General features: G+C 47.5%; 39 protein-coding genes and 1 pseudogene. 26 read left to right on the top strand and 14 right to left on the bottom strand.

Going from position 1 to position 44,688, the window contains the following annotated elements; genetic code table 11:
• Positions 1 to 159: 159 nt before the first annotated feature.
• A complete protein-coding gene (locus FVR03_RS13555) occupies positions 160 to 762 on the bottom strand; it encodes a pseudouridine synthase (protein ID WP_147922297.1) in 603 nt (200 codons plus the stop codon).
• A gap of 325 nt (positions 763 to 1,087) precedes the next feature.
• Here FVR03_RS13555 and FVR03_RS13560 point away from each other — a divergent pair, with 325 nt between their 5' ends.
• Positions 1,088 to 1,480: a response regulator gene (locus FVR03_RS13560; protein WP_187270161.1), complete on the top strand. Its 393-nt coding sequence runs from the start codon at positions 1,088 to 1,090 to the stop codon at positions 1,478 to 1,480.
• A 330-nt stretch (positions 1,481 to 1,810) separates the two neighbouring features.
• Here the strand turns inward: FVR03_RS13560 and FVR03_RS13565 are convergent, their stop codons facing one another.
• Entirely contained in the window at positions 1,811 to 3,895 is a 2,085-nt protein-coding gene (locus FVR03_RS13565) for a vWA domain-containing protein (RefSeq protein ID WP_147922299.1), read from the bottom strand.
• Positions 3,896 to 4,133: 238 nt separating this feature from the next.
• A complete protein-coding gene (gene fabG, locus FVR03_RS13570; RefSeq protein ID WP_147922300.1) occupies positions 4,134 to 4,880 on the bottom strand; it encodes a 3-oxoacyl-[acyl-carrier-protein] reductase in 747 nt (248 codons plus the stop codon).
• 471 nt (positions 4,881 to 5,351) lie between these two features.
• Between fabG and FVR03_RS13575 the strand changes: the two genes are divergently transcribed.
• Positions 5,352 to 6,674, top strand: a complete 1,323-nt coding sequence (locus FVR03_RS13575; RefSeq protein WP_147922301.1) for a peptidoglycan DD-metalloendopeptidase family protein — start codon at positions 5,352 to 5,354, stop codon at positions 6,672 to 6,674.
• 237 nt (positions 6,675 to 6,911) lie between these two features.
• Here FVR03_RS13575 and paaD read toward each other — a convergent pair whose 3' ends face one another.
• The 4 genes from paaD to paaA form a co-directional block, all read right to left on the bottom strand.
• Complete coding sequence (paaD, locus tag FVR03_RS13580) at positions 6,912 to 7,397, bottom strand: 1,2-phenylacetyl-CoA epoxidase subunit PaaD (protein ID WP_147922302.1); 486 nt, start codon at positions 7,395 to 7,397, stop codon at positions 6,912 to 6,914.
• A gap of 1 nt (position 7,398) precedes the next feature.
• The gene (paaC, locus tag FVR03_RS13585; RefSeq protein WP_147922303.1) at positions 7,399 to 8,154 is read right to left on the bottom strand and encodes a 1,2-phenylacetyl-CoA epoxidase subunit PaaC; all 756 of its coding nucleotides are present in this window, start codon (positions 8,152 to 8,154) and stop codon (positions 7,399 to 7,401) included.
• Positions 8,151 to 8,792, bottom strand: coding sequence for a phenylacetic acid degradation b (locus FVR03_RS13590; protein ID WP_147922304.1), 642 nt, complete (start codon positions 8,790 to 8,792; stop codon positions 8,151 to 8,153). The genes paaC and FVR03_RS13590 overlap by 4 nt, the downstream gene beginning before the upstream one ends.
• A 220-nt stretch (positions 8,793 to 9,012) precedes the next feature.
• Complete coding sequence (paaA, locus tag FVR03_RS13595; protein WP_147922305.1) at positions 9,013 to 9,999, bottom strand: 1,2-phenylacetyl-CoA epoxidase subunit PaaA; 987 nt, start codon at positions 9,997 to 9,999, stop codon at positions 9,013 to 9,015.
• Positions 10,000 to 10,804: 805 nt separating this feature from the next.
• Between paaA and FVR03_RS13600 the strand changes: the two genes are divergently transcribed.
• The 10 genes from FVR03_RS13600 (at position 10,805) to FVR03_RS13645 (ending at position 19,378) form a co-directional block, all read left to right on the top strand.
• Positions 10,805 to 11,614: an enoyl-CoA hydratase/isomerase family protein gene (locus FVR03_RS13600; RefSeq protein WP_439651047.1), complete on the top strand. Its 810-nt coding sequence runs from the start codon at positions 10,805 to 10,807 to the stop codon at positions 11,612 to 11,614.
• A gap of 82 nt (positions 11,615 to 11,696) precedes the next feature.
• Positions 11,697 to 12,167: a sterol desaturase family protein gene (locus tag FVR03_RS13605; RefSeq protein ID WP_255474218.1), complete on the top strand. Its 471-nt coding sequence runs from the start codon at positions 11,697 to 11,699 to the stop codon at positions 12,165 to 12,167.
• A complete protein-coding gene (locus tag FVR03_RS13610) occupies positions 12,148 to 13,053 on the top strand; it encodes a MerR family transcriptional regulator (protein ID WP_147922306.1) in 906 nt (301 codons plus the stop codon). The genes FVR03_RS13605 and FVR03_RS13610 overlap by 20 nt, the downstream gene beginning before the upstream one ends.
• Positions 13,054 to 13,664: 611 nt before the next feature.
• A complete protein-coding gene (locus FVR03_RS13615) occupies positions 13,665 to 14,180 on the top strand; it encodes an RNA polymerase sigma factor (RefSeq protein ID WP_147922307.1) in 516 nt (171 codons plus the stop codon).
• Between the two features lie 28 nt (positions 14,181 to 14,208).
• Positions 14,209 to 15,699, top strand: a complete 1,491-nt coding sequence (gene crtID / locus FVR03_RS13620; protein ID WP_147922308.1) for a bifunctional phytoene desaturase/3,4-desaturase — start codon at positions 14,209 to 14,211, stop codon at positions 15,697 to 15,699.
• 73 nt (positions 15,700 to 15,772) lie between these two features.
• A complete protein-coding gene (locus FVR03_RS13625) occupies positions 15,773 to 16,606 on the top strand; it encodes a phytoene/squalene synthase family protein (protein ID WP_147922309.1) in 834 nt (277 codons plus the stop codon).
• A 1-nt stretch (position 16,607) separates the two neighbouring features.
• Positions 16,608 to 17,138 carry a hypothetical protein gene (locus FVR03_RS13630; protein ID WP_147922310.1) on the top strand — a complete coding sequence of 177 codons (531 nt, stop codon included), beginning with the start codon at positions 16,608 to 16,610 and terminating at the stop codon, positions 17,136 to 17,138.
• Positions 17,139 to 17,837, top strand: a complete 699-nt coding sequence (locus FVR03_RS13635) for a lycopene cyclase domain-containing protein (protein WP_147922311.1) — start codon at positions 17,139 to 17,141, stop codon at positions 17,835 to 17,837.
• Between the two features lie 5 nt (positions 17,838 to 17,842).
• A complete protein-coding gene (locus tag FVR03_RS13640) occupies positions 17,843 to 18,688 on the top strand; it encodes a 4-hydroxy-3-methylbut-2-enyl diphosphate reductase (RefSeq protein WP_147922312.1) in 846 nt (281 codons plus the stop codon).
• Entirely contained in the window at positions 18,689 to 19,378 is a 690-nt protein-coding gene (locus FVR03_RS13645) for a fatty acid desaturase (RefSeq protein ID WP_147922313.1), read from the top strand.
• 259 nt (positions 19,379 to 19,637) lie between these two features.
• Here FVR03_RS13645 and FVR03_RS13650 read toward each other — a convergent pair whose 3' ends face one another.
• From FVR03_RS13650 to FVR03_RS13660, 3 genes are all read right to left on the bottom strand, one after another.
• Positions 19,638 to 19,994, bottom strand: a complete 357-nt coding sequence (locus FVR03_RS13650; RefSeq protein ID WP_147922314.1) for a heavy-metal-associated domain-containing protein — start codon at positions 19,992 to 19,994, stop codon at positions 19,638 to 19,640.
• A 38-nt stretch (positions 19,995 to 20,032) separates the two neighbouring features.
• Positions 20,033 to 22,243, bottom strand: coding sequence for a TonB-dependent receptor plug domain-containing protein (locus tag FVR03_RS13655; protein WP_147922315.1), 2,211 nt, complete (start codon positions 22,241 to 22,243; stop codon positions 20,033 to 20,035).
• Positions 22,244 to 22,331: 88 nt separating this feature from the next.
• Complete coding sequence (locus FVR03_RS13660) at positions 22,332 to 22,733, bottom strand: HYC_CC_PP family protein (RefSeq protein WP_147922316.1); 402 nt, start codon at positions 22,731 to 22,733, stop codon at positions 22,332 to 22,334.
• A 351-nt stretch (positions 22,734 to 23,084) separates the two neighbouring features.
• Here FVR03_RS13660 and mraZ point away from each other — a divergent pair, with 351 nt between their 5' ends.
• The 13 genes from mraZ to ftsZ all read left to right on the top strand — a co-directional run bounded on the left by mraZ (position 23,085) and on the right by ftsZ (position 38,740).
• Entirely contained in the window at positions 23,085 to 23,552 is a 468-nt protein-coding gene (gene mraZ, locus FVR03_RS13665; RefSeq protein WP_147922317.1) for a division/cell wall cluster transcriptional repressor MraZ, read from the top strand.
• Entirely contained in the window at positions 23,552 to 24,466 is a 915-nt protein-coding gene (gene rsmH / locus FVR03_RS13670; protein ID WP_147922318.1) for a 16S rRNA (cytosine(1402)-N(4))-methyltransferase RsmH, read from the top strand. The genes mraZ and rsmH overlap by 1 nt, the downstream gene beginning before the upstream one ends.
• Before the next feature lie 54 nt (positions 24,467 to 24,520).
• Positions 24,521 to 24,958, top strand: coding sequence for an FtsL-like putative cell division protein (locus FVR03_RS13675; protein WP_147922319.1), 438 nt, complete (start codon positions 24,521 to 24,523; stop codon positions 24,956 to 24,958).
• Positions 24,948 to 27,062 (top strand): PASTA domain-containing penicillin-binding protein, encoded by a 2,115-nt coding sequence (locus FVR03_RS13680; RefSeq protein WP_187270162.1) that lies wholly within the window; start codon positions 24,948 to 24,950, stop codon positions 27,060 to 27,062. The genes FVR03_RS13675 and FVR03_RS13680 overlap by 11 nt, the downstream gene beginning before the upstream one ends.
• Positions 27,062 to 28,525 carry a UDP-N-acetylmuramoyl-L-alanyl-D-glutamate--2,6-diaminopimelate ligase gene (locus tag FVR03_RS13685; protein ID WP_147922320.1) on the top strand — a complete coding sequence of 488 codons (1,464 nt, stop codon included), beginning with the start codon at positions 27,062 to 27,064 and terminating at the stop codon, positions 28,523 to 28,525. Before FVR03_RS13680 ends, FVR03_RS13685 begins: the two co-directional genes overlap by 1 nt.
• A 39-nt stretch (positions 28,526 to 28,564) precedes the next feature.
• Positions 28,565 to 29,785 (top strand): phospho-N-acetylmuramoyl-pentapeptide-transferase, encoded by a 1,221-nt coding sequence (mraY, locus tag FVR03_RS13690; protein WP_147922321.1) that lies wholly within the window; start codon positions 28,565 to 28,567, stop codon positions 29,783 to 29,785.
• A gap of 262 nt (positions 29,786 to 30,047) precedes the next feature.
• A complete protein-coding gene (gene murD, locus FVR03_RS13695; RefSeq protein WP_147922322.1) occupies positions 30,048 to 31,391 on the top strand; it encodes a UDP-N-acetylmuramoyl-L-alanine--D-glutamate ligase in 1,344 nt (447 codons plus the stop codon).
• Between the two features lie 28 nt (positions 31,392 to 31,419).
• Positions 31,420 to 32,574 carry an FtsW/RodA/SpoVE family cell cycle protein gene (locus FVR03_RS13700; RefSeq protein ID WP_147922323.1) on the top strand — a complete coding sequence of 385 codons (1,155 nt, stop codon included), beginning with the start codon at positions 31,420 to 31,422 and terminating at the stop codon, positions 32,572 to 32,574.
• Positions 32,567 to 33,679 (top strand): undecaprenyldiphospho-muramoylpentapeptide beta-N-acetylglucosaminyltransferase, encoded by a 1,113-nt coding sequence (gene murG / locus FVR03_RS13705; RefSeq protein WP_147922324.1) that lies wholly within the window; start codon positions 32,567 to 32,569, stop codon positions 33,677 to 33,679. The genes FVR03_RS13700 and murG overlap by 8 nt, the downstream gene beginning before the upstream one ends.
• Positions 33,676 to 35,085: a UDP-N-acetylmuramate--L-alanine ligase gene (gene murC, locus FVR03_RS13710; RefSeq protein WP_147922325.1), complete on the top strand. Its 1,410-nt coding sequence runs from the start codon at positions 33,676 to 33,678 to the stop codon at positions 35,083 to 35,085. The genes murG and murC overlap by 4 nt, the downstream gene beginning before the upstream one ends.
• Before the next feature lie 100 nt (positions 35,086 to 35,185).
• Positions 35,186 to 35,833: a cell division protein FtsQ/DivIB gene (locus FVR03_RS13715; protein ID WP_255474219.1), complete on the top strand. Its 648-nt coding sequence runs from the start codon at positions 35,186 to 35,188 to the stop codon at positions 35,831 to 35,833.
• 13 nt (positions 35,834 to 35,846) lie between these two features.
• The gene (ftsA, locus tag FVR03_RS13720) at positions 35,847 to 37,184 is read left to right on the top strand and encodes a cell division protein FtsA (protein WP_147922334.1); all 1,338 of its coding nucleotides are present in this window, start codon (positions 35,847 to 35,849) and stop codon (positions 37,182 to 37,184) included.
• 26 nt (positions 37,185 to 37,210) lie between these two features.
• Entirely contained in the window at positions 37,211 to 38,740 is a 1,530-nt protein-coding gene (gene ftsZ / locus FVR03_RS13725) for a cell division protein FtsZ (RefSeq protein WP_147922327.1), read from the top strand.
• 673 nt (positions 38,741 to 39,413) lie between these two features.
• On the opposite strand, the gene FVR03_RS13730 is transcribed toward ftsZ, so the two are convergent.
• The 4 genes from FVR03_RS13730 to FVR03_RS13745 form a co-directional block, all read right to left on the bottom strand.
• Positions 39,414 to 39,938 (bottom strand): NADPH-dependent FMN reductase, encoded by a 525-nt coding sequence (locus FVR03_RS13730; RefSeq protein WP_147922335.1) that lies wholly within the window; start codon positions 39,936 to 39,938, stop codon positions 39,414 to 39,416.
• A gap of 157 nt (positions 39,939 to 40,095) precedes the next feature.
• Entirely contained in the window at positions 40,096 to 40,851 is a 756-nt protein-coding gene (locus FVR03_RS13735; RefSeq protein WP_147922328.1) for a succinate dehydrogenase/fumarate reductase iron-sulfur subunit, read from the bottom strand.
• Positions 40,852 to 41,005: 154 nt separating this feature from the next.
• Positions 41,006 to 42,940: a fumarate reductase/succinate dehydrogenase flavoprotein subunit gene (locus FVR03_RS13740; RefSeq protein ID WP_147922329.1), complete on the bottom strand. Its 1,935-nt coding sequence runs from the start codon at positions 42,938 to 42,940 to the stop codon at positions 41,006 to 41,008.
• A gap of 15 nt (positions 42,941 to 42,955) precedes the next feature.
• Positions 42,956 to 43,642 (bottom strand): succinate dehydrogenase cytochrome b subunit, encoded by a 687-nt coding sequence (locus FVR03_RS13745; RefSeq protein ID WP_147922330.1) that lies wholly within the window; start codon positions 43,640 to 43,642, stop codon positions 42,956 to 42,958.
• 226 nt (positions 43,643 to 43,868) lie between these two features.
• Here FVR03_RS13745 and FVR03_RS13750 point away from each other — a divergent pair.
• Positions 43,869 to 44,688: pseudogene (locus FVR03_RS13750) on the top strand (hypothetical protein); the annotation flags it as partial.

Here is a 44,688-nt window from a genome sequence, read left to right on the forward strand (position 1 = left end):
GGTGAGATAGGATATCAGTAAATCTCTTTCTCTTCACATTATAATTCAGATAACGCCACAACTGATCTGAATTCTTGTAGTTTTTAGTTTAAATTATTCAAATAAAAACAGCCTTCCAAAGCAATTCAGTTGCTTTTATGCCAAGGGTTGAGCAGGGCTTTAGCTTCTCCTTTTGCTGCCAAAGCTTCTCGATGCTGCCATATTTTTCAGGAGCGTTACTTCTGCCGATGAGAGTGTGCGGTATTCGCCAGGCTGCAGGTTGTTAAGAGTTAGCGGACCGATAGCCGGCCTGATCAGGCGAAGAGTCGGAAACCCAGCAGCAGCTGTCATACGGCGCACCTGCCGGTTCATACCCTGGCTAATTTTAATTTCTACCCAACTGGTCGGAATATTCTGCCTGAAACGGATAGGTTTGGAGCGCTCCCATAGTTGGGGCGGTTCCTCCATCAGACGCGCTTTAGCAGGTGCGGTTTTTATGTTTTTAATGTAAATGCCTTCTTCTAAGGCAGCCAGGGCTTCGGTAGTCGGCACTCCCTCTACCTGCACCCAATACGTTTTCTCTACCTTAAACTTCGGATCCGATAAGCGGTGTTGCAACGCTTTGTCATCAGTGAGCAGCACTAAGCCTTCGCTATCGTAGTCGAGGCGGCCAACCGGGTAAACTCCAGGAACTTTCACATAGTCTTTCAGGGTTAATCTTCCAGTTTCGTCGGTGAACTGCGTTAGTACTTCAAAAGGCTTGTTCAGAATAATGTAGTTCAAAATGTTGGGCTTGCATAAGGTTCAAATCAAAATTGAAGTAAATAAACGAGGACTCAAAATCTATTTTTGTAGTAAATAATACGGTTTACCTGAAAAAATACGCCTAAATACTAAAAACAGCAGCCTCAGATTGTGTTACTTTTGGCTATTAATTTTTTGTATTAATTTATTGATTATCAGGTATTTATTGATTTAAAGTAGCAGAATGATATATTGTTGTGATGTTACTTTGCCTGTCTGTATTTCCTTTTATGGCAGACATATTTGTAGTTCTTTTGAATCATGCCTGAAAACAGGTTGCGAAGTTTACCTAAAAACAGAAGCGATGAAAACTTTTATCATAGATGACGATCCGATAAGCTCTTTCCTGACAGAGGCGGTCCTTCAGATGGAGGACTTTTCAGAGCAAATCGTAACTTTTTCCTCTGCAGAAGAGTCCTTGAGCTTTTTGAATGAGAACATGGAAACGAACGTACCAGAAGTTATATTTCTGGATCTGAACATGCCTTCCATGAATGGATGGCAGTTTCTGCAGGCGCTGAGCCCGCACGAAAATACTTTTTCTAAGAACTGCTCCATCTTTATCCTTACTTCTTCTATCGATTCTTCGGAACAAAAACTTGCCAAAGAACATACGGTGGTAAAAGGCTTTATCAGCAAGCCCATCACAGAAGAACATATTCATTTTATTAAGCAGGGTTTAGGACTTGTAGCTTAATGCTGCGGCTTATCAATTCAGAAATTAGAAGACCATAAAAGCAAAAAGCCCGGCTAAAAACCGGGCTTTTTGCTTTTATAATTTTGGTAAAAGACAGATGTATATCGAAACAGGACATTGTAAAAAGTATTTATTAGATGTATAGCTTTTTGTCTGAATCATGAAACCGGTCAGGTAGAACAAGTTGTGAACGCATACTTACGAATTATGCTAATCATTTTGCCCTCCAAAAGGTTTTTAAGGCGAAAATTGCCAAGGGTATCCAGGTTCGCCAGGAGGTTTATTGCCTTGAGCAACAAGTTCCGAAGCAGCTGGCTGGTATGCGCAGCCTTAGTAACTCCCGTTGTATTTCCGTACAAACCACTCCACACAAATAAGGGCCAGTATCACAAAGAACAGCCATTTCATGCCCACAATGTCGTTAAGCGATTCGGAGCTGTAGATCAGGTTCTGGTGATCGGCTTTCAGAATATCTTCTTCCAGTTGCTGTAGCTGGGCAGGGTAGTAGAGGCGGGAGCCTGTGTTGTTACCCAGCTGAAAGAGCAGGTTATGATCGGCCACTGCGTTAAGGGCCTCCAGTTGTAGTTCCTCTACCACAAACTCGCCCTTGTCTTGCTGCAGTTGTCCGCCTATGGTGGCACTGGCGCTATAACTGTAACGGCCACCGGACAGGGAGCCAATGTTAACGCCTGCCTGATTTTCTCCATTAGCAAAACTGAAGTTTTTGGTGGTGCCGTCTTCCGCGGTAATTTTTAAGCTGATGGTTTGCCCATAAATCGGCTCTAGCGCCTGGTTGTAGGCCTCGGCTTCAAAGTAAATTTCGTCTGCGCTGGAGTATTCGTCGCGGGCAGGGTACACGTTCAGCCGTTTTTTGTTGCGGGGAGCGGTAAGCAGCTGCACCAGGTTTGTAATCAGTTTGTCATATACCTCGGGCTTTTCGTGCGCAGAGGCTTCTGATAAGCGCCACTGCCAGGTGCCGGAGGCGAGGAGGGTGGCGTTGCGGCGGTCGTTGGCGTTCTGCACCACCAATAGAGGGCGGTTGGTGCGCACGCGGCCTACCTGCTGGTACAAAACGGTTTCAGCGTTTTTAGATAACTCGAACTCGGCATAAGGTACGGTGGCCGGTGGGTATTGTAGCAGCCGCTCTGTAGCTTCTGAAGCAAACTTAAACGTACTGAAGTTGGGATTGAGGGCACTTGTTACTTCGTCGGTGTCGCCGGAGCCGCCAATAGAGAGGCCCATGTTGAGCCGGTTAAAAGCCGAAATATCGCTTTGCGGACCGATAATGAACAAAGCAGGCATCTGTTTCTGGCGTACCAGTTGCAACACTGCTTCACCTCCGGGTGTTTTGCCGGGTAGCTGATGCAGCACCGCCACATCGTAGTCCTGTTGTTTCAGGGTGTTTACGCCAGGCACAAACAGCTCTGTCTCGTAATTCTCGTTCGACTCTATGGCTGCCCGAATGGCCTTTATGTCGGGGTGCGGGGCGGCTGCAGCCACCAGAATTTTAATTTTGCCTTTCACCATATCTATGTAGGCGTGCTTGGAGTTGTTGAGGGTTGTAAACTCTCCCTGCAGCGGCTGCACCTCAATTTCGTAGTGGCGTTTGCCAAGTCCTCCGGCCAGCACCGAAAACGGTACCACCTGTAGCGGCCTGTTGGCTTGTAAGATTACCTGCTTGCGCTCCAGCACTTTGCCATTCTCTTTTAGCAGCACATTGGCACCGCTACCGCCAAAGCCTTCGTGTTGAATTTCGGCCTCAATCGGAAATTTATTGCCACTGTAGTTTACTTTGTTGTACCGCAGTGATGTCAGGATTACATCTTTTTTCGGAACCGTATCGCCGATGGCAACCGGGTAAATAGTAAAATTGTAATTGGCGTAGGTAGGCGAGGTTCCCTGGTTTACTATGCCATCTGAGAGCAGGACCACACCCGCCAGGTTCTGCCGTTCCTGATCGGTTTGCGCCTGTTGCAGCAGCTGGTGCAGGTTGGTGGCCTCCTGTTTAAACCGGATATCTGTCAGGTTTTGCACTTCTGGCCCCGCTGCCTCTAAAGTTCTGATTTCGGTGTTGTAGCCATTATCCTGCAGCTTGGACATAAGTTGTTGCAGCCCTTGCTGGGTCTGGCGGAGCTGGCTGGTGTCGGAGAAGAGGGTAACTGAGCTGGAGTTATCTACAGCAAATACAATAGTGGGTTGCAGGGTAGTGTTGCTGAGGTAGCGCACCAGAGGCCCCAGCAACAGGAAGCACAGAAAACTGACTACGGCAAATCTTAAAAAAGACAGCGCCAGGTTCAGGTTTTTAGACCAGGGCGTACGCTTGCTATATAAAAGCCAGGCGTAAAGTGCGCCGGCAGCCAGGCAGGCCAGAATAAGCCAGGGTGAGTAAGTAGTTAATATTCTGAAAGAAGACACGTATGTTCTAATTAGAAATTAAAAATTATGAATCAGAAATCCGAAGTAAGTTAACGCTGCTTTTTGGAGGAGCCAAAACAAGCGGAACTTTGGTTTGGAATAACTATCCGATTTGTGAAACTACAAGAAAGGTATAACGGACCACTTTTTTGTTTAGCATGTTATACGCGGTCTTGTTACGATTAAAATCCACAAATTAATTTATAATTCATAATTTTTAATTTCTAACCAGCAAAGCTTAGGTCAGCATGCCGCCATCTACCTGCAGTACCTGCCCCGAAATATAGGCTGCTTCATCAGATGCCAGGAAGGCAACACAGTTGGCTACATCGCCTGGTGTGCCACCGCGTTTCAGCGGAATAGCCTTGCGCCACTCATCCACCACCTTCTGGTCTAGCTCGCTGGTCATTTCAGTTTCTATAAAGCCGGGAGCCACCGCGTTGCAACGAATATTGCGGGAGCCAAGCTCCAGCGCCACCGATTTCGTGAAACCGATTATACCCGCTTTAGAGGCAGCATAGTTTGCCTGGCCAGCGTTCCCTTTTATACCAACCACCGATGTGATGTTTATAATAGAACCAGCCTTAGCACGCATCATGTGTTTAGTAGCCGATTTGGTGAGGTTGAAAACAGATTTCAGGTTGGTGTTGATTACCGCATCCCACTGGTCTACGCTCATGCGCATCAGCAGACCGTCGCGGGTTATGCCGGCATTGTTAACCAGGATGTCGATTTTGCCGAATTCGCTGATCACATCTTCTACCAGCTTTTCTGCCTGCGCGTTATCGGCTGCATCCGAGCGGAAACCTTTGGCTTTGCCACCGTCAGCAGTCAGTTCCTGCTCCAGTTGCTGTCCTTTTTCAACACTCGACAGGTAGGTGAACGCTACCTGGGCTCCCATTTCCACAAACTTTTGTGCAATGGCGCGGCCTATGCCTTTAGATGCTCCTGTTACCAGGGCTACTTTTCCTTCTAATGTTTTCATAAGGGCCAAAGTTAGAAAAGATTTTCATTAGAATAATTTTTGGCTGCTGATTGTTCGTTTTTGATTGTTAAAAGGCTGAATTGTTGATTTTTTGATTCAGAAATTTGAAGAATCTAAAATTTGGGGATATGAAGATTTGTGAATGTGGAGAAATAGAAATTTAAATAATTGCAGGAGAGCTTATTTAATGCTTCCGGATAAAACACCCTTGAACGATTTCTGATAAAAATCCTTCGGAAGGTCATTTTGATTCAAATAATTAGTATTTCTTCTAAACTGCGATCTAAGCTGATGCTGTAATGGGACCAGATTCATTTTATAAAATTTTAAGTAGTAGTTGTATAACCATAAAGTATTTAGCAGGAGGCTGGCGGAACAGATTTACTTTCTGATTATTGCCCTGTTTTTTATTTTTAATTCTATCATTTTACCCATATTTTAGCAGCTGTTTTCAACCAAAATTTTAGTGCAATGCTCAAACGCAGAATCGGATTTGCCATCCTGATCCTTAGCTCTTTGCTGATTTTCTTCACAACAGCGCAGCCCTTTAACTTTAACACAGCCAGTGAAGTAGAAGAAGAAACGGACGGTTTCTCTTTGGTAGCAGAAGAGGAAGAAGGTCCTGCGCCTATCGTTTTTGGCATCCCGACAGATTCTATGAAGATAGTGGAAGGGGAAGTGAAGCGAGGAGAAAACCTGTCTGTGATCTTGGCTGATTACAATATTTCGGCGGTTACCATCGATAAACTTTCTCAGAAAGCGAAAGATATTTACAACGTCAGGAAAATAAATGCCAGGCAGAAGTACCTGGTGCTGCACGCCAAAGATGCTGCCCGCACCGCCCAATACTTTATTTTTGAGCCAAACAAAGTAGAGTACATTGTTTATGATCTGCGTGGCGACCTGGAGGTTAAAAAAATAAAGCGCGAAATGGAAGTGGTGGAGAAAGCAATCTCCGGTGAGATCAGCCACTCGCTTTATGCCTCCATCCTCAAAGCCGGCGGATCGGCCCAGTTAGTAAACACCTTTGCCGATATCTACGCGTGGCGCCTGGACCTGAACAGAATTCAGCCTGGCGACAAGTTTAAGCTAATTTATGAGGAAAAAGTGGTGAACGGTACCCGCATCGGCGTTGGCAAACTTAAGGCTGCTTATTTTGAGCACCAGGGCCAGCCGCTCTACGCCATCGCCTTCGACCAGGATAACGACAGTGGTTATTTCGACCAGAACGGCAAGAGTCTGAAAAAAGCATTTCTGCGGGAGCCACTCGAGTACAGCCGCATCAGTTCCCGCTACACCATGAACCGTTTCCACCCGGTACAGAAAGTAAACAAGCCACACTTGGGCACCGACTTTGCCGCCCGCGCCGGCACGCCTATCCGTACTGTTGGCGATGGGGTAGTAGTAGAGGCCAAGTTTACGCGCGGCAACGGCAACTATGTTAAAATTAAGCACAACGGCACTTACACAACCCAGTACCTGCACATGTCTAAATTCGCGAAAGGTATTAAAGCAGGTGTGCGGGTGCAGCAGGGGCAAACTATCGGCTATGTTGGCAGCACCGGCCTTGCCACCGGCCCGCACCTGTGCTACCGTTTCTGGAAAAACGGCAAACAGGTAGATGGCCTGAAAGTGCAGTTGCCTGAAGCGGAGCCCATTAACAAAAAACACATGCCGACTTTCCTCACACAAAAAGAAATTATTGTGCAGCAAATGGAAGCGCTTAATACTACTGGCAATAAACCACAGGAATTATTAGCTGTGAAAGAAGGCAATAAATCAGGTGGTGCCTGAGTTGTAGTAATGTTCAATATTGGTTTTGTTAATGCGAAAGGGCAGTCGGTACGGCTGTCCTTTCTCTTTTAGGCTGCATGCTGAATTATTCGAATTAAAGTTGCCTTCAGAAGGTTTTTTGTTCAATTTAAGCCAAGGGTGTTGCCCTTTGGCAACCCAATTTTCTTGTGGTACTCCTTTAAAGTGGCACCCTACACATCTACACATCTTCAAATTTCCAAATCTTCAAATTAAGGATCATAAAGGCTTAAACTGTTCGAACATCTGGTGGCAGTTGTTGCAGAAGTGCAGGGCACGACAAAGGGTGGGGCCAAAGGGCGATCGCATGGTGGTGTTGGTGCTCTGGCAGTTGGGGCAGGTGGCATATTCCAGAATGTCGAGGTCCAGAATGAGATCATAAGTAGGCGGAGGAGCCAGTCCAAAATCTTTAAGCGCGGTCCGTCCTTTTTCAGTTAGCTTGTTGCTGTTCCAGGGGTCATCGAACGACATTCTGACGGTGAAGTGGCTTATGCCATGACGGGCCAGCATTTGCTCCACATCTTTTTTCATATAGTCCATGGCGGGGCAACCGGCAAATGTAGGTGTCATGTTTACCGTTACGTGGCCGTCTACAGCTATATCCACAGCCGTTATCACGCCCAGGTCTACCAGCGATAATACCGGTATCTCAGGGTCTTTTACCTCCTCCAGCAGGCGCAGTATGGCTTCTTTTTCCAGTGTCATGCTACCACTCGGCTGTAGGGTCTATTTTTATGACTTCGGCCATTTCGTTGAGCAGGGGCTGCAGGTATTTGGTGTGCTGCCCGGCGCGGCCGCCCAACATGGGTGGCAGGCTGGAGATGTCGGGCAGGGTTAACTCAGTCTGCGCAACTACCTGCTGTATCTTGGTCAGCCATTCAGCTTTTATCTTTTCTTCGCCGGGGTATATGCCAGTTGCTATCAGTTCCTGCTCGTGCACCGATGGCTCAAACATACCCAGTGCGTAAGGCATGAGGGTGTTTAGGGAGTTCTGCAGGCGCGTAATGGCTTCTTCTGTGGAAGAGCCCAGGTTGCGGAGCCAGGTATTGGCGTGCAGCACGTGGTATTTTATTTCGCCCTTTAGTTTAGTGGCCACTTTGGCGATAGGCGCATAGCTAGAGGTGCTCAGTTTCTCGAACCGGATGGCTTCGGCGTTGTCGTAAAGGAAATGCCGGATCAGGCTGAAATCGAATTCGCCGTTTGGTAACTCTGTGAACTGGCTGTTACGGAAGCGGGAGGCGCTGCGGGAGAAGGCAATAATATCCGGCTCTGGCTCACCCAAATCGTGCAGCAGCGTGTAAAAAGCCAGACTATGCCCGATTTTGTCCTGCGCCATCGACGAAAAGGCTATATCTTCTTCCAGAATAGGTCCCAAACCGGTCCATTCCGAATTGCGGTGCCCTAGTATCAGCTGATCATCGGCTATTTTATAAAGTAAGTCTTTTATGGCTTCTCTCTTCATTTTGTCAGGGCTTTTTGCTCTTCCTCCTCCTTAAACTTTTTAATTCTATCGAGTACCTTGTATGCAGCTGGTTCGCGGTATTTCTTCTCCGGCAGGGTCAGCCACATATCGCGGTCTTCTTCTGCCGACTGCAGTACGTTCTTCGATTTTACGACCCACATATTTACGGCTGGATGTTCGGCCGCAAAGGCGGCTTTGGCTTTATGGTAAGCCTCCTGGTAAGAGGTGGCACCAATGCGGCCAACATGCGTATGCGCTTTACCTCGTTTCTTAAGATGAAACACCTCGTACGACTCAAGTGGCCAGGTAGTATCTTCCGGAATTTCCACTTCGAAGGAGTCGTAAATGTTTTCATCATCGTTGGCGTACGGCGATACCATGATATGCCGCGTGAGCACTACCCACAGGCCACTGCAGGCGGACCGGCGGCTGTACTGCTCTTTGGCAAACAAAAAAGCCACATCGGCATTGGGCGCGTGCACAGGTCCGGCATACGTAAAAGGCGTTTTGTCGCGCTTGCGGGCAAAAACCTCAAACGTCTCGAACTGATCGAATGCTGCCTTGGGCTCCATGGGCGGAAGTTCGCCATCTGGCAGGTTCATGCGGTTAATTCTGGGGTCCAACGATTTCAGCGACATAGTAAGCAAAGTTTAAGGTAAACAGTCGGAGCTTTTCAGCTTCTTTAATTTCAATATTATAGTTGGTGCCTAACGAGTACTGGTAACCTGAAGCAGATGAGTTAGGAGTTGGATAAGAGCAATTATTCGAATGAAAAAGGCCTTCAGAAGGCAGAACCTGAAAAAAGTGCCAAGGGTAAATTTATTCACCCATTCACCCATTCACTCAGTCATTAAAAACCTAAGCCAGCGGGCGCACATATTTGGCTGTCGGGTTTTTTAGGGCAAGGCGTACCCAGGCACCTCTTTCTTCTGCCATACGCCGCACACCAAGGCGCTCGGCGTTACAGGGGCCATCGCCGTTAATTACTTTTCTGAATTCTTCCCAGTCGGGTTCGGTGTATTCCCACTGGCCAGTCTGCTCATTTTTATGCAGGTGCGGGTCTGGTATAGTCAGGCCGATCTCTCTGATCTTAGGAACGTACATGTCGAGGTACTGCTGCCGGCATTCGTCGTTCGAGGCCATTTTAACTTTCCAGCGCATCAGGGTTTCGGTGTGCACGCTTAGTTTGTCAGAGGGCCCAAAAAACGTCATGATCTGGCTCCACCAGCGGTTCAGGGCCTCCTGCACCATCTGGCGCTGCGCCGGCGATCCGGTTGCCATAAATACAACCGAGTCGTGGCCATATTTCAGATGGAAAGCTTCTTCGGCACAAATACGCTCCAGGGCGCGGCAGTAAGGGCCATAGGAGCCTTTTGAGTTAGCCATTTGGTTTACAATAGCGCCGGCATCTATGAGCCACGATATAATGCAGGAGTCGGCCCAGGTATAAGTAGGGTAGTTAAACACATTCGAGTACTTCGATTTCCCGTTTATCAGGTCGGTCAGCATTTCCTCGCGCGATTTACCTAACGTTTCGGCTGCACTATATAAGAGTTGAGCATGGCCTACCTCGTCCTGCACTTTGGCCATTAAGGCAAGTTTGCGCCTGAAGCCGGGAGCGCGCGTAATCCAGGTTCCTTCTGGCAAGGCTCCTATTATTTCGGAGTGGGCATGCTGCTCAATCATCCGGATGAGCTGCATGCGGTAAAGGCGGGGCATCCAATCGTCAGGCTCAATCTTTTCGCCTTGTGCAATACGGGCTTCAAATTCAGCTAGCTTTACAGCATCTTCCTGCTCTAAATCTTCTGCTTTTGTTGCCTCAAACGTGTTTCCTCCTCCGTACATACGCTCTCTGTTTTGTTTTTAGCTGAAAAAGCCGGACCGCAGGCAGCCCGGCACTAATTTTATATAAGCCACACCGGAAGATGTAAGTGTAGTTTTTTCCAGGTTTGGGTTTAGTATTTTTAACTTAGATAAATACAAGTTAAAAACCAGGCTTCAAATTCTGAAGGCTACCAACAGCAGCTCCTGAATAGGTTTTTCTCCCATTGCGTTTATTTAAATATACGCAAACTAACGTTAGTTAGCAAGTTGAAGTTTTTGTTTCTGCTCAATTAGAACAATATTTTAAGTATAGAGCAATTTTAGCAGAGTTTTTACGCTATATAAGTGGGTAAAGAGCCCAAAAAGATATACTCAATTTTGAAGCTAATTTAGGGCTGCTGCGTATGAATTGAATAGGAGGATTCGATACTGATGAATTGATAATGCCTCTGCTGTAGCTGCTGGTGGTATGCTCTGAGTTCTATTTTTATACCCGATGGTAGAGCTGCCCGGCAACAGGTAGTTGGATCGTCTTATATTTTTTTGTTACTTAAAGGATGTCTGGTGCTAAGGCAACTAAAGGAACTGGCGCAGGAGTGAGAAAAGCCGGAAAAGGAGCTATATATGGAGGAGTAGAATCTATAACGGCATCAGCAAGTTGGCAGCCGGAACTTAGGTTAAACCCGAAACTGGAAGCGAAATAAGGTAATTGCATAAACCTTCGTGGCCCCGCAATAAGGCAACAGCCAAAACATACTGATGCCCCCTGCTGTTTTCTAGTTCCGGGGAAAGCCGGTGCAGGATCATCCTCAAAAATTTCTGAATTATGACTGATACTATGAATACTGCTGAAAAGCAAGTGATGGATTTTGTACGTTACCATGTAAAAGACAGGGTAGGGTATATTACCATGGCCCGCGCCGAAAAGCGAAACGCCCTTAATTTTGAGGTGGTGCTGGAACTGAAACGTGCTTTTGCCAGAGCCGAAGACGACGAAAACTGCAAAGTAGTTGTGTTTAGAGCAGAAGGCAACGTATTCTGTGCCGGGGCCGACCTCGAATACCTGCAACTGCTGCAAAAATATAATTACCAGGACAACCTGGCCGACTCAACGCACCTCATGGAACTGTTCCGGGCCATCTATACCCTGAAAAAGGTGGTAATAGCCCAGGTAAACGGACATGCGATAGGGGGAGGATGTGGCCTGGCTACTGTCTGCGATTTTGCCTTTACGGTGCCAGAAGCTAAGTTTGGCTATACCGAAGTTAAAATCGGGTTTATACCGGCCATTGTAAAGGTGTTTCTGCTCCGAAAAATCGGCGAAGCCAAAGCCAAGCATTTGTTACTAACCGGCGACCTTATTTCTGCTCAGGAGGCACTCGCTTTTGGCCTGGTAAATTATGTGGTGCCTACTGAAGAGCTGGAAGAGAAAGTGTTCGCATTCGCTCAGAAACTCTGCACCGAGAACTCACGGCAATCAATGGAGGTCACAAAAGAAATGATCGCGCGCCTGCATGGCAAATCGTTGGAGGAGGCCCTGCAGTATGCCGCCGAAATGAATGCCGTTGCACGTAGCAGCGAAGACTGTCAGCGAGGAATTGCGGCTTTTCTGAACAAAGAAAAGGTGAAGTGGTGATAAAAAAATTCATTATCTCTCCTTATTTAAAACCATTTGTTCATCTTGCTGTTTGTTCGATATGCTGACCGGCATTGGAATCATGATATTAACGTTTGTAGCAATGGAAGGTGTGGCCTGGGCCACACACAAATATGTGCTGCACGGCTTTATGTGGTTTCTGCATAAGTCGCACCATACCAGGCATCAGCACGCGTTTGAGCTGAACGACCTGTTTTTTGCCTACTATGGTATTCTGGCCATGCTCTTCTTCTTATTCGGAGAAAGCCCCCTCGATTACCGGTTCTGGATAGGCGCAGGTATTACCTTATATGGCGTGGCTTATTTCCTGATTCACGATGTGTTTATTCATCGCAGGCTAAAAGTTTTCGGTAAAACATCGCTGGTTTACTTGCGGGCACTTAATATAGCCCACAGGGTGCACCATAAGGTGGCTGGTAAATACGGCTCCGAATCGTTTGGCATGCTTTGGGTAGCCCCCAGGTATTACCGGTCAGCTTCTAACTCAATCAGGAAACAGAAGCAGACAAACCGTGGCTCTTTACTCAATTAAGGAACTTGAACAACTATCAGGTATCAAGGCGCATACTATCCGAATATGGGAGCAGCGTTACCAGATTCTGGCTCCTTCCAGAACAGATACCAATATTCGTTTCTACGACGACGAAGATTTGAAATGGCTGCTCAACATCTCGTTGCTAAACGAGAAGGGCACGAAAATCTCGAAAATCGCTAAAATGACGAAGGAGGAGGTAGCACAAATGGTGCAGCACCTCTGCGAACAGTCATCAGAGTTCGACCACCACATAAACGGCCTCATTACCGCTATGCTCGATTTGGATGAGGCCCTCTTCGACAAAGTACTTTCTACTGCCACCTTGCAACTTGGTTTCCAGAACATGATGCAGGACGTGGTGTATCCTTTCCTGAAGAAGATCGGCATTTTGTGGCAAACCGGCAACATCAGTCCGGCGCATGAGCATTTTATAAGCAACCTGATCCGCCAGAAGATACTTGTCGCGATAGATGGGCAGGTGGTGCGGCGGCGCGACGGCCACCCAACCTACATGCTCTTTCTGCCGGAAGGCGAAATGCACGAGATTGCTTTGCTCTACATGAACTACCTGCTGCGGACCTTACAAATTTACACCTTGTATCTGGGGCAGAGCCTGCCTTTCGAGGACCTGAAGCTTTGCTATAAAAGTTTTAAGGCAGATTATATTTGTACGGTGCTCACCTCCACACCAGAACGCAGCGAGGTGCAGGCTTACATCGATACCTTGTCTGCCACTTTTCCGGAAGCTACTATTATGGTGTATGGTTCCCAGGTGCAGCACGATTTCCTGGTATTCCCGGCAAATGTAACGCACCTGACGAGCATGCAGGATTTTGTGTCGGAGATAACTGCCACCGCAAAACATTCCCAGGTAGCCAGGTAACCTAAAACTAAACCCTATCAAGAGTCAACTGCAGCCTGCAGCCTGAATTATTCTAATGAAAACGGCCTTCAAAAGCTTTTGAGGCAATTCAGCCTCAAGGGTCAACGTGTTGTGTAAACGTATGGGTAGTCAGGTGTATATGCCATGACTGTTTACGCAGTACTGTTAAGGTAAAAAAGGTTGTAGAAAGCATGCGCATAGTACGATCACTTAAGTATACCAGCCACACCCAACCAATTCAATATATTCTGACCTGTACCCGCACAACCACTATCACCACTCTAACAGAAGTCGCCCATAGCAGGCAACTTCTTGCTTTCGTACCATTAGGGTCTCGTTTTTGAAGACCCCTGCAAATACCAATTAATTAAATTTTTTTGGCGTTCCTTTTTCTAAACAACCTGCTGCTCCTGAACAAGCGATAGTTCTATAGAACAAATTTTTACCGGATAGGTGAAAAATAGACTTCTAAAAGCTCGGGTTATGCTACAAAAATAGCTGCTGAATAAAATATTTTGTTTAATACTTTTAAATGTAAATTAAACAAAATACCTTTATTATAGAAAACTAGCTTATTTTGTTTGCGTATACGATAAAAATATTAAACAAATATGACAGCTCTGGAATTTAGTAATCATGTGCAGCTGCTGGCACATAACATGCGTCAGGCGGCTATGCGGCTCACGCAAGATGCAGACGATGCCAAAGACCTCGTGCAGGAGACTCTGCTCAAGGCGCTGCTAAACCGCGAAAAGTTTTTGCCGGGTACAAACCTGAAAGCGTGGTTATTTACAATTATGCGCAACTCATTCATCAACAACTACAACAAGGTGACGAAGCGCAGCAGCAATTCCGACTTCGACGATTTTCTGCACCACCTTAATCACGACGAAAATTTCATGACGCATAACAAAGGCACTTCATCTTTCGTCATGAGTGATATTCAGACAGCTATAGATGCCTTGCAGGAGGAGCACCGTACACCCTTTATGATGTACTATGTTGGTTACAAATACCTCGAAATTGCAGAAATGCTCAAAATTCCGATCGGTACGGTAAAAAATCGCATCTTTATTGCCAGGCAGGAGCTTAAGGCTATGCTTAAGACCTACCAGGCGGGTGCCTGATACCAACCATGCGTGCTAATCATACTTTATGAATCGGAAAAAAGTAATTGTCATCGGCTCCGGCTTTTCCGGGTTATCGGCTGCTACCAGTCTGGCTGCCGAAGGCTTTGAGGTAACGGTGCTCGAGAAAAATGCCACCCCTGGCGGCAGGGCCAGAAGCTACAGTGCCCAGGGCTTCACCTTCGACATGGGGCCCAGCTGGTACTGGATGCCCGATGTGTTTGAGAGCTATTTCCAGAACTTTGGCAAATCAACTTCCGATTATTATAACCTGAAGCGGCTCGACCCATCGTACACCGTTGTGTTTGGCGAAAATGATTTTATGCAGGTGCCGGCTTCTACCACTGCCTTACGGGCTATGTTCGAGGAACTGGAGCCGGGCAGCGGCCCCAGGCTCGATGAGTTTCTGAAGCAGGCTGCTTATAAGTACAAAGTAGGTATTAATAATCTGGTGTATAAACCCAGCCGGTCTGTTAGCGAGTTTGTAAGCCTGAAGCTGCTGTATGATGTCGTCCGGATGGATGTTTTTCAGTCGTTCCATAAACATATCAGGCGCTTTTTCAGCCACAGTAAAATCATCAAGCTCATGGAGTTCCCGATTTTGTTCCTGGGTGCGCTACCTGAAAATACGCCTGCTCTCTACAGTTTAATGAACTACGCCGACATAAGCCTCGGCACCTGGTACCCCATGGGCGGTATGTACAGAATAGTGGAAGGCATGGTGCAGCTGGCAGAAGAAAAAGGCGTTCAGTTTCTGTATAATCAGGATGTTCGGGGAATTCTGGTGGAAAACGGAGAGGCAACAGGTGTGGTTACAGCCTCTGGCCGTTTTGAGGCCGATGTAGTAGTGGCCAGTGCCGATTACCACCATGTAGAGAAACAACTGCTGCCAAAAGCCAGCCAGAGTTACTCCGATAAGTATTGGGAGGAGCGTGTTATGGCACCTTCATCCCTGATCTTTTACCTGGGTATAAATAAAAAACTCCAGAACCTGAACCACCACAACCTGTTTTTCGACGAAAACTTCGGGCCCCACGCACACGAAATTTATACCGACCCTAAATGGCCTACTAAACCATTATTTTATGTGTCGGCTCCATCTGTAACAGACAGCGGCGTAGCACCTGATGGCTGCGAGAACCTGTTCGTGCTGATACCGGTGGCCCCTGGCTTGGCTGATACCGAAGAGGTACGCGAAAAATACTACCACCTGGTAATGGATAGGCTGGAGCGCCTTACCAAACAGGAAATTAAGAACAGCGTAATATATAAGCGAAGCTATGCACACCACGATTTCGAGTCTGACTACAACGCTTTCAAAGGTAACGCCTACGGGCTTGCCAACACCCTGATGCAAACTGCGCTTCTTAAGCCAGCCCTTAAAAGTAAAAAAGTAAGTAATTTATATTATACCGGGCAACTAACCGTGCCAGGACCTGGCGTGCCGCCTTCGCTTATTTCGGGGCAGGTAGTGGCCAGAGAAATTGTGAAGGAGAACAAGGTTGCTGTTGTCGCTTAAGGCGTGGAGTGTCGATATTTTATAAAACAACTCCCGCCTCTCAAATCTAATTATGTAAACAAACAGTTCGTACATGGAGCTATTCAACCAGACTTGCCTGAAGTGCAGCAAAGTGATAACAGAGGCCTACAGCACCTCCTTCACCCTAGGAATAAAGACGCTGCACCGCAAATTTCATTTCCCGATTTATGCTATTTATGGGTTTGTGCGGTTAGCCGACGAAATTGTAGATACCTTTCATGACTATGAGAAGCGTGAGCTGCTGCAGGACTTTAAGCGCCAAACCTCCGATGCACTCGAAAAACGCATAAGCCTGAACCCGGTGCTGCAATCCTTTCAGGAAGTTGTGCATACCTACCACATCGACCGCTCTTATATAGATGCCTTTCTGAAAAGCATGGAGATGGACCTGGATGACCATGTGTACGACCGGGCGCTGTACGAGGAGTACATCTATGGTTCTGCTGAAGTAGTAGGCCTTATGTGCCTGAAGGTTTTCTGCGAAGGCGACCACGAAATGTTCGACCGCTTAAAGAAACCCGCCTGCAGCCTGGGAGCCGCTTTTCAGAAAGTTAACTTCCTGCGCGATTTTAAAAGCGATTACGATGAGCGTGGGCGCGTTTATTTCCCTAAAGTCGATATCAAGAATTTCAACAACATAAGCAAAGCAGAGATAGAAGCCGATATAGTGAAGGACTTTGAGGAAGCTTACAAAGGCATACTGGCACTTCCGCGTGGCGCACGCATGGGAGTTTACCTGGCTTATGTGTACTACCTGAAGCTTTTTAAGCGCATCCAGCACCTGCCTGCAACCCATATACTGCAGGAACGCGTAAGAATACCAGACAACACTAAGCTGGCACTGTTGCTGGGCTCCTATGTCAGGTATAGATTAAATGTGATTTAACGTGAGAAAACTTCTGCTGATTTTCCTGTTCTGTGCAACAGGCCTTGCCTTTGGTAATAATTTGAATACATATAACCTGCCGGAATTACGGAAAAAATACCTGGCAGCCAGCCAGGATAGTGAGGAAGGAAAAAGCTTCTATGCACTCATGAGCAGTTATAAAGAAAAGGAGCCGGTGGTAATGGCTTACAAAGCGGTGTCGGAGGCGACCATGGCCAAGTATGTCTGGAACCCTTACCAGAAGCTGAAGCACTTGAAGCAATCGGCTGCTATTTTTGATGAAGCGGTACAGCTAGATAACCAGAACCCGGAAATCCACTTTCTGCGGTTTACGGTGGAGCACTACGTGCCGCGCTACCTGAACCTGAGCAACCATGTGGCAGAAGATAAAAAAATAATTATGCAAAGCCTGAAGGCGCATCCCAACTCGGGCATCTCGCCGGAGTGGGCCCGCACCATGCGCGACTTCATGCTGACAAAAGACCATTGCACAGAAGAAGAAAAAAAGGTTTTGCGCAACGTAAACATCTAAATGTACATCTACCTATACCTCGATATTTTTACTATCTTTTTCCCGTTTCTGCTTTCTTTCGATAAGAAGGTAGCATTTTATAAAAACTGGCCTTATCTGTTTCCGGCGATCCTGCTGAACGCTGTCTTGTTCATTATCTGGGATGTGTTGTTTACAAAGGCAGGTATCTGGGGTTTTAATGAGGCGTATCTGGTGGGCATATACCTGTTCAACCTACCGCTGGAGGAGGTTCTTTTTTTTATAGTGGTGCCGTATGCCTGTGTCTTTATCTATGATGTGCTAAATGCGTATATAACTAAAGACCTGTTGCAACGATCCGCCAAACCTGTAACCTACGCGCTGGTGCCGGTGCTGGTGCTGCTGGCCTTGCTCAACGCAGAGCGCCTGTACACCTCCATAACTTTCGGGCTTTTAGCGCTGCTGCTGTTGGTGCACCTGAGGGTGTTTGGTACCCGAATTCTGGGTCGCTTTTACCTGATGTACCTGGTGCACCTGGTGCCTTTTCTGCTGGTAAACGGCGTGCTGACGTACCTGCCCATTGTGTGGTATAACAACGACTATAACCTGGGCCTGCGCATAGTTTCTATTCCGGTAGAAGATACCATGTACTCTATGCTGATGTTGTTGCTCACAATTTCCGTCTACGAAAAGCTGCGGCAGCGCCAGACCAAAAAACATTTTGAACCACATCTTGTTTAGTGTGTATGAAGAGCCTCCAAGTCACAATAGATTCAAATTCCGGATTCTGCTTTGGTGTGGTATATGCCATACAAATGGCAGAGGATATACTGGAGGAGCAGGGATACCTGTATTGCCTGGGCGACATCGTGCACAACGACGAAGAAGTGGAGCGGCTGCAGCAGCAGGGCCTTCGTATTATTGACCACCACCAGCTCCGGGAGCTCCGGAACGAAACTGTTCTGATAAGGGCACATGGTGAGCCACCAGAAACCTACCAGACCGCCCTGGAGAACAACCTGACGATTATTGATGCCTCTTGCCCGGTGGTGCTAAAACTGCAAAACCGCATAAAAGCCTCATACGATAAAAACGAGAAAATCTACATCTACGGAAAGCACGGGCATGCTGAGGTAATGGGCCTGCTGGGGCAGACAAACAATAACGCTGTTGTGTTTGAAGGCATAGATGACCTGCTGCAACACCAGTTGCCGCAACAGGTAACGCTTTACAGCCAAACCACTAAAAGCACCGATAATTTCTATAAGGTAAAAGAAGTGATGGAGCAGCAGGGGGTAGAGGTGCTTGCCAACGACACCATCTGCAGGCAGGTCTCTAACCGCGACAAGGATTTACGCAAATTTGCCGCTCAGTTCGATAAGGTTATCTTTGTATCAGGCACTAAATCCTCTAACGGTAAAGTTCTGTACCAGGTCTGTAAAGACACCAACCCCGAAACCCGTTTTGTGTCGAAGGTGGAGGAGTTGCAACAAGAGTGGTTTACCAACGGCGATACCGTAGGGATTTGCGGTGCTACCTCTACGCCACTTTGGCTCATGGAAGAAGTTCGGGATGCATTGCAGCAATTTTAAATGGTTAGAGCAGGTCAGAAAGACGTTCGTGGAATAGTGATTGCGGCAGTTATTATAATCGCCTGGTTTCTGCTGCTGGCTTATTTGTTGCAGCTGCCTGTTAATTTCACATCGCCGGTTACCTACCTGTTCGTGCTGCTGCAAACACACCTCTACACCGGTATGTTTATAACCGCCCACGATGCCATGCATGGCGTGGCAGCACCGGGTCGTCCTGCTTTAAATAAGGCACTCGGAACCGTGGCGGCTTTTCTTTTTGCCTATAACTGGTACCCACGCTTACTGCCTCGCCACCACCAGCACCACCGCCACGTGGCAACCGACCAGGACCCTGATTTTCATCATGGTTCCTTCTGGCCCTGGTACTTCAGTTTTCTGAAGCAGTATATTACCTGGTGGCAGCTCCTGCTCATGGCCATTACCTTTAACGTGCTAAAATTCTTTTTCCCTATCGAGAACGTGGTGCTTTTCTGGATGCTGCCTGCTATTCTGGCTACCTTTCAGTTGTTTTACTTCGGTACCTACCAACCGCATAAAGGCGAGCATGAGCCAGGCAACAAGCATAAATCAACAACACAGTCTAAAAACCATGTTTGGGCTTTTTTAAGTTGTTACTTTTTCGGGTACCATTACGAGCACCACGACAAGCCATACCTGCCTTGGTGGCAACTGTATAAAGAGAAAACATGAGAGGCAAAAAAGGGAACGGCAGTGGCTCCCTTCTTTGCCTCTCATGTTTTGCTATATAAATAGCATACCTTCAGTTGAAGCAGTCAAATTATTCAAATAAAAATAGCCTTCCAAAGGTTTTTTATCAGAAACTTGCCAAGGGGGGCTACCCGACATAATTCAATTTCCTGCACTAACCCTTGAATAATTTGGGGCTAAAGGCCTTATGAAGGGCAAAATCATTAGAATAATTTGTGGCAAGGAAGCTTTGTAAGGCACTTTAGTGGTCGCCAGCTTCTTTTTTGCAGCAATCATCTAACCTGTTGTAGGCACGCTCCTGGGCTGGTTTATCGTCTGCATCGTACCCTGTGGCGTTTACAGCTTTAATAATATTCTCGGGGTTCGTTTTTTTGCTGTCGTACACAACAGTGAACATTTTCGACTTCACATCCAGAGATGAGGATTTAACACCTTTCTCGTAGGCCATTGCCTTTTCAAGTGTTTTTTTGCACATACTGCAAACGGCAGAAGTTTTAATTTGCACGGTCTCTTCCCCTTTTTTCTGTGACTGTGCTTGAACTGCCGTGCTTAGCATAAACATGGTAAAAGCGAAAAAGATAGCTTTCAGGTTTTTCATGGTTGTAATAAATTATTAGTTATTGAAAAGTAGAGTGATTAATGAATTTTAAAACGCATGCCGGCATACAGGATGCGGCCGGTAACTGGTCCCCACACCATGCTGGCATCAAAGTTTGGACCAAACGGATCTGAAGCTCCCAGAATGGGAGTTGGCTGGCGGTAATTGAGCAGGTTCTCACCGCCCAGGTAAAAGTCCCAGTGCTTGAAGGCCCTCGAAACCTGGCCGTTCAGTACAAAAAAACGGTCAGAGTTCCGGGTGTTCAAATCTGTTCCACTTTCTTGCATGGTGGCAAGTGGCATCAGGCCAAAATATTGGGTTGTCAGGTCGGCGCGCCACTTGTCGAAGGGGGTAGCGAAGCCGAGGTTAAGGAAAAATCGGTGCTGCGGCACCATCGGGCGCTGCTCTAATTGCCCCTGGTACGTCGACCTTACATCGAAATATTTATATGCCGTTTTAACTTCAAGTCCTTCCAGAACTTCGTACTGCAGTTCAGCCTGTAAGCTGCTGGAGTAGGAGCGGCCCTGCAGGTTATAAAATGCGATGTGGTGCGGTGTGCTGTACATATCGGCCACCACCTGGTTCTGGAAGGTAGTGTAGTAATAATCGGTGATAAAAGCACCTGGCTGGCCGCGCAACTCAAAATACTGGGTAAAGGAGCCTCCAAAATTCCAGGCCTGCTCCGGTTGCAGCGCCTCCTTAAACACAAACCTGCGGGAGCTCACCAGTGCCGCCGTGTTTTCTGCCACAGGATTTGCCACCCGAAAACCCTTGCCTGCCGCCACCCTGAAAATGGTGGTTGGTGTAGCATCGTATTTAACATTCAGCCTTGGCGTAAAAACAGTGCCATAGAGATTATGAAAATCAAGACGGCTACCTGCCACCAGTGTCAGGTTTTGGTTATTGGTGTACACATACTCCAAAAATGCGCCCGGTACAAGCTCTGTCCGGGAGAATGAGGTGTCAGAGAGGGTTTCGCTGTAGTCGTCGAGGTGGTAGCTTAGACCTGCCTTGTAGGTATGGCCTGTATGGCCTATTATCGACTGAAAAATTAACCTTGCAGTGGCATTATTCTGTTCTCCGCTGTAGTTTCTGGGGCCGTACAAGGCATTAAACTTATGGTGCGCTGCTGAGGTAATGAGGCCGATGCTCTGGTATGGTTTGCCAGAAAAAGTATAGGAGGTTTTGTTGTAAGCCGAGAACCTGTCTGTTTCAGACTCGGTGCCATAACTGGAGCCGGGGCCTGCTGCTTCTCCTTTCTCATAGTTCATTTGCCCTCCCAGCCGCGATTCCTGCAAACCATTAATGCCAAACTCCGACACAATGGCTTTGTGTTCATATTTCCACTTGTTATACACATTGTACTGTGTGCCCAGCGAAAGGTCCATAAACCCATCGTTGTTGCGGTCTACTCTGTTGCCCAGGTGGTCGGTGTGCAGCATAAGCACGGTGCTCCATTTCGGCGATACCTGCGCCGAAGCATTGAGGTTGGCATCGAACTTGGCCAGGCTGTTGCCATACAGGTTCAGGTACAGGCGCTCTGTCTTTTCAGGGTCTTTCAGTTTCACATTCACCTGCCCCGATATAGATTCATAACCGTTCAGGACAGAGCCCATTCCTTTTATAATATCTATAGACTCGATAAAGGTGCCCGACAGGTAGTTGAGCCGGTAAGGTGCGGCCAGGCCCCGGAGTTCGGGTATGTTATCGGTGGTAAGCAGGGTGTAGGCGCCATCCAGGCCCAGCATCTGGATTTGCTTTGCCCCAGACACGGCATCGGTGGTGGAAACCTCTACTGAGGCGTTGGTCTCAAAACTTTCGGCCAGGTTACAGCAGGCCGATTTCTCAAGATCGCGGTTGGTTATAACCTGCGAATTGGTGGGGCTGATGGCTGAAAGGCGCTGCGTCTGCCCTTCTACTACCACTTCTTTTATACTGGTGGAGGGTTGCAGCACCACAGTTATCTTCTCTTTGCCGGCAACGGCTAGGGTGTCGGGCTTATAGCCAATAAAGCGTACCACAATGGCGGCATGGGTGGCATCCGATTTGGGCAGATGAAAAAAGCCGCTTTCATCTGTTACTGTTCCTGTGGTGGTGCCTACCCAAAGAACAGTGGCACCAATAACTGGAGAGTACTGCTGATCCACTACCTGGCCATGCAGGTTCTGGGCAAGTGCAGGTGCTGCGCTGCCAAAAGACAGCACCAACACGACTGCATTTAAAAAGCTGTTGTTTTTAAATGAAAACATAAAATCCTGAAATGGTAAATTTTCTGAATACAAAATGAAGGCACAGGCATAAGGTGCCTGTGCAAGCGTGGTTTGAAGATCAGAAAATCTATATGATCAGGATGTGGATGAAGTGAAGGAGCTGCCTGCCCGCCCTGAGAGGCGAACTGTCTGCAGAATAGAGGGCGATATGCCGTACACTTCCATCGATGAACCTGTGAAAGGCAAAAGAAGGAGCGGTCAGCGGGAAGAAATCAGGAATGTTCAGCTGAAACGATTTCAGAGAGGAGACAGGCTCCAGTTTCTCAAAAGAAAATTCCTCTGTGCAGCAGTCGTCAGCCTGGCTGCCAGCAGCGGCCTTTTTACAACAGCTATCTTCTTGCGCCTGTTCTTTGGCAGGTTTCACAGAGGCCATGTTGCAGAGCGTATCGCTAAACGCCATACCTACTGAACCCAGCAAGATGCAAAGGGTCAGAAAGAGAACAAACGTATGGCGAACGAGGAGTTTCATGCTGCAAATATACACAATAGCTTCCACTTTCTCCCACAAGTACCACTTTCTCCCACTTTTGCTGTTGTTTTCAAACTTTTAAATGCTTCGTTTAATAGATATGTGCTAAATGCTTGATTATTAATGCATTTTAAAATTAAGCCTCGAATATTAATTAATTTAAATGTATCATGCAAATTTAGTTTTCACCAAAATGATAAAGAAAAATGTGGATAATGTGGATAAGTGGAGTGGATAACCATAATTTATCCACAAAGTGGTAAAAAGTGGGAGATTGTGGTTGTGGTGTTTTCCTGATTCGTTACATTTGTATACTCCTGAATACTATAGGAGCCATTAAACAAATGTTACATGAACTTCCTGTCTGGCGAATATGAATGCAAGATTGATCCGAAGGGAAGGTTGGTTTTACCTGCAAAGATAAAAGCCAACTTGCCGGAGGCTTCTGGCAATCATGTCGTGCTGATGCGAGGGTTTGAGCCTTGTTTGGTGCTATATCCGAAGGTAGAATGGAAGTCTATTTATGATAAAGTGGCCGGGCTGAATGAGTTTAATGAGGAGTACCGCCATTTTCAGCGTAATTTTTTCCGTGGTAACACCGAGATTGAGCTGGATGGTACAGGTCGTTTTATTTTACCACGCACTATGGCTCGTTTTGCCGAATTAGACAAAGAGGCTATTGTGGTGGGGCTCGGCAACAGGGTGGAGATCTGGAACCCCAACAAGTACGAGGAGTTCCTGATCAAGGACCAGCAAAGTTTTTCACAGCTTGCCCAGAAATTTTTGGGTGACAAGCCAGCAGAGGAGGCACCGATTTAATGGAGTACCATCGTCCGGTTTTATTAGAGGAGTCGGTAGATGCCCTGGCAATTAAGCCGGATGGCGTTTATGTGGATGTGACATTTGGCGGAGGCGGACATTCGTCTCTCATTCTGAGTAAGCTGACAACCGGTAAGCTGTTTTCTTTCGATCAGGACCGCGATGCGGAGCAGCAGGCAAAGAAGATTGACCATCCGGGATTCAACTTTATAAAGGCCAACTTCAGGGATTTGAAAAAGTACCTGCGGTTGCACCGGGTAAAGCAGATAGATGGTTTGCTGGCCGATTTAGGAGTTTCGTCGCACCAGTTCAATGTGCCGGAGCGTGGTTTTTCTACCCGCTTTGAAGGTCCGCTGGATATGCGCATGGACCCACAGGCAACTTTGTCGGCAAAAGAGGTGGTGGCTACTTATTCGGAAGAGCAACTGCATAGGATTTTTGGCATTTATGGCGAAGTGAAAAACGCCAAAACGCTGGCCCGTCTGATTGTGGAGCGCCGTATGCGCAACCCGATCGAAACGATCAGTGATTTTAAGCAGGCTATTAGTTCCTGCACCCCAAAAGGGAAAGAGAACAAATACCTGGCGCAGGTTTTTCAGGCCTTGCGCATTGAGGTGAACGACGAGCTAAAGGCACTGGAGGAGATGTTGGAGCAGACGGCGGAGCTGTTAAGCCCGGGAGGACGATTGGTAGCAATATCTTACCACTCGCTCGAAGACAGGTTGGTGAAAAACTTTATTGCGAAAGGTAAGTTTTTCGGAGAGGTGGAGAAAGATCTGTTTGGAAATGAAATAAAGCCGCTAGAAGCAATAAGTCGAAAACCAATTACGCCAACCGAGCAGGAGTTGTTAATAAACAGCCGCTCCAGAAGCGCCAAACTTAGAATCGCCGGAAAAAAGGAAGTGAATGATTAAATAAATTAAGCTGCAGCAGCAGTAAGTATCTAGCAAAAAAGTTAAATATCGACTATGGCTTCTAACCTTATGACAAAGAAACCACGTGTGCCTAAAGCAAACAAGGCGCGCATGAGGGCAGAGGAAGCACCCCAGGAGCCAGTGGCGCCAAAGGGGTCGGGTTTTAATCTTTTTAAACTGCTGGAAAAATATACCAATGTCGATTTCCTGTTTGAGGAAGGGGTTCCGCTCCGGTACCTGCCGCACGTGCTCTTCCTGACCGGCATTACGCTTTTCTATATCGGCAATACCCACTACGCCGAAAAGATCATCAGAAAAATAGATAAAATAAAAGTAGAGACCGAAGACCTGCGTGCCGATTATACCACGCTGAAGTCGGACTACATGGAGGCCAGCAAGCAGTCTGTTGTGGCCTCTAATGTTGCGCCTTTGGGTTTACTCGAAAGTTCCTCACCACCTTACCAAGTAGAAGTAGCGCCAGATGAATATTAAGAAATCCATACTCGTTCGGGTAAGGGTAGCTTTTTTGGCTATCTGTTTGTTTGCGTGCGCTATTGTTTACAAAATCGTGCATATCCAGTTTCTGGATAAAACCAACTGGAAAGCCATTTCGAAGGAGCGGCGCGTGCGTTATCAGCCAGTTTATGCCACCCGGGGTAATATCTACTCCGACAACGATGTGTCGTCGGGCAACGAAAGTATTCTGGCAACCTCGCTTCCTTTTTACCGCGTGGCTTTTGACCCCACCATTGCCGAAACGCAGGTGTTTAATGCAGGCGTAGACTCTTTGGCAATGCTACTGGCCCGCTTCTACGGCGATAAATCAGAGGACCACTACCGTCGCAGGATCAAGAATGCCCGCACCAACGGCCGCAGGTATATCCGACTGAACAGCAGACAGATAAATTACCAGGATAAAAAAATGATGGCGCAGTGGCCGATCTTCAGGGCTGGCAAGAACAGGGGAGGCGTAATTTTCGAGAAAGTAGAGAAGCGCTTTAAACCGTTTGGTTTACTGGCAGAACGCACCATCGGGTTTGTAAACGTCGATAAAAACGGTGCCGGCCTTGAGTTCAGCTTTAATGATAACCTTTCTGGGACCGATGGTGAAGCACTTTTTGAGCGCATTGCCGGAGGTAACAAACCTATCTACGATGGTACTGAAGTAAAACCACAGCACGGCTACGACATTAAAACCACCATCGACATTAACTTGCAGGATGTTGCCGAAAATGCACTGTATAAAGCACTTGCTAAAACAGATGCAGATTACGGCTGCGTGATTATGATGGAGGTGAAGACGGGCGAGATAAAAGCCATTGCCAACCTGGGCAAAACAAAAGGCGGCTATATAGAAGACTATAACTATGCTGTAGGCAACCAGGGTCGCACCGAGCCAGGTTCCACCTTTAAGCTGGCCTCTATGATGGCGCTTTTCGAGCACACCAACGTAAAGCTATCCGACTCAGTAGATACTGGCCATGGCTCCTTCAGAATAAAAGGCAGGACCATGACCGACTCCAAGATTGGCGGCTATGGCAAAATAACTGTGCAGGAGGTTTTCGAGAAATCATCAAACATCGGGGTAGCCAAGCTGACAGAAGAATATTTCGGCAATAACCCTAAAGCCTTCACAGATTACCTGAACAGGTTTGGACTGGGCAGCACACTTGGTTTTCAGATGGATGGGGAAGCTCGGCCTTACCTGAAGAGCCCGCAGGACAGGAGCTGGAGCGCTACCTCGCTCGCCTCTATGTCTATTGGCTACGAGCTGAAGCTGTCTCCGTTGCAGACGCTGGCTTTCTATAATGCTGTGGCAAACAACGGCGTAAAAATTCAGCCTATTATTGTAAAAGAAATCAGAAAGACAGATAACGTTATCCAGACTTTCCAGACACGGGTGCTGGACGAAAAGATATGTTCTGACGAGACACTAAAGAAACTGCGTGCCATGATGGAAGGTGTCGTAGAGCATGGTACAGCCAAAAACATCAGAAGCAACGATTACAAGGTAGCAGGCAAAACCGGAACAGCCCGAAAAGTAAAGAATGGCAAGTACGTGAAAACCTACTCCACCTCTTTTGTAGGCTACTTCCCGGCCGATAACCCGAAATACAGCTGCATCGTTATCATCGACTCACCAAGAGGTGTGAATGTGTATGGAGGCGATGTAGCAGCACCAGTTTTTAAAGAACTGGCTGATAAAGCCTATGCCCGCGACCTTGCTATGCACAAGCCACTGCTGGCGCGCGTGGTGCCAAATAAGGAAAGTATGCCCGATATCAGGTCTGGGAGTCTCGATGACCTGAGCCTGATCTGTAACAAAATCGGCATCAGTAGCCATTCTAAGTCACCGGATGAAGACTGGGTGCACGTGGAACCGCAAAAGCGCTCGCTAGTTTTTAAGCCCAACCCGGTGAATGATGCGATTGTGCCTGATGTAACAGGTATGACCTTGCGCGACGCACTTTTTATACTGGAAAACCAGCGCTTGCGCGTGAAGGTGGAAGGAACCGGCAAACGGGTGCAGCGACAGTCGCTGGCTCCGGGTGCCACCATAGAGAAAGAGGGCCAGATAATTTTAGTTTTAAGCTGATGAAGTTGTTACGAGACATACTAGCGCATGTGCAGGCCCTTGAATCAAGAGGGCCTCTCGACGTTATGGTGGAGGGAATTTCCTTCGACTCACGGCAGGTGCGTGCGGGTGTGTTGTTCGTGGCAGTTCAGGGTGTGCAGTCTGATGGGCACGACTTTATAGCCAAAGCAGTGGAGGCAAAGGCAACAGCCATTGTGTGCGAGGTTTTGCCGGAGCAACTGACTTCGGATACGACATACGTGCTGGTGAAGGACTCGGCAAAGGCACTAGGGCAGATGGCTTCAGTGTTCCATGATCATCCTTCTGAAAAGCTAAAACTGATAGGTGTAACCGGTACAAACGGTAAAACCACGTCGGTTACATTGCTGCACAAGCTGTTCCGGGAATTAGGCTACCATGTGGGGTTGCTCTCTACAGTGCAGAACCAGATAGATGAAACAGTATTGCCTGCCTCACATACCACGCCAGATGCTGTGTCGCTTAACGCACTGCTCCACCAGATGGTGAAAGCAGGCTGCGCTTATTGTTTTATGGAAGTCAGCTCCCATGCCATGGTACAGCAGCGGGTGGCCGGGTTACAGTTTGCAGGCGGTGTGTTTACCAACATTACCCACGACCACCTCGACTACCACAAAACCTTCGACGAATATATCAGAGCTAAAAAGCTTTTCTTTGATGGGTTGCCAGCCGGCGCTTTTGCCCTTATCAACAGCGACGACAAGCGCGGTGCTGTTATGGTGCAGAACACGAAAGCAGAGGTGCATTTTTACTCCTTAAGAAGAGCAACAGAGTTTAAAGCGAAAGTAATTGACAATACCCTGCAGGGGCTGCACCTGGAGGTAGACGGGCACGAGATCTGGTGCAAACTTATCGGCTTGTTTAATGCCTACAACCTGCTGAGTGCCTATGCGGTAGCTGTATTGCTGGAGGAAGATCCGGTGGAGTCCTTAACGGTACTCTCCAGCCTGAACTCCGCCTCCGGCCGGTTCGAGTACATCGTCTCCGATACCCAGATCACCGGAATCGTAGACTATGCCCACACACCAGATGCGCTGGAGAATGTACTGAACACCATTCAGCAGATCCGGAACCCGAACCAGCAGGTAATTACGGTGGTGGGATGTGGTGGCAACCGCGATGCAGCCAAACGCCCGCTGATGGCCGACCTGGCTTGCCGCTTAAGCGATAAGGTGGTACTTACATCCGATAACCCGCGCTTCGAGGAGCCACAGGCCATACTGGAGGAGATGCAGAAAGGCGTAAGGCCCATCGATTACAAAAAAACGCTTTCGGTGCTCGATAGGAGGGAGGCAATCAGAACGGCCTGCATGCTGGCCTCCACACACGATATAATATTGGTGGCAGGCAAAGGGCACGAGACTTACCAGGAGGTAAAGGGGGTAAAGCACCCATTCGATGATAAGCAGGTACTGCAGGAAACGTTTCAGCAATTAGGAAAATAGACAACCAAAACAAACTAAAGCAACACCCAACACAATTACATGCTCTATCACCTCTTTACATACCTCGATCGTGAGTTTGATGTCCTGGGAGCCGGTGTGTTCCAGTACATATCCTTCAGGGCGGGTATGGCGACTCTTGTGTCTTTATTGATTGCCATGATCTTTGGTGGCAAGCTCATAAAAGTGCTGCAGCGTAAGCAGGTAGGCGAAAGTATCCGCGACCTGGGCCTGGAAGGGCAGCTGGAAAAGAAGGGAACACCTACTATGGGTGGCCTTATTATTCTGCTGGCTATTCTGGTGCCGACCCTGCTCTTTGCCCGGCTCGATAATGTATACATCCTGCTGATGCTGGTTTCTACAGTGTGGCTCGGCCTTATCGGGTTCCTGGACGATTACATCAAAGTTTTCAAGAAAAACAAAGAAGGGCTGGCAGGCAGGTTCAAGATTTTAGGCCAGGTGGGGCTGGGTATTATCGTGGGGCTTACGCTCTATTTTAACGACGATGTGGTGGTACGGCAGTATATTTTTTCAGATGGAAGTACTTCGGCTGTGAATGCCTCTACCAGGTGGATCGATGTGAAGTCGATGATCACGACCATCCCGTTCCGGAAAAACAATGAGCTGGATTACTGCAACCTGTTCTCTTTTGCAGGCCCTGCTTTTCAGGACTGGACGTGCTACCTCTACATCCCGTTCGTGATACTGGTCATTACAGCAGTATCGAACGGAGCAAACATTACCGATGGTATTGATGGCTTGGCTGCAGGGACATCGGCTATTATCGGCATGACACTGGCTATTTTTACCTACGTATCGGGTAACACCATTTTTGCTGATTACCTCGACATCATGTTTATTCCGAACTCCGGGGAGCTGGCTATTTTTTGTCTTGCTTTTGTGGGGGCCTGTGTTGGCTTCCTGTGGTACAACTCGTATCCGGCACAGGTGTTTATGGGCGACACCGGGAGTCTGGCCATTGGCGGTATTATAGCGGTACTTTCGCTGATAGTCAGAAAGGAACTGCTGATCCCGATTCTGTGCGGCATCTTCCTGGTAGAGAATCTGTCGGTGATGCTGCAGGTGAGCTACTTTAAGTACACCAAAAAGAAATACGGCGAGGGGCGGCGCATCTTTAAAATGGCACCGCTGCACCACCATTACCAGAAGCGCGGTTACCACGAATCTAAAATAGTGTCGAGGTTCTGGATCATGGGCATTATGCTCGCTATTCTGAGCCTGGCCACCCTGAAACTGAGGTAGATAAAGAAGAAACCCTTGAATAAAAACGGCCTGTTTTCCTTTTGGAGGGCATTTTTATCTGAATAATTAACTAAAAAAGAGGCAACGGCAGGAGCAGAGTCCCGTAAAGGCTGAATTTCCTGAAAGAACCTGAGCCTCAAAAAATAAGCAGTACCCTTGGCCAATCAGAGCCCTGAAATGCTTTGGAAGGGCAAATTCATTTGAATAATTTAAACATGCTGCAGTTGCCGGCATACACCGAACCGAATACTAAAAACGAACTATGAAAATAGCCATACTGGGAGCAGGAGAGAGTGGAGTTGGCGCTGCTATGCTGGCAAAGGCAAAAGGACTGGACGTGTTTGTGTCGGATATGGGGCAGATCAAGCAGGTGTACAAAGACAAGCTTGCTGCAGCCGATATTCCTTTTGAGGAAGGCCAGCACTCGGAGGCACGCATTCTGGCGGCAAACGAGATCATAAAAAGCCCTGGCATTCCGGACAAAGCTTCCCTGGTGCAGGAGGCAAAGAAACGCGGTATTCATGTTATTTCAGAAATAGAGTTTGCCGGGCGCTATACTGATGCCAAATTTATCTGCATTACAGGCACCAATGGCAAAACCACTACCACGCTGCTCACTTACCACCTGCTCAAGAGCGCCGGCCTGAATGTAGGCCTTGCCGGAAACATAGGAGAGAGCCTGGCGGAGAAAGTAGTGGAGAATAAGTTCGAGTATTACGTAGTGGAGCTGAGCAGTTTTCAGCTCGACAACATGTACCAGTTTAAGGCGCACATCGGGGTGCTGCTGAATATTACACCAGATCACCTCGATCGCTATGAGTACAGTCTGGAGAAATATGCGGCCTCCAAGTTGCGGGTGGCGCAGAACATGATGGGCTCCGATTTCTTCGTGTTCAATGCCGATGATGCGAACATCGCCAGTACTTTTAAGTCTGAAATGTTTGGTGGCACCACGGTTCCTTTTTCCTTACAAGGGGCTGATAATGCGAAAGTGTCTTACCAGGGCAAGGAGGTAAAAGTAGGGATGCAATTTTACGAAGGCACCATCGATACTTCGGCCTCGCCGCTTATTGGCAAGCACAACCAGTACAACACCATGGCCGCTGTAACGGTAGCCAAGCTACTGGGGCTGGAAGATGAGCAGATAGCAACTGCACTTGGCACGTTCAGAAATGCCGAGCACCGCTTGCAGGAAGTAGGCGTGGCAAAAGAAGTAACTTATATAAACGACTCCAAAGCGACCAACGTGGAAGCGGTGTGGTATGCGCTGGAAGGCATAAAAAAGCCTATTATCTGGATTGCAGGCGGCGTAGACAAAGGCAACGATTATAGTGTGCTGCAGGAGCTGGCCAAAGAGAAGGTGAAAGTGCTCATCTGCCTGGGCCTCGATAATGCCAAGCTGCAGGAGTCATTTAAGAGAATAGTGCCGGTTATGGCCGAAACCACCTCCATCGAGTATGCTGTGCGCTTAAGTCGCTCACTGGCCGAGCCCGGAGATGTGGTGCTGCTTTCGCCGGCCTGTGCCAGCTTCGATTTATTTAACAATTACGAACACAGGGGGCAGCGATTTAAAGAGGCTGTGGAGAAAATAGTATTGAAAAAGTAGTGCGTTAACTTTTAGCCAAAGAGTGGATATGGTAAAGCAGTGGTTGCAGCAAAACCTGAAAGGCGATGCTGTACTTTGGGGGATAGTATTTTGCTTTTCATTGATAAGCGTAGCCGTGGTGTATTCATCAACCGGAACGCTGGCGTACAAGCAGCAGGAAGGAAATACAGAATATTACCTGATCCGGCACTCTGCCCTGATTTTAATCGGCCTGGGCTTTATGTGGGCGGCTCATAAAATTAACTACCGCTACTACTCCAAGCTTTCCTTGCTCGCCCTGATCTTATCAGTACCCTTGCTGATCATTACCTATTTCTATGGCTCTAACATAAACGAAGCCTCTCGTTGGTTAACCATTCCGGTTATTAAGCAGACTTTTCAGCCATCCGACTTAGCCAAGCTGGCACTCATTTCTTACCTGGCCAGCATGCTCTCGAAGCGGCAGGACAAACTCGACAGCATTAAACACACACTGGGCCCTATTTTCGCCTGGACCATTGCCATTTGCGGTCTAATTGCCTTATCAAACACTTCTACAGCGGTGCTTCTGTTTATCACATGCCTGTTGCTGATGTTCATTGGCCGTGTTTCGCTTAAGTCGATGACGGTGGTTGTGATAGCCGGGCTGTTGCTCGGAACCATTGCGCTGGCAGCAGGGCAAAGGATGGGCACTGCTACGAACCGTGTAAAAGACTGGCTCGACCCGACAGATATTCCATTTCAATTAGAACAATCATACATCGCCATTGCCACAGGTGGCGTGGTAGGTAAAGGACCCGGCAACAGCGACCAGCGCGATATTTTGCCGCACCCTTACTCCGATTTTATCTACTCGATTATTGTTGAGGAATATGGCCTGATAGGAGGGGTAAGTGTGCTGCTGCTGTACCTGGCGCTGCTCTACAGGGGGCTGGTAACGGTAAGTAAAAGTAACGGGGCCTTCGGCGGTTTGCTTTCGGCGGGGCTTAGCTTTAGCCTGGTCATGCAAGGCATGATCAACATGGGAGTAGCGGTTGGGTTAGGGCCAGTAACTGGTTTGCCGCTGCCACTTCTGAGTATGGGTGGAACTTCACTTATTTTTACTGGTATTTCGCTGGGTGTAATTTTAAGTGTTAGCCGTGGGGAAAAGGCTATTACGCAGGCAGCCATGAACGAAAACCCTAAGCGACCGGTGAATGCCTGATAAGACAAGACCATACCGGATAATCATTAGTGGTGGCGGCACAGGCGGGCATATATACCCGGCAGTAGCCATTGCCAACCAGTTGAAGGCGCTGAACCCCGAAACAGAAATTCTGTTTGTAGGGGCAAAAGGCCGCATGGAAATGACACGGGTGCCGGAGGCAGGCTATAAAATTGTAGGCCTCTGGATAAGCGGATTGCAGCGCCGCCTCACCCTCGATAATTTATCGTTTCCGCTTAAGGTGTTGTCGAGTGTGCGGGCATCGCACCAGATTATAAAAGAATTCAAACCTGATGCCGTGGTGGGTGTGGGTGGTTATGCCAGTGGCCCTTTGTTGTATGCTGCCACTGCCCGTAAAATTCCGTCTCTCATTCAGGAGCAGAATTCTTATGCAGGCATCACAAATAAGTTGCTGGCTAAACGGGTAAGCAAAGTATGTGTGGCTTACCCCAATATGGAAGCTTTTTTCCCGGCAGAGAAGCTGGTGCTGACGGGCAACCCGGTTCGTAACGACATCATGGATAGCCATACGAAGCGGCAGGAGGCCCTGGAGCATTTTGGCCTGACGGCAGCGCACAAAACTATTTTGGTTATAGGAGGGAGCCTCGGAGCCCGCACCATTAACCAGAGCATAGCAGCCGGGCTGGCAGAAATTGCTGCCGCAGGTTACCAACTAATCTGGCAGACAGGCAAGTCCTTTTTTCCGGAGGCACAGGAGGCCGAAAAGCAGTATGCAGGCAAAGGCATCAAGGCATTCGAATTTATTAAACGAATGGATTTAGCCTATGCTGCTGCCGATGTAGTTATTTCGAGAGCTGGCGCATTGTCTATTTCGGAGTTATGTCTGGCAGCCAAACCGGCCATATTGGTGCCTTCGCCTAATGTGGCAGAAGACCACCAGACTAAAAATGCGATGGCTCTGGTGCAGCAGGAGGCAGCCTTACTAGTCCGCGACGCGGAGGCCAAAGCAGAAGTAGTAAAGGCGGCCTTGCAACTGGCAGCAAATGAGAAGGAGCAGCAGCGACTTTCTATAAATATTCAGAAACTGGCAAGACCCAATGCGGCAGCCGACATAGTAAAAGAACTTATTAGCTTAATAAAATGAAACTGGAAACCTTTAAGTACATCTATTTTCTTGGTATTGGCGGCATCGGTATGAGTGCGATTGCCCGCTGGTTTCATGCGAAAGGGTTTCCGGTTTGGGGCTACGATAAAACACGCACTCCTTTATCAGAGGCACTGGAGCAGGAAGGAATTGTGGTGCATTATACCGATGATGTAAAGGAGTTACCAGAAGAAGTACTGCAGCATAAAGAGGAAACACTTGTAGTCCTGACGCCAGCTATTCCGGCAGATCATGCAGAGTGGGCGTTTTTTAGGGAGCAGCACTATACCATTCAAAAGCGCTCACAGGTATTGGGTATTATCACGGCCTCTGCCTATACCATTGCTGTGGCAGGCACGCATGGCAAAACCACTACATCGTCTATTGTGGCGCACCTGTTACATAGTGCCGGCGTAGACTGCTCTGCTTTTCTGGGAGGCATTGCCACCAACCTGAATTCGAACCTGCTGATAGGCAGTGGTACCGCAGGCAATGAAGTAGTCGTGGTAGAAGCCGATGAGTTTGATCGTTCGTTCCTGACATTGTTCCCGGATATTGCCATCGTAACCTCAGCCGACCCGGATCACCTGGATATTTATGGTGATAAGGACGAACTGGTGCGTACGTTTCAGAAATTTATCGGTCAGATAAAACCAGGCGGTACGCTTATCATTCACGACAGCATTCAGGAGAGCCTGGCAGAGAGCGTGCAGCCGGGCGTGCAGGTCATTAAATATGGTTTACATAGCGGTGAGGCCCGGATAAAGGATCTGACCATTGAAGGGCGATGGTTTAAGTTTAATGCTTTAACGCCTCTGGGTGCTGTTGCCAGGCTAGAGCTTGGTTTGCCAGGATTCCACAATGTAGAAAACACCCTGGCAGCACTGGTGGCAACGCAATTGCTCCAAATAGAAGAAGATAAAATAAGAGAGGGTGTAAAGAGCTATAAAGGAGTGAAACGCCGTTTCGAATTTGTGTATGAGGGAGAGGGTAAAACCTATGTGGATGACTATGCACATCACCCCCGTGAGATCGAAGCTTTTCTGACTTCACTTCGTGCACTTTTCCCAGATAAGAAGCTGAAGGTAATTTTTCAGCCGCACCTCTACAGCCGTACCCGCGACTTTGCCAGTGGGTTTTCTGAGAGCCTTAGCCTGGCCGATGAGCTTGTTTTGCTGGATATATACCCTGCACGCGAGCAGCCAATACCTGGAATAACCTCTGATATTATATTATCTGGAGCATTATGCAAAAAAAAATCCATATTAAGCAAAGAAGATGTTTTGCATAATTTCCTGGAGAATCTTGATTTTGACGTGCTGGCGACCGTAGGAGCCGGCGATATAGACACACTTGTTCTGCCGCTGAAAAATTTATTTAAAAATAGGAGGGATGGGCTTGAATAGTAAATTAAAATCTTTAATTTTTGCAGCTTGTAGCATAATTACCATCGGCGCACTTGCAGGTTTTGCCTCATCAAAGCAAAATGTTAAAACATGCAAAAAAGTGTCTATTAACATTGACAATGAATATAACAATTACTTTATTGGAGATAAGGAGGTAAGAGACCTGCTGACCCGGGAGGGAGATAGAAAATTGGAAGGACTACCGAATCAGCAGATCGACCTGAAAAACCTGGAAAAGCGAATTGAGGCGCATAGTTTTGTAAAAGAAGCTGATGTTTTCAGAGGATTGGATGGCAACATTCAGGTTCATGTAAAACAGAACAGACCCATTGCAAGAATTATACGACCAGACCAGGATGTTTACATCGACGCCGAGGGCACTATGCTCCCGCTATCCAACAGATATACCGCTCGTGTTATTCCTATTACCAAGTCGGCTTCAGTAAAGCCTTTTAGCAGTAATTTTTTTCAGGACTCAACCGGACAGGCTTATCTTGCGCTGGTACTGCGCATAGAGAAAGATGAGTTCTGGAAAGCACAGTTGGCCCAGATGCATATCGATGGCAAGGGCATGGTCTCCTTTTTGCCTCAGGTGGGCGAGCATACGATTGAGTTTGGCAGGCCAGACCAATTAGATGCGAAGTTTAAGAAGTTAATGGTCTTTTATAAAGAGGTGCTGCCTGTAATGGGTTGGGACAAATATAAAAGAGTGAACGTAGCGTTTGAAGATCAGATTATTTGTGAATAATATAAACCAGGATATGCAAAGCGACAAAATAGTAGTAGGCTTGGACATCGGCACAACCAAAGTTTGCGCACTTGTGGGTCGGAAAAATGAGTTTGGAAAGCTGGAGATTTTAGGGATGGGCAAAGCCCAGTCTGAGGGAGTGGTACGTGGCATCGTCAGCAACATCGACAAGACCGTAGATGCGATCAGGAAAGCCATCCGACAAGCAGAGGAGCAGTCAGGAATAAACATCGGGGTAGTGAACGTTGGCATAGCCGGCCAGCATATCAAAAGCCTGCAGCACAATGGCAGCATTACCCGCCAGGTAACCGACAACGAAATAACCGTAGACGATGTAAATCGCCTGACCAACGACATGTACCGGCTCGTGACACCTCCCGGCAGCGAAATCATTCATGTGATGCCGCAGGAGTACAAAGTAGATTACGAAGAAGGTATCGTAGATCCGGTGGGCATGTCTGGTGTTCGCCTGGAAGGTAACTTCCACATCATCACCGCGCAGTCAAACGCCATCAACAACATTAACAAGTGCATCAGTCGGGCGGGCCTCGAAATAGACAACCTGATACTGGAACCGCTGGCATCCTGTATGTCTGTTTTAAGCGACGAAGAGAAAGAAGCCGGTGTAGCCCTGGTAGATATAGGGGGAGGAACCACAGATTTAGCAATTTTCAAGGACAATATAATCCGGCATACAGCAGTTTTACCTTTCGGGGGCAATATTATAACTTCGGATATTAAGCAAGGCTGCATGGTGATGCAAAACCAGGCAGAGCAGCTGAAAGTGAAATTTGGGAAGGCCATTGCAGACGAAGCCTCTGAAAACGAGATTGTTTCTATACCCGGATTGCGTGATCGTACGCCAAAAGAGATATCTTTGAAGAATCTTGCTTATATCATTGAAGCAAGAATGGAAGAGATTGTTGAACTCGTTTACGCAGAAATTGTTAGATCAGGATACGTAAAAAGTCTGGCAGCAGGGATTGTGATTACCGGTGGAGGTGCCCAACTGCAAAACTTAATGCAGCTGGTAGAGTACATTACCGGCATGGATACCCGCATCGGGTACCCGAACGAACATCTGGGCAAATCGAAGATAGACGCTGTAAAAAGCCCTATGTATGCTACTTCGGTAGGATTGGTGCTGGCAGGCTATCAGTCGATTGATCAGAGAACCACCCACTACGAGAAGGTTCCTCAGCAGGAGGAGTATCAGAAGCCAGTACCTAAGAACAACACCAGCACCAGCAGCTCTAGTAATAGCAGCAGCAGTAGTAGTAGCGGAGGTAGCTTGTTCCAGAAACTGAAAGGCTTCTTATCGGATGATATTGATAATAAACAAAGTTATTAACCCAAAATTGAGCAGGAGAAAATAGCATGACTTCAATGTACAGCTTTGACTTACCGTCTAACGAGAAGTCCATCATCAAGGTGATTGGTGTCGGTGGCGGTGGCAGCAATGCCGTTAACCACATGTATAACCAAGGCATCAAAGATGTTGAGTTTATAATTTGCAATACAGATGCCCAGGCCCTTAAAAGCAGCGGTGTTCCAAATAAACTGGCTATTGGCCAAAACTTAACCGAAGGTCTTGGTGCAGGAGCTAACCCTGAGAAAGGAAAGCAGGCTGCCCTTGAGAGCAAGGAAGAAATCAGAGAAATGCTGAGTGCCGATACTAAAATGGTATTTATTACGGCGGGTATGGGCGGTGGTACCGGTACAGGTGCAGCCCCTGTAATTGCCAAAGTAGCCAAAGAGCTCGGTATTTTAACAGTTGGTATTGTTACAGCTCCTTTTGTTTTCGAAGGAAAAAAGAAAAAGGTAGCTGCTGAAAATGGCGTGAAAGAGCTTAGCGAAAACTGTGACACTATTCTGGTGATCCTGAACGACAAGCTCCGCGAGATGTTCGGTAACCTGACTATAAGAGAGGCATTTGCAAAAGCAGATAACGTATTAACCACAGCTGCCAAATCTATTGCTGAAATTATAACAGTTACAGCTGAGGTAAACGTGGATTTTGAAGACGTTAAAACTGTAATGAAAGACTCTGGTGCTGCCGTAATGGGATCTGCCACCACCGAAGGCGAAGGCCGTGCCTTGCGTGCTGCCGAAGAAGCCCTGTCTTCTCCATTGCTGAACAACACCGATATTCATGGAGCGCAAAAGATATTGCTTTCTATAATGTCTGGTGAGCAAGCCGAGCTTGAAATGGATGAACTGACCGAAATCACGGAGTACATCCAGGACAAAGCTGGTCAGGAAGCTGAAGTTATCTTCGGTCATGGCATCGATTCTAATTTGGGTCAAAGCATTCGTGTAACTGTAATTGCTACGGGCTTTGCCAAGAGCGCCGAAGAAATGCTGGAGCCAAAAAAAACAGTTTTTGACCTCAATAGCCAGAAGCAGATTGTAAATGAGCCTGTAAGAACAGAAACGCCTGCGTTTGTACCGCCTGCTCCTGCTCCGGTAGCTGCTCCGGCACCTACTGCTTACCAGGAGCCAGCGCCACAGCAGCAACACCATCAGCAGCATCAGCAGGATGTGCGCCGCCCAATAGAGCAGCCTAAGCGCATTGTGCACGATCTGGGAGCTTCGCACCAGAACCACCATAACAGCTACGGCAACATTGAGCCAGATCATAGAGCGATGGAGTTGGAGCGCATAGCACATGAGCGCGAGCTGATGCAGCGCAAAGCAGAAGAAAGACGTGAGCGCCTGCGCATGCTGAGCACTGAGATCACTTCTGAGGCCATTAAAGAGAAACTGGAGGTGCCAGCTTACCTGCGCCGTAATGTATCGTTAGACCGTGTGGCACACTCATCAGAGCGCACTGTCTCCCGGTTTAATCTGAATGATGATAACGAGATATTAGGAGATAACAGATTCTTGCATGATAATGTAGACTAATTTACCCGACACTCCTGCTCAAAAACGATACGGCCAGCAAGTAAGCACTTGCTGGCCGTATCGTTTTTATATGGAAGTACCCTTGAGGTGTTTTCTATCAAAACCTTTTGGAAGAGTGTTTTCATTAGAATAATTTGCTTTTTGATTGCTGCTTGCTGGTTGTTTATTGCTGATTGTTGAATTTTTTAGGATGAGCTTATTTCATCCTCTCATCTTCAAATTAACAATAAGAGAATAACAACCAGCAATTATTCTAGCTCAAGTTGTGCGGTAGCTGCTCTTACTAATGTATTGCGGCAGTCCACAACAGGGAGAACACCTTTGCCAGGTGCACAAAATGAGGATCCAGTGGTTGAGCGTTCAGCGAGTGGGGGAAGGGCCCTCGATTTCTATTTTCTTGATTTTTTTGGTTCTTTTTGTATCAAGATAAAAAGAACAAAGACACCAGCAATGAAATAGCCTCACTCAGCTGGCGCAGCAAGAAAAGCTACTCTGCTAACTTAGGCACCAATAGCCATTGCTTTTGGCTCTCGCCCACAAGATCCCGAAGGGATGACAAAGGGGGTGACATAGGCCGAATGATCAATTCGCTGCTACCACACAACCAGCAATTATTCTAATGAAATAGGCCTCCGGAAGAATTTTGGCCTGTTTTGATACAAGGGTTACAGCCTTAGAATTTAAGGAAGATATCAATTTGCTGCTCTATCAGGTCGAGGTACAGTTTGTTGGTGAGTGTGTTGCCATCAAAGTTTTTATTAACAAAAGCTAGCTTAGGCTTTAGCGCCAGTACGTGCATGCCCAGGTAATTAAAAATATCGGTGAGGTGGCTCATCGCCATACCGCTGCCTTGCATACCCGACGACAGACCAACCATGGCGGCTTTCTTGTTATTAAAGGTGTTTGGGTAGTCCAGCCCGTCAATAAAAGCCTTTAGCACACCCGGAAACGAGTTATTGTATTCCGGAACGATGAACACAAACTTTTCGGAGAACCCTAGTAACTGGCTCAGTCTGTTAAACTCTTCGTTTTTGCCCGTGTTGTGGTAAAGGGCAGAACTTATAAAGTCTGCAGGAAGTTCGGCCAGGTCCAGCACCTGGTACGTTACACCACGCTGTTCGAGCAGGGAGGCATATAATTTAACAATGGCACTCGTGGTAGATTCAGGCCTGTTGGTGCCTGATATAATCGTAATCATGGGCGGATTTAGATTTACTGTATACAAAAAGCTGATGCCTTGCCGAAGCCGGATAGCAGGGTGTATGCTGAGGCAAGGGCAGGCTTTCAGGATACAAGTAAACCAAAAAAGGCGAAACATGTTTTGTTTCGCCTTTCCTTTTGAAATAAAATGTGCCTTAAGCTACGTTTTCTGACGTTGCTTTAGCGCTTATGTACTCTCTGTTCATGATCGCAATGTTCTCAAGCGAGATACCTACCGGGCATTCGGCAGCGCAGGCGCCTGTATTAGAGCAGGCACCAAAACCTTCGATATCCATTTGGGCCACCATATTCTCTACACGGGTTTTGCGCTCTACTTTACCTTGCGGCAGCATAGCCAGCTGCGATACCTTGGCGCTCACAAACAACATAGCCGAAGCATTTTTACAAGCCGCCACGCAGGCACCACAACCAATACAGGTCGCAGCGTCAAACGCTTTGTCTGCAATAGTTTTCGGAATCGGAATTTCGTTTGCATCTGGCACACCACCTGTGTTTACCGATACATAACCACCTGCCTGCTGAATACGGTCAAACGCCGAACGGTCAACAATCAAGTCTTTATAAACCGGGAAAGCGGCTGCTCTCCAGGGCTCAATGGTAATGGTATCGTTGTCTTTAAAGCTGCGCATGTGTAGCTGGCAGGTAGTGGTGCCACGCTCAGGCCCGTGGGCACGACCGTTAATAAAGAGGCTGCACATCCCGCAAATTCCTTCACGGCAATCGTGATCGAAAGCGATTGGATCTTCTCCTTTAATAAGCAATTCCTCATTTACCACATCCAGCATCTCCAGGAAAGACATGTCCGGAGAAATGTTTTTAACCGGATAGGTTACCAGCTGCCCGGGGGTATTCATATTTCGTTGGCGCCAAACCTTTAACGTCAGGTTCATTAGTTTAGCATTTGGGTTATTACCAGCCATTTCTTTCTTTAATTAGAAATTAAAATTATGAATTAGAAATTGTATTAGATCTGATGCGTTGCTGTTAACACGTATGTTAAGTCAATCATTTCTAATTTTGAATTTCTAATTTTTAATTACTCACCTACTTGTAGCTACGCTGCGTCAGTTTCACGTTCTCGAACTTGAGCTCTTCTTTATGCAGAATTGGCTCCTGGCCTTCGCCGGCATATTGCCAGGCAGCTACATAAGCATAGTTCTCGTCGTCGCGCAGGGCCTCGTTTTCCGGTGTCTGAGATTCTTCTCTGAAGTGACCTCCACAAGACTCATTTCTGTTCAGAGCATCGTCTACCATCAGTTCTCCGAGTTCCAGGAAGTCAGCTACACGGTGGGCTTTCTCCAGCGTCATGTTCAGTTCTTCGTTCACACCGATCACTTTCACATCTCGCCAGAATTCAGCGCGCAGTTTTTTGATCTCCTGCTTCGCAAATTTCAGACCTTCGGCATTACGTGCCATTCCGCAGTAGTCCCACATAATCTGGCCTAATGCTTTATGGAAATCGTCTACCGTGCGGGTACCATTAATAGAAAGCAGTTTGTTCGTAATGGCCATCACGTTTTGTTCTGCTTCTTTAAAGGCAGGGTGGTCGGTGCTCACTTTGGTTGCAGGCATTTCGGCCAGGTAGTTACCAATAGTGTAAGGTATAACGAAATAACCATCGGCAAGGCCTTGCATAAGCGCAGAGGCACCTAAACGGTTTGCGCCGTGGTCAGAGAAGTTACACTCACCGGTGGCGTATAAACCAGGTAGGTTCGTCATCAGGTTGTAATCTACCCAAAGACCACCCATGGTGTAGTGCACAGCAGGGTAAATCCGCATCGGGCTTTCGTATGGGTTCTCGTCGGTAATTTTGGCATACATATCGAAGAGGTTACCATACTTGGCACTGATGGCGCTTAAACCATCTCGCTTAATAGCATCGGCAAAATCGAGGTATACAGCCAGGCCCGATGAACCTACGCCACGGCCTTCGTCGCAAACTAATTTTGCGTTACGGGAAGCCACGTCGCGTGGTACCAGGTTACCAAAGGCAGGGTATTTACGCTCCAGGTAGTAATCGCGATCAGCTTCAGCAATATCGCTTGCCTTGATCTCACCTGTCTGCAATTTCTTGGCAAGTTCTATCGTTTTTGGAACCCAAACCCGTCCGTCATTACGAAGCGACTCCGACATTAGCGTTAGCTTAGACTGGTGGCTTCCTGATACCGGAATACAGGTCGGGTGAATCTGGGTGTAGCAAGGGTTAGCGAACAGTGCTCCTCTGCGGTGTGCTCTCCAGGCTGCCGTAGTGTTAGAACCCATGGCGTTGGTAGAGAGGAAGAATACGTTACCATAACCACCAGTAGCCAGTACCACAGCATGTGCACTGTGCGACTCCACTTTACCTGTAATCAGGTTACGGGTCACAATACCGCGTGCCTTGCCATCAACCATCACCAGGTCCAGCATTTCAGTACGCGGGTACATCTTCACTTTGCCGTAAGCAATCTGGCGGTTCAGGGCAGAGTAGGCACCCAGCAGCAACTGCTGACCAGTCTGGCCACGGGCATAGAACGTACGCGACACCTGCGCACCACCAAAAGAGCGGTTAGCCAGCAGGCCGCCATATTCGCGGGCAAAAGGCACGCCCTGCGCCACACACTGGTCTATGATGTTAACAGATACCTGGGCCAGACGGTAAACGTTTGCTTCGCGGGCACGGTAGTCACCACCTTTAATGGTATCGTAAAATAAACGGAAAATAGAGTCACCATCGTTCTGATAGTTTTTAGCGGCATTAATACCACCTTGTGCCGCAATAGAGTGCGCGCGGCGAGGAGAATCCTGGTAGCAGAAGGCTTTTACGTTGTAGCCCAGCTCACCAAAAGTAGCAGCAGCAGAGGCGCCGGCCAAACCGGTTCCTACCACTATAATGTCGTATTTACGCTTGTTCGCCGGGTTTACCAGCTTTACATTAAATTTATGTTTATCCCACTTCTCAGCCAACGGCCCTTCAGGGATCTTAGAATCTAATATCATAGTAAAGGAACTAGTTTATTGTTGAGAGAAAAAGAAATAGATTGGAATAATGGCGAAGCCAAGGCAAACCAGCACCGAAAAGGCAAATCCGAAGATCTGGATAAACGGTGTATATTTCTTGTGAGTGAGGCCCAGCGACTGAAAAGCACTCTGGAAACCATGGATCAGGTGATAAGCCAGTGCAATCATGCCAAGCACATAAATCAGCACGTACCACCATACCTGAAAAGACTGAACTACTCGAACGTAAAGGTTCTCATACTCCACATCTTCAATCACTACCGGGTCCAGACCGCCAAAACGGGCAGGCACGAAGAAGTTCCAAAGGTGAATGATGAGGAAAACAAGAATAACGGTACCCAACAACCCCATGTTACGGGAGGCCCAGGTGCCGGTGTTCTGCTCCGGGTGATTCTCCGCGTAGTTAATTGGCCGGGCGGAGCTGTTGCGGCGATTTAGTACAATGGCATCATAGATGTGGAAAAGGAAACCTAACAATAAAACAATTTCCATGGTCCGGATAATACCGTTATGTGCCATGAAATGTGAATAGAGGTTAAATGCCTCTCCGCCATCATTCCTGAATAAGGTCAGGTTTCCGAGTAAATGAACCACCAGGAAGGAGCAGAGGAAAAGGCCAGTGATAGACATCACGATCTTTCTCCCGATTGTACTGGAAAACGTTTTTGTAAACCAATTCATTTGTAACAGTTAAGGGTTATAGAATTAAGCATTTATATCGCCCAAAGTTACATGCCGGTCTTTTATGAAACAATTCTTGTATCTATTTTGAATCAATCTAAATTACCAACTACGTAACTTATATTTCGTAACTAGAAAACCCGCTTCTTACCAGGATGTTTACAATATTATTCCTTTATTTTAGTTAAAAATTAACTGTTGCTCCTTTCAGGCTAACCTTTGTCCTATGTTAAATAGTTTACGCTTAAGGTTCCAGTTGCCTTCTGTATGGTGGTTGTTGGGACTTATACTGCTGCTGTTTTCTACTTCTGCTGCTCAGGCAACACACATCCGGGCTGGCGACATCACGGCCAAAAGAGATACGACCCCAAACCCTAATCCACGCCGCTTCTTCTTTACCATGGTCATATACCGCGACACCAGTCCGGGAAGCGCTGAAATGGAATCGGAACCAGAAATATTTGATGGATTGGTATTTAGAAAGGTGCGGGTAGCCAGCGTGGTTCCAATAGGCAACGATACAGAAAAACACACCTTCCGTTGGGAAACTACTTTTCCGGCCGATGGCACCTACACCGCCTCCTGGACCGGGATAAATCGCAATAATAATATTCTTAACTTGTCGGCACCCTCCGATCAGCATAGTTTTTACATTCAAACTACGATTAATATTAACTCGCTTCGTGGTTTTAACAGTACGCCGGTGCTGACTGTAGATCCCATAGACCTGGGAATGGTAGGTCGTAAATTCGTACATAACCCGGGTGCTTTTGATGCAGACGGCGACAGCCTTGCCTTTAAATTCGTTACTCCCAGAAGGCGCGACCCGATGGGAAATATAATTACTGTTCCGGGCTTTCAGATGCCTCACTTGCTCTTCGGATGCCAGAATTCTCTGGGTACCGGGCCTGCAACTTTTACGCTCGACCCGCTGACAGGGCAACTCGAATGGGATGCACCCTGCCGGAGAGGCGAGTACAATATAGCATTTGTTGTGGAGGAGTGGCGCGTTTCTCCGGGGGGAGGGGCCGTGAAGCTGGGGGAGG

It is taken from the genome of Pontibacter qinzhouensis (assembly GCF_008017455.1).
In the GTDB taxonomy this organism is placed as follows: Bacteria; Bacteroidota; Bacteroidia; order Cytophagales; family Hymenobacteraceae; genus Pontibacter; species Pontibacter qinzhouensis.

Coding starts and splice junctions, on each gene's coding strand:
- FVR03_RS13560 (WP_187270161.1), top strand. CDS start 1,088: ATGAAAACTTTTATCATAGATGACGATCCGATAAGCTCTTTCCTGACA.
- fabG (WP_147922300.1), bottom strand. CDS start 4,880: ATGAAAACATTAGAAGGAAAAGTAGCCCTGGTAACAGGAGCATCTAAA.
- FVR03_RS13575 (WP_147922301.1), top strand. CDS start 5,352: ATGCTCAAACGCAGAATCGGATTTGCCATCCTGATCCTTAGCTCTTTG.
- paaD (WP_147922302.1), bottom strand. CDS start 7,397: ATGACACTGGAAAAAGAAGCCATACTGCGCCTGCTGGAGGAGGTAAAA.
- paaC (WP_147922303.1), bottom strand. CDS start 8,154: ATGAAGAGAGAAGCCATAAAAGACTTACTTTATAAAATAGCCGATGAT.
- FVR03_RS13590 (WP_147922304.1), bottom strand. CDS start 8,792: ATGTCGCTGAAATCGTTGGACCCCAGAATTAACCGCATGAACCTGCCA.
- paaA (WP_147922305.1), bottom strand. CDS start 9,999: ATGTACGGAGGAGGAAACACGTTTGAGGCAACAAAAGCAGAAGATTTA.
- FVR03_RS13600 (WP_439651047.1), top strand. CDS start 10,805: ATGACTGATACTATGAATACTGCTGAAAAGCAAGTGATGGATTTTGTA.
- FVR03_RS13605 (WP_255474218.1), top strand. CDS start 11,697: ATGATATTAACGTTTGTAGCAATGGAAGGTGTGGCCTGGGCCACACAC.
- FVR03_RS13615 (WP_147922307.1), top strand. CDS start 13,665: ATGACAGCTCTGGAATTTAGTAATCATGTGCAGCTGCTGGCACATAAC.
- crtID (WP_147922308.1), top strand. CDS start 14,209: ATGAATCGGAAAAAAGTAATTGTCATCGGCTCCGGCTTTTCCGGGTTA.
- FVR03_RS13625 (WP_147922309.1), top strand. CDS start 15,773: ATGGAGCTATTCAACCAGACTTGCCTGAAGTGCAGCAAAGTGATAACA.
- FVR03_RS13635 (WP_147922311.1), top strand. CDS start 17,139: ATGTACATCTACCTATACCTCGATATTTTTACTATCTTTTTCCCGTTT.
- FVR03_RS13640 (WP_147922312.1), top strand. CDS start 17,843: ATGAAGAGCCTCCAAGTCACAATAGATTCAAATTCCGGATTCTGCTTT.
- FVR03_RS13645 (WP_147922313.1), top strand. CDS start 18,689: ATGGTTAGAGCAGGTCAGAAAGACGTTCGTGGAATAGTGATTGCGGCA.
- FVR03_RS13650 (WP_147922314.1), bottom strand. CDS start 19,994: ATGAAAAACCTGAAAGCTATCTTTTTCGCTTTTACCATGTTTATGCTA.
- FVR03_RS13655 (WP_147922315.1), bottom strand. CDS start 22,243: ATGTTTTCATTTAAAAACAACAGCTTTTTAAATGCAGTCGTGTTGGTG.
- FVR03_RS13660 (WP_147922316.1), bottom strand. CDS start 22,733: ATGAAACTCCTCGTTCGCCATACGTTTGTTCTCTTTCTGACCCTTTGC.
- mraZ (WP_147922317.1), top strand. CDS start 23,085: ATGAACTTCCTGTCTGGCGAATATGAATGCAAGATTGATCCGAAGGGA.
- rsmH (WP_147922318.1), top strand. CDS start 23,552: ATGGAGTACCATCGTCCGGTTTTATTAGAGGAGTCGGTAGATGCCCTG.
- FVR03_RS13675 (WP_147922319.1), top strand. CDS start 24,521: ATGGCTTCTAACCTTATGACAAAGAAACCACGTGTGCCTAAAGCAAAC.
- FVR03_RS13680 (WP_187270162.1), top strand. CDS start 24,948: ATGAATATTAAGAAATCCATACTCGTTCGGGTAAGGGTAGCTTTTTTG.
- FVR03_RS13685 (WP_147922320.1), top strand. CDS start 27,062: ATGAAGTTGTTACGAGACATACTAGCGCATGTGCAGGCCCTTGAATCA.
- mraY (WP_147922321.1), top strand. CDS start 28,565: ATGCTCTATCACCTCTTTACATACCTCGATCGTGAGTTTGATGTCCTG.
- murD (WP_147922322.1), top strand. CDS start 30,048: ATGAAAATAGCCATACTGGGAGCAGGAGAGAGTGGAGTTGGCGCTGCT.
- FVR03_RS13700 (WP_147922323.1), top strand. CDS start 31,420: ATGGTAAAGCAGTGGTTGCAGCAAAACCTGAAAGGCGATGCTGTACTT.
- murG (WP_147922324.1), top strand. CDS start 32,567: ATGCCTGATAAGACAAGACCATACCGGATAATCATTAGTGGTGGCGGC.
- murC (WP_147922325.1), top strand. CDS start 33,676: ATGAAACTGGAAACCTTTAAGTACATCTATTTTCTTGGTATTGGCGGC.
- ftsA (WP_147922334.1), top strand. CDS start 35,847: ATGCAAAGCGACAAAATAGTAGTAGGCTTGGACATCGGCACAACCAAA.
- ftsZ (WP_147922327.1), top strand. CDS start 37,211: ATGACTTCAATGTACAGCTTTGACTTACCGTCTAACGAGAAGTCCATC.
- FVR03_RS13730 (WP_147922335.1), bottom strand. CDS start 39,938: ATGATTACGATTATATCAGGCACCAACAGGCCTGAATCTACCACGAGT.
- FVR03_RS13735 (WP_147922328.1), bottom strand. CDS start 40,851: ATGAACCTGACGTTAAAGGTTTGGCGCCAACGAAATATGAATACCCCC.
- FVR03_RS13740 (WP_147922329.1), bottom strand. CDS start 42,940: ATGATATTAGATTCTAAGATCCCTGAAGGGCCGTTGGCTGAGAAGTGG.
- FVR03_RS13745 (WP_147922330.1), bottom strand. CDS start 43,642: ATGAATTGGTTTACAAAAACGTTTTCCAGTACAATCGGGAGAAAGATC.